53 protein-coding genes (2 of these 53 only partly in view) are annotated in these 56,692 nt (G+C 67.8%); 29 read left to right on the top strand and 24 right to left on the bottom strand.

Annotation, left to right across the window (positions count from 1 at the left end; genetic code table 11):
- On the bottom strand, positions 1-624 hold the 5' portion of the coding sequence (gene dapF, locus ACP7CK_RS08420) for a diaminopimelate epimerase (protein ID WP_426025718.1). Its footprint begins 207 nt before the window's first position; only the first 624 of its 831 coding nucleotides appear in the window; its start codon is at positions 622-624; its stop codon lies off the left edge, out of view.
- A 40-nt stretch (positions 625-664) separates the two neighbouring features.
- Here dapF and ACP7CK_RS08415 point away from each other — a divergent pair, with 40 nt between their 5' ends.
- The 4 genes from ACP7CK_RS08415 (at position 665) to ACP7CK_RS08400 (ending at position 6,901) form a co-directional block, all read left to right on the top strand.
- Positions 665-1,456 carry a potassium channel family protein gene (locus ACP7CK_RS08415; RefSeq protein ID WP_008261921.1) on the top strand — a complete coding sequence of 264 codons (792 nt, stop codon included), beginning with the start codon at positions 665-667 and terminating at the stop codon, positions 1,454-1,456.
- Between the two features lie 93 nt (positions 1,457-1,549).
- On the top strand, positions 1,550-3,709 hold the full coding sequence (locus ACP7CK_RS08410; RefSeq protein WP_426025717.1) for a prolyl oligopeptidase family serine peptidase: 2,160 nt from the start codon (positions 1,550-1,552) through the stop codon (positions 3,707-3,709).
- 152 nt (positions 3,710-3,861) lie between these two features.
- The gene (locus ACP7CK_RS08405; RefSeq protein WP_426025716.1) at positions 3,862-6,081 is read left to right on the top strand and encodes a prolyl oligopeptidase family serine peptidase; all 2,220 of its coding nucleotides are present in this window, start codon (positions 3,862-3,864) and stop codon (positions 6,079-6,081) included.
- A gap of 67 nt (positions 6,082-6,148) precedes the next feature.
- Positions 6,149-6,901: a DUF1223 domain-containing protein gene (locus tag ACP7CK_RS08400; RefSeq protein WP_008261898.1), complete on the top strand. Its 753-nt coding sequence runs from the start codon at positions 6,149-6,151 to the stop codon at positions 6,899-6,901.
- Between the two features lie 132 nt (positions 6,902-7,033).
- Here ACP7CK_RS08400 and ACP7CK_RS08395 read toward each other — a convergent pair whose 3' ends face one another.
- Entirely contained in the window at positions 7,034-8,107 is a 1,074-nt protein-coding gene (locus ACP7CK_RS08395; protein WP_426025715.1) for a phosphotransferase, read from the bottom strand.
- Positions 8,108-8,140: 33 nt separating this feature from the next.
- Positions 8,141-9,652, bottom strand: a complete 1,512-nt coding sequence (glpK, locus tag ACP7CK_RS08390) for a glycerol kinase GlpK (RefSeq protein ID WP_426025714.1) — start codon at positions 9,650-9,652, stop codon at positions 8,141-8,143.
- Positions 9,653-9,697: 45 nt separating this feature from the next.
- Between glpK and ACP7CK_RS08385 the strand changes: the two genes are divergently transcribed.
- The 3 genes from ACP7CK_RS08385 (at position 9,698) to ACP7CK_RS08375 (ending at position 12,590) form a co-directional block, all read left to right on the top strand.
- Positions 9,698-10,678 carry a threonine ammonia-lyase gene (locus ACP7CK_RS08385; protein ID WP_426025713.1) on the top strand — a complete coding sequence of 327 codons (981 nt, stop codon included), beginning with the start codon at positions 9,698-9,700 and terminating at the stop codon, positions 10,676-10,678.
- A 63-nt stretch (positions 10,679-10,741) separates the two neighbouring features.
- Positions 10,742-11,209 carry a MaoC family dehydratase gene (locus tag ACP7CK_RS08380; RefSeq protein ID WP_426025712.1) on the top strand — a complete coding sequence of 156 codons (468 nt, stop codon included), beginning with the start codon at positions 10,742-10,744 and terminating at the stop codon, positions 11,207-11,209.
- A 235-nt stretch (positions 11,210-11,444) separates the two neighbouring features.
- Positions 11,445-12,590 (top strand): outer membrane beta-barrel protein, encoded by a 1,146-nt coding sequence (locus ACP7CK_RS08375; protein ID WP_426025903.1) that lies wholly within the window; start codon positions 11,445-11,447, stop codon positions 12,588-12,590.
- Positions 12,591-12,731: 141 nt separating this feature from the next.
- On the opposite strand, the gene ACP7CK_RS08370 is transcribed toward ACP7CK_RS08375, so the two are convergent.
- Positions 12,732-12,899: a hypothetical protein gene (locus ACP7CK_RS08370; protein WP_426025711.1), complete on the bottom strand. Its 168-nt coding sequence runs from the start codon at positions 12,897-12,899 to the stop codon at positions 12,732-12,734.
- Between the two features lie 134 nt (positions 12,900-13,033).
- Positions 13,034-13,708, bottom strand: coding sequence for an OmpA family protein (locus tag ACP7CK_RS08365; RefSeq protein WP_426025710.1), 675 nt, complete (start codon positions 13,706-13,708; stop codon positions 13,034-13,036).
- Positions 13,709-13,962: 254 nt separating this feature from the next.
- On the opposite strand from ACP7CK_RS08365, the gene ACP7CK_RS08360 reads away from it, so the two are divergent.
- On the top strand, positions 13,963-14,874 hold the full coding sequence (locus ACP7CK_RS08360) for an isopenicillin N synthase family dioxygenase (protein ID WP_426025902.1): 912 nt from the start codon (positions 13,963-13,965) through the stop codon (positions 14,872-14,874).
- Positions 14,875-14,885: 11 nt separating this feature from the next.
- On the opposite strand, the gene ACP7CK_RS08355 is transcribed toward ACP7CK_RS08360, so the two are convergent.
- The 6 genes from ACP7CK_RS08355 to ACP7CK_RS08330 all read right to left on the bottom strand — a co-directional run bounded on the left by ACP7CK_RS08355 (position 14,886) and on the right by ACP7CK_RS08330 (position 22,156).
- The gene (locus ACP7CK_RS08355; RefSeq protein WP_426025709.1) at positions 14,886-16,826 is read right to left on the bottom strand and encodes a pilus assembly protein TadG-related protein; all 1,941 of its coding nucleotides are present in this window, start codon (positions 16,824-16,826) and stop codon (positions 14,886-14,888) included.
- 102 nt (positions 16,827-16,928) lie between these two features.
- On the bottom strand, positions 16,929-18,833 hold the full coding sequence (locus ACP7CK_RS08350; protein WP_426025708.1) for a M2 family metallopeptidase: 1,905 nt from the start codon (positions 18,831-18,833) through the stop codon (positions 16,929-16,931).
- Positions 18,834-18,933: 100 nt separating this feature from the next.
- Entirely contained in the window at positions 18,934-19,629 is a 696-nt protein-coding gene (gene mtgA / locus ACP7CK_RS08345; protein WP_426025707.1) for a monofunctional biosynthetic peptidoglycan transglycosylase, read from the bottom strand.
- Positions 19,629-20,594: a WD40 repeat domain-containing protein gene (locus ACP7CK_RS08340; protein ID WP_426025706.1), complete on the bottom strand. Its 966-nt coding sequence runs from the start codon at positions 20,592-20,594 to the stop codon at positions 19,629-19,631. The genes mtgA and ACP7CK_RS08340 overlap by 1 nt, the downstream gene beginning before the upstream one ends.
- Positions 20,595-20,673: 79 nt before the next feature.
- The gene (locus ACP7CK_RS08335; RefSeq protein ID WP_426025705.1) at positions 20,674-21,612 is read right to left on the bottom strand and encodes a pirin family protein; all 939 of its coding nucleotides are present in this window, start codon (positions 21,610-21,612) and stop codon (positions 20,674-20,676) included.
- 55 nt (positions 21,613-21,667) lie between these two features.
- The gene (locus tag ACP7CK_RS08330; protein WP_008259105.1) at positions 21,668-22,156 is read right to left on the bottom strand and encodes an Lrp/AsnC family transcriptional regulator; all 489 of its coding nucleotides are present in this window, start codon (positions 22,154-22,156) and stop codon (positions 21,668-21,670) included.
- Between the two features lie 149 nt (positions 22,157-22,305).
- Here ACP7CK_RS08330 and ACP7CK_RS08325 point away from each other — a divergent pair, with 149 nt between their 5' ends.
- From ACP7CK_RS08325 to lpdA, 5 genes are read left to right on the top strand one after another with little or no spacing between them, the layout of a single operon-like run.
- Positions 22,306-23,553, top strand: coding sequence for a thiamine pyrophosphate-dependent enzyme (locus ACP7CK_RS08325; protein ID WP_292149598.1), 1,248 nt, complete (start codon positions 22,306-22,308; stop codon positions 23,551-23,553).
- Between the two features lie 2 nt (positions 23,554-23,555).
- Complete coding sequence (locus ACP7CK_RS08320; RefSeq protein WP_426025704.1) at positions 23,556-24,680, top strand: alpha-ketoacid dehydrogenase subunit beta; 1,125 nt, start codon at positions 23,556-23,558, stop codon at positions 24,678-24,680.
- Between the two features lies 1 nt (position 24,681).
- On the top strand, positions 24,682-26,373 hold the full coding sequence (locus ACP7CK_RS08315) for a 2-oxo acid dehydrogenase subunit E2 (protein WP_426025703.1): 1,692 nt from the start codon (positions 24,682-24,684) through the stop codon (positions 26,371-26,373).
- 5 nt (positions 26,374-26,378) lie between these two features.
- On the top strand, positions 26,379-26,828 hold the full coding sequence (locus ACP7CK_RS08310) for a hypothetical protein (RefSeq protein ID WP_426025702.1): 450 nt from the start codon (positions 26,379-26,381) through the stop codon (positions 26,826-26,828).
- Positions 26,825-28,222, top strand: coding sequence for a dihydrolipoyl dehydrogenase (gene lpdA / locus ACP7CK_RS08305; RefSeq protein ID WP_426025701.1), 1,398 nt, complete (start codon positions 26,825-26,827; stop codon positions 28,220-28,222). Before ACP7CK_RS08310 ends, lpdA begins: the two co-directional genes overlap by 4 nt.
- A 3-nt stretch (positions 28,223-28,225) precedes the next feature.
- On the opposite strand, the gene ACP7CK_RS08300 is transcribed toward lpdA, so the two are convergent.
- On the bottom strand, positions 28,226-29,023 hold the full coding sequence (locus tag ACP7CK_RS08300; protein ID WP_426025700.1) for an SDR family NAD(P)-dependent oxidoreductase: 798 nt from the start codon (positions 29,021-29,023) through the stop codon (positions 28,226-28,228).
- Between the two features lie 31 nt (positions 29,024-29,054).
- Entirely contained in the window at positions 29,055-29,525 is a 471-nt protein-coding gene (locus ACP7CK_RS08295; RefSeq protein ID WP_426025699.1) for an Rrf2 family transcriptional regulator, read from the bottom strand.
- Positions 29,526-29,693: 168 nt separating this feature from the next.
- Here ACP7CK_RS08295 and ACP7CK_RS08290 point away from each other — a divergent pair, with 168 nt between their 5' ends.
- The 9 genes from ACP7CK_RS08290 (at position 29,694) to ACP7CK_RS08250 (ending at position 41,407) form a co-directional block, all read left to right on the top strand.
- Positions 29,694-31,670 (top strand): potassium transporter Kup, encoded by a 1,977-nt coding sequence (locus ACP7CK_RS08290; protein WP_035308235.1) that lies wholly within the window; start codon positions 29,694-29,696, stop codon positions 31,668-31,670.
- A gap of 65 nt (positions 31,671-31,735) precedes the next feature.
- Positions 31,736-33,073, top strand: a complete 1,338-nt coding sequence (locus tag ACP7CK_RS08285) for an RsmB/NOP family class I SAM-dependent RNA methyltransferase (RefSeq protein WP_426025698.1) — start codon at positions 31,736-31,738, stop codon at positions 33,071-33,073.
- Between the two features lie 47 nt (positions 33,074-33,120).
- Entirely contained in the window at positions 33,121-33,786 is a 666-nt protein-coding gene (gene rpe, locus ACP7CK_RS08280) for a ribulose-phosphate 3-epimerase (RefSeq protein WP_372704894.1), read from the top strand.
- Positions 33,783-35,630, top strand: a complete 1,848-nt coding sequence (locus tag ACP7CK_RS08275) for a heparinase II/III family protein (RefSeq protein WP_426025697.1) — start codon at positions 33,783-33,785, stop codon at positions 35,628-35,630. Before rpe ends, ACP7CK_RS08275 begins: the two co-directional genes overlap by 4 nt.
- On the top strand, positions 35,627-35,971 hold the full coding sequence (locus tag ACP7CK_RS08270; protein ID WP_426025696.1) for a hypothetical protein: 345 nt from the start codon (positions 35,627-35,629) through the stop codon (positions 35,969-35,971). The genes ACP7CK_RS08275 and ACP7CK_RS08270 overlap by 4 nt, the downstream gene beginning before the upstream one ends.
- An 81-nt stretch (positions 35,972-36,052) precedes the next feature.
- Positions 36,053-37,657 (top strand): bifunctional phosphoribosylaminoimidazolecarboxamide formyltransferase/IMP cyclohydrolase, encoded by a 1,605-nt coding sequence (purH, locus tag ACP7CK_RS08265; protein WP_426025695.1) that lies wholly within the window; start codon positions 36,053-36,055, stop codon positions 37,655-37,657.
- 13 nt (positions 37,658-37,670) lie between these two features.
- Complete coding sequence (locus ACP7CK_RS08260) at positions 37,671-38,135, top strand: GNAT family N-acetyltransferase (protein WP_372704890.1); 465 nt, start codon at positions 37,671-37,673, stop codon at positions 38,133-38,135.
- 62 nt (positions 38,136-38,197) lie between these two features.
- Entirely contained in the window at positions 38,198-39,097 is a 900-nt protein-coding gene (locus ACP7CK_RS08255) for a dienelactone hydrolase family protein (RefSeq protein WP_426025694.1), read from the top strand.
- 228 nt (positions 39,098-39,325) lie between these two features.
- Positions 39,326-41,407 (top strand): S8 family peptidase, encoded by a 2,082-nt coding sequence (locus ACP7CK_RS08250; RefSeq protein ID WP_426025693.1) that lies wholly within the window; start codon positions 39,326-39,328, stop codon positions 41,405-41,407.
- A gap of 99 nt (positions 41,408-41,506) precedes the next feature.
- Here the strand turns inward: ACP7CK_RS08250 and grpE are convergent, their stop codons facing one another.
- Together grpE and hrcA are read right to left on the bottom strand one after the other, a co-directional pair.
- Entirely contained in the window at positions 41,507-42,094 is a 588-nt protein-coding gene (gene grpE / locus ACP7CK_RS08245; RefSeq protein ID WP_372705007.1) for a nucleotide exchange factor GrpE, read from the bottom strand.
- A gap of 44 nt (positions 42,095-42,138) precedes the next feature.
- A complete protein-coding gene (hrcA, locus tag ACP7CK_RS08240; protein ID WP_292150852.1) occupies positions 42,139-43,197 on the bottom strand; it encodes a heat-inducible transcriptional repressor HrcA in 1,059 nt (352 codons plus the stop codon).
- Between the two features lie 101 nt (positions 43,198-43,298).
- Here hrcA and rph point away from each other — a divergent pair, with 101 nt between their 5' ends.
- The gene (gene rph, locus ACP7CK_RS08235) at positions 43,299-44,024 is read left to right on the top strand and encodes a ribonuclease PH (protein ID WP_426025692.1); all 726 of its coding nucleotides are present in this window, start codon (positions 43,299-43,301) and stop codon (positions 44,022-44,024) included.
- A gap of 64 nt (positions 44,025-44,088) precedes the next feature.
- Positions 44,089-44,568 (top strand): hypothetical protein, encoded by a 480-nt coding sequence (locus ACP7CK_RS08230; RefSeq protein WP_426025691.1) that lies wholly within the window; start codon positions 44,089-44,091, stop codon positions 44,566-44,568.
- 69 nt (positions 44,569-44,637) lie between these two features.
- Here ACP7CK_RS08230 and pnp read toward each other — a convergent pair whose 3' ends face one another.
- From pnp to ACP7CK_RS08190, 8 genes are all read right to left on the bottom strand, one after another.
- A complete protein-coding gene (gene pnp / locus ACP7CK_RS08225) occupies positions 44,638-46,875 on the bottom strand; it encodes a polyribonucleotide nucleotidyltransferase (RefSeq protein WP_008260258.1) in 2,238 nt (745 codons plus the stop codon).
- Between the two features lie 245 nt (positions 46,876-47,120).
- Positions 47,121-47,390 carry a 30S ribosomal protein S15 gene (rpsO, locus tag ACP7CK_RS08220; protein ID WP_008261985.1) on the bottom strand — a complete coding sequence of 90 codons (270 nt, stop codon included), beginning with the start codon at positions 47,388-47,390 and terminating at the stop codon, positions 47,121-47,123.
- A 79-nt stretch (positions 47,391-47,469) separates the two neighbouring features.
- Positions 47,470-48,399 carry a tRNA pseudouridine(55) synthase TruB gene (truB, locus tag ACP7CK_RS08215; RefSeq protein WP_426025690.1) on the bottom strand — a complete coding sequence of 310 codons (930 nt, stop codon included), beginning with the start codon at positions 48,397-48,399 and terminating at the stop codon, positions 47,470-47,472.
- 43 nt (positions 48,400-48,442) lie between these two features.
- Positions 48,443-48,898, bottom strand: a complete 456-nt coding sequence (gene rbfA / locus ACP7CK_RS08210; RefSeq protein WP_008263233.1) for a 30S ribosome-binding factor RbfA — start codon at positions 48,896-48,898, stop codon at positions 48,443-48,445.
- A 65-nt stretch (positions 48,899-48,963) separates the two neighbouring features.
- Complete coding sequence (locus ACP7CK_RS08205) at positions 48,964-49,641, bottom strand: DUF2459 domain-containing protein (RefSeq protein WP_426025689.1); 678 nt, start codon at positions 49,639-49,641, stop codon at positions 48,964-48,966.
- Between the two features lie 90 nt (positions 49,642-49,731).
- Positions 49,732-50,241 (bottom strand): hypothetical protein, encoded by a 510-nt coding sequence (locus ACP7CK_RS08200; RefSeq protein WP_035310293.1) that lies wholly within the window; start codon positions 50,239-50,241, stop codon positions 49,732-49,734.
- A gap of 31 nt (positions 50,242-50,272) precedes the next feature.
- A complete protein-coding gene (locus tag ACP7CK_RS08195) occupies positions 50,273-51,205 on the bottom strand; it encodes a Gfo/Idh/MocA family protein (protein WP_426025688.1) in 933 nt (310 codons plus the stop codon).
- Entirely contained in the window at positions 51,205-52,368 is a 1,164-nt protein-coding gene (locus ACP7CK_RS08190) for a DegT/DnrJ/EryC1/StrS family aminotransferase (RefSeq protein WP_426025687.1), read from the bottom strand. Before ACP7CK_RS08190 ends, ACP7CK_RS08195 begins: the two co-directional genes overlap by 1 nt.
- A gap of 160 nt (positions 52,369-52,528) precedes the next feature.
- Between ACP7CK_RS08190 and ACP7CK_RS08185 the strand changes: the two genes are divergently transcribed.
- From ACP7CK_RS08185 to ACP7CK_RS08175, 3 genes are read left to right on the top strand one after another with little or no spacing between them, the layout of a single operon-like run.
- Complete coding sequence (locus ACP7CK_RS08185; protein WP_426025686.1) at positions 52,529-53,629, top strand: AGE family epimerase/isomerase; 1,101 nt, start codon at positions 52,529-52,531, stop codon at positions 53,627-53,629.
- A complete protein-coding gene (locus tag ACP7CK_RS08180; RefSeq protein ID WP_292150351.1) occupies positions 53,626-54,135 on the top strand; it encodes a D-glycero-alpha-D-manno-heptose-1,7-bisphosphate 7-phosphatase in 510 nt (169 codons plus the stop codon). Before ACP7CK_RS08185 ends, ACP7CK_RS08180 begins: the two co-directional genes overlap by 4 nt.
- A 59-nt stretch (positions 54,136-54,194) precedes the next feature.
- Positions 54,195-55,076 (top strand): alpha/beta fold hydrolase, encoded by an 882-nt coding sequence (locus tag ACP7CK_RS08175; RefSeq protein WP_426025685.1) that lies wholly within the window; start codon positions 54,195-54,197, stop codon positions 55,074-55,076.
- On the opposite strand, the gene ACP7CK_RS08170 is transcribed toward ACP7CK_RS08175, so the two are convergent.
- Positions 55,073-56,047: an ABC transporter ATP-binding protein gene (locus ACP7CK_RS08170; protein ID WP_008264330.1), complete on the bottom strand. Its 975-nt coding sequence runs from the start codon at positions 56,045-56,047 to the stop codon at positions 55,073-55,075. The genes ACP7CK_RS08175 and ACP7CK_RS08170 overlap by 4 nt on opposite strands.
- Before the next feature lie 106 nt (positions 56,048-56,153).
- Between ACP7CK_RS08170 and ACP7CK_RS08165 the strand changes: the two genes are divergently transcribed.
- Positions 56,154-56,393, top strand: coding sequence for a zinc-finger domain-containing protein (locus ACP7CK_RS08165; protein WP_426025684.1), 240 nt, complete (start codon positions 56,154-56,156; stop codon positions 56,391-56,393).
- A 99-nt stretch (positions 56,394-56,492) separates the two neighbouring features.
- On the top strand, positions 56,493-56,692 hold the beginning of the coding sequence (locus ACP7CK_RS08160; protein ID WP_008259598.1) for a VOC family protein. The gene runs 241 nt beyond the window's last position; the window shows 200 of its 441 coding nt (coding positions 1-200); it begins with the start codon at positions 56,493-56,495; its stop codon lies beyond the right edge, outside the window.

Raw genomic sequence — 56,692 nt, 5'->3', positions numbered from 1 at the left:
GACGCGCAGACGGATATGGTCGCGGTCAAGGACATGGGCGAAACCGACATTCACGCCTTCAGGAAACAGCGGGTGGTGTTCGACCAGCGAGCCCGAGCCGGTGACGAAGCCGTCGTCCTGGCGGTCGGTGAAGAAGACGACGTGGGGATTGCCCATGGAGAGGGCGCCGGGCGTGTGCAGCAGCGGGGCGTCGATGGGGCCGACCTGAAGCTCGATGCCGCGCGTGTCCATCTCTTCGGCCAGGGGCACCTGAGTCCAGTCGAGGCGCGGGCGGCCCATGTCCACCGTGACCCGGCGGTCGCCCGCGCGCGTGGCGGTGGTGGGGCCGGCTGCGGTGTCGATCGTGACCCTGTCGCCGCCGCCGGCCTCCATCAGCAGCCAGCCGACGCAGCGCAGGGCGTTGCCGCAGGTCTCCACCATGGAGCCGTCGGCGTTCCACACCCGCATGAAGGCGTCGGCGGTCTCGGACGGTTCGATGGCGATCAGCTGGTCGAAACCCTCGCCCGTGGCGCGGTCGGCCAGGGCGCGGATCTGGTCCTCGGTCGGACGAAACGGCGTTTCCAGCGCGTCGATGACGATGAAGTCATTGCCGGCGCCGTTCATCTTGATGAAAGGACGGGTCATGCAGGCCATATAGGCCTATCCCCGTCGTCCGGAAACCACTGTGTCCCAGAGCGAAACCGACCCCAAGGACGGCCTGAGGCTACGCGCGCGGCTGCGATACCTGTATCACGGCGGCCAGCCGGCGGCGGTGAAGTTCCGGTTGACGGTCATCGTCATCGACTTCGCCATCATCGCCTTCTTCCTTGCGGCGCCGATCCTGAAGAACATGGGTTGGGCCTTCTATGTGCTCGACTATCTGATCGCCGCCCTGCTGGCGGTCGATCTGGCGGCGCGGGCCTATGCCTATTCCGACATCAAGGACTGGCTGAAACGGCCGATCGTCTGGCTGGACCTGTTTATTCTGGCGACCCTGCTGTTCCCGGCCTGGCTGTTCAACCTCGGCTTCCTGCGGATGCTGCGGCTGTGGACCCTGCTGAACTCCGACTTCTTCTGGCGGACGGTCGGCGCGCGGTTCGACGACACCCGGGTCGAGGGGATCGTGCGCGCGCTTTCGGGTCTGGTCACCTTCGTCTTCGTCGTGACCGGCTTCGTCTATGCGACCTTCCGGGGGCATGACGGGATCAGCGGCTATATCGACGCCCTCTATTTCACCGTGGCGACCCTGACGACGACCGGGTTCGGCGACGTCACCCTGCCGGGGCCGCTGGGCAAGCTGTTGTCCATCGCCATCATGCTGGTCGGGATCACCCTGTTCCTGCGTCTGGCCCAGGCCCTGATCAAGCCGCACAAGGTTCGTTTCCCTTGCGACCGATGCGGCCTTCAGACCCACGACCCGGACGCCGTCCACTGCAAGGCCTGCGGAAATCTGATCTGCATCCCCGACGAGGGCTGAGACAAAGATGACAAAACCGTAAGGGCGGATTCGTCGCCTTGCCGCAGGGCGGGCCGCCGTTAAGGTGCCCGTCTTCAATTCCGGGGACTGTCCATGATCCGCTCATCCGCCGCCGTGCTCGCGGCCCTTCTCGCCTCCACCAGTATGACGTCGGTATCCATGGCCCAGACCGCCCCCTCCGCTCCCGCCTTCGCAACCAGCGAGGCGAGCGACCCCTATGTCTGGCTGGAAGACGTCGAGGGCGAGCGGGCCATGGCCTGGGTCAAGGAACACAACGCCCATTCGCTGGGCGTGCTGCAGGGCGACCCCCGCTATGAGCCCTTGCACCAGCAGGCGCTCGCCATCGTTCAGGCGCGCGACCGGATCCCGGCTCCGGGCTTCACCCACGACGGCCATATCGACAACTTCTGGCAGGACGCCCAGCATGTGCGCGGCGTCTGGCGACGCACGACGCTGGACTCCTACAAGACCGCCGAGCCCCAGTGGGAGACGGTGCTCGACATCGACGCCCTGGCCGAGGCCGAAAGCGCCAACTGGGTCTACAAGGGTTCGACCTGCCTGGCCCCCGAAGAACGCTACTGCCTGATCAGCCTGTCGAACGGCGGCAAGGACGCCGTGACCCTGCGCGAGTTCGACAGCGTGACCCGCAGCTTCGTCGAGGGTGGCTTCTTCCTGCCGGAGTCCAAGGGCGGCGCGACCTGGCTGAACAAGGACACCCTGCTGATCTCGCGCGATTTCGGCGTCGGCACCCTGACCAACTCCGGCTATCCGATGATAGTGAAGCGGATGATGCGCGGTCAGTCGCTGGATCAGGCCGACGTCCTGTTCATGGGCGAGCCGACCGACGTCTCGGTGTCCGGCTATACGCTGCGCGACGCCGACGGGGTGCTGAAGGCGACCCTGATCAACCGCTCGATCGACTTCTATTCGTCCGAGACCTATCGCGTGACCGACGACGGGGCGGTGGTGAAACTGGCCCTGCCGGCCAAGTCGGACATCACGGGTCTGGTCTCGGGCAAACTGGTCGTGTCGCTGAAGCAGGACTGGACCGCGCCGTCGGGCCAGGACTTCAAGAGCGGCGACCTGATCGCCTGGCCGCTGGACGCCTGGCTGGAAGACCCGGCCACGCCCGCCGTCCTGGTGCTGCGCCCGACCGAGCGTCAGGCCGTCGAGGGGGTCAACGCCACGCGCAACACCCTGGTCGTCGCCCTGTACGACAATGTGCGCGGTTCGGTGCGGGTCTATCGGCCGGGCGACAGCGAGTGGACCTATTCGACCCTGGGCCTGCCGCAGAACGTCTCGGTCGGCGTCGGCTCGGCGTCTGAGGTGGACGACAAGGTCTTCGTCAGCGTCACCGGCTATCTGAACCCGTCCAGCCTGTGGCTGGCCGATGCGGCGACCGGAGCGGTCGATCAGGTCAAGTCGATGCCGGCCAAGTTCGACGCTACCGGCATGACGGTGGACCAGCACGAGGCCCGCTCGGCCGACGGGACGATGATCCCCTATTTCGTGGTCCATAAGGCGGACATGCCGCTGGACGGCTCCAACCCCACGCTGCTGTACGGCTACGGCGGGTTCGAAAGCTCGCTGCTGCCCGGCTATTCGGCGACGGTCGGCAAGCTGTGGCTGGAGCGGGGCGGGGTCTATGTCATCGCCAATACGCGCGGCGGCGGCGAGTTCGGTCCCCGCTGGCACGAGGCGGCCCTGCAGCAGAACCGCCAGCGGGCGCATGAAGACTTCCAGGCCGTGGCGCTCGACCTGATCGCGCGCGATATCACCAGCCAGCCGAAGCTCGGGATCATGGGGGGCTCTCAAGGCGGCCTGTTCATGGGGGCGATGCTGACCCAACGGCCGGATCTGATCAACGCGGCGGTCATCCAGGTGCCCCTGTTCGACATGCTGCGCTTCCACAAGCTCTTGGCCGGCGCCAGCTGGATCGGGGAGTACGGCGATCCGGACGTTCCGGAAGAACGCGCCTGGATCCAGGCCTATTCGCCCTATCAGAACCTGCGGGCCGGCCAGCCCTATCCGGAGGTCTTCATCCACACCTCGACCAAGGACGACCGGGTCCATCCGGGCCACGCCCGCAAGGCGGCGGCGCGTCTGGAGGAGCTGGGCTATCCGGTGCTGTTCTACGAGAACACCGATGGCGGCCATGCGGCGGGGGCGAACCTGCAAGAGACGGCGCGTCGGTTGGCGCTGGAATACACCTATCTGTCGCGGCGGCTGATGGACACGCCGGCGCAGGAATAAGGGCTTTTCTTTCCGCTCATCCCGGCGAAAGCCGGGACCCAGTGCTTTCGCAAGGTTCGGCGGCTGGGATCGAGTTCAGCACGAACGGGCGACGCCGAACGCCCAAAGGTCTGGGTCCCGGCTTTCGCGGGGATGAGCGGAGAGTTTGAGCCATGCGTCACCTGATCCTGTCCGCCGCCATTCCGGCGCTTCTGCTCGGCGCCTGCGCGAGCAATCGGAACATGGAAGAGTATTTCTCCCCCATGACCGTCGCTTCGGAGACGTCCCCGCCCCACTTCCCGCGCGACCTGACCCCTGCGGGCGTCGCCGCAGCGGACGATCATCTGGCGCTGGAGCAGGTGGACGGGGCCGAGGCCATGGCCTTCGTCGCCGAGGAGAACCGCAAGTCCCTGGCCGCCCTGACCGGCGACCCGCGCTATGAAACCTTCCGCGCCGAGGCCCAGGCCATCCTGACCGCCACCGACCGCATCCCCGGCCCGTCCTTCCTCGGCGACGGGATCGGCAATTTCTGGCAGGACGCGGCCAATCCCAAGGGCGTCTGGCGGCGGACGACGCTGGATAGCTACCGCACCGCGACGCCGCAGTGGGAGACCCTGCTCGACATCGACGCCCTGTCCAAGGCCGAGGGCAAGGACTGGGTGTTCAAGGGCGCCGACTGCCTGGCGCCCGATGAGACCCGTTGCCTGATCAGCCTGTCCGACGGCGGCAAGGACGCGGTGGTGGTGCGGGAGTTCGACCTGACGACGAAACAGTTCGTGGACGGTGGTTTCAACCTGTCAGAGGGCAAGCACCGCATCGAATGGCTGGACCGCGACACGCTCCTGGTCGCCACCGACTTTGGCTCCGGAACAATGACCGAGTCCGGCTATCCCTTCATCGTCAAGACGTTGAAGCGCGGCCAGACCCTGGCTCAGGCGGTCGAGGTCTATCGCGGCGAACAGGGCGACGGCGGCTATGGCGTCAGCCCCGCCGTCTATCGCGACAAGGACGGTAAGGTCACAGCCGTCATCATCACCCGCCCGCTGGACACCTTCCGGTCGGAGACTTGGCGGCTGGTGGGGGAGCGAACCTACAAGCTCCGAATTCCCGAACGGGTAAGCATCTACGGCATGCTCGACGGCATGTTGGTCTTCACGCCCGAAGAGGTCTTTGGCCGGGATCTTCTCGGATATGGCGGCGGGCCTGCCGGAGCCCTGATGGCGATGCCATTGGACAGCTTACATGACCGGCCTGACGGTTCTCGGGCGGGACCGAGTCATCAGGCGGCACAGGTCTTCGTTCCAACCCCACGGCAAGCCATCGCCGATGTCAGGGTGCTTTCTGATCGGATCGTCGTCGCCATAAACGACAATGTCAGCGGTCGCCTCTCGATATTCACGCCTCAAGGCGAGTTCCCCTGGCACGAGCGGTCCGTCGCCGTGCCCGAAAACCTGGCCGTTGGATTAGGCGACTCGTCCAAGTCGCGGGGCGAGGTTTTCGTCTCGACCCAGGGCTTCCTCGTTCCGCCGACCCTCAGCCTTGCTGATGCGGATGCAGCGACCCTGACCCCGCTGAAGTCCGCCCCGGCCAAGTTCGACGCCTCGACCCATGTGACCGAGCAGTACGAGGCGACCTCGACCGACGGGACCAGGATCCCCTATTTCATCACCCGTCCGCGCGACATGAAGCTGGACGGGTCGAACCCGACCATCATGCTGGGTTACGGCGGTTTCCAGGTCAGCCTGAACCCGGCCTACAAGCCCGAGATGGGCAAGCTGTGGCTGGAGCGGGGCGGGGTCTTCGTCCAGGCTAATATCCGTGGCGGCGGCGAGTTCGGTCCCGACTGGCACCAGGCGGCCCTGGACGGAAACCGCCAGCGCGCCTTCGACGACTTCGCCGCCGTGGCGCGCGATCTGGAACAGCGGGGCGTCACCAGCCCGCGCCGCCTGGGCATCTATGGCCGGTCAAACGGGGGTGTTCTGACCAGCGTGTCGATCACCCAGCATCCGGAACTGTTCAACGCAGCGGTGATCGAGAGCCCGCTGGTCGACATGCTGCGTTATCACGAGCTGCCGGCCGGCGCCTCGTGGATCGGCGAATACGGCGACCCGCGCATCCCCGAAGAAGCCGAGTGGATCGCCCGATATTCCGCCTATCAGCAGCTGCGGCCGGACGTGACCTATCCGCGCGTCTATCTGACCACCAACACCCGTGACGACCGGGTCCACCCCGGTCACGCCCGCAAGTTCGCCGCTCGCCTGGGGGATCAGGGCCACGACCATCTCTATTACGAGGATACGGCCGGCGGTCACTCCAACGACGCCGATCCGGTGGCCAATGCGCGGCGCTGGGCCCGTCACTATGTCTATCTGTCGCAACAGCTGATGGATTGAGGCCTGGTGCTGCGGGTCACGCACTTATGACTCCCGGCCGCATCTGCGCGGGCTAAAGAACGTCGCCATGAGAAACAGGGTCTGGATCATCGCAGCGACGGTCATGACGGGCGTTCTGTTGTCCGTCGGGTCGGTCGCCCAGCCTGTCGGGGCGCGGGGCAAGCCCGTGCGCGCGGCCGCCACGGCCGGCTCGCCGGTGGTGGTCGAACTGTTTACCGCCCAGGGCTGCGGCGGTTGTGTCGAGGCGAATGCGGTGGTCGAGCGCGCGGCGGGCGAGCCGGGGGTCATCGCCCTGACCTATGGCGTCGACTACTGGGACTATCTGGGTTGGACCGACACCTTCGCCCGGCCCGAGTTCGTGCAGCGCCAGCGCGCCTATCGCGCCGCTTTGCGCCAACGCGGCGTGTCCACGCCCCAGGTGGTGATCGACGGCCGCCGCCAGGTGTCCGGCGCGCGTGGACTGGAGCTGGAACACGCCATCGTGGAGGAGGCGAGCCGCCGTATCTGGCCGCCCGAGATCGAATTCCGCGAGACCGGCGATCAGGTCGGGATCGGTTCGGGCCGCCCGCCGTCGGGCGGCGCGGAGGTGCTGGCCGTCACCTATACGCCCGGCCCCCAAATGGTCGAGGTCAGCCGTGGCGAGAACCGGGGGCAGACCGTACGTCACGTCAATGTGGTGCGGGATATCGTGAATCTCGGCGACTGGCGCGGCCGCCCCATCCTGTTTGATCTGCCCCAGACGCATGGCGGAGACGCCGTGGTGGTGATGATCCAGGGCAAGACGGATCGCCGCATCCTGGGCGCCGCCGTCAGAAATTGAACCGCGCCTACTGGGACGTCGGGCAGGACGCGCTGACGGAGTTTGGGCCTGTCGCCGGCAACCGGTCGTTCGGCGCGTGAGGCTCAGGGGCGGATAGAGCTGCAGGGGCCGGCAGGGGCAGGCCAGGGGGGGCTAGGCGCCCGCCTTCTTCGCAAAGCCCCAGGCCGCGTCACTGAGCGGCCCGACCTGGGCGGCCATGGTGCGGGCGTGGGCGCTGGCCGCTGTGCCATCGCGGACGCGGCCGGCGATGCCCTGGCAGATGGCCGCCAGCCGGAACAGATTATAGGCGTACAGCCAGTCCAGATTGGCGGGCCGCATCCCGGTCGCCGCCGCATAGCGTTCGACTGTTTCCTCGACGGAGGGAATCCCCAGAGCCTCCAGGTCGGCGCCGGCCAGGCCGTTGCGCAGGGACGCCGGAATGGCCCAGGCGATCAGCAGATAGGAGAAGTCGGCCATTGGATCGCCCAGGGTCGACAGCTCCCAGTCCAGCACGGCCCGGACCTCGGCCGCATCCGGAGCCAGGATCAGATTGTCCAGCCTGAAGTCGCCATGGACGATGCGGCTGGGGCTCTCGGGCGGCAGACTGTCCGGCAGGAAGGCGATCAGCCGATCCATGGACGGGATCGGCTCGATCTCGGAAGCGCGATACTGTTTGGTCCAGCGGCCGACCTGGCGGGCGAAATAGTTGCCGGCCTTGCCATAGTCCGTCAGGCCGATGGCGTCGGGATCGAAGGCGTGCAGCCGGGCCAGGGCGTCTGTCTGGGCCTCATAGACGGCGCGCCGTTCCGTCGGCGTCAGGCCGGGCAGCTTCAGGTCCCAGAAGATACGCCCCTCGACCTTGTCCATCACATAGAAGATCGAGCCGATGACGGTCTCGTCCATGCACAGGGCGTGCGGCCGGGCCACTGGAAATCCCTGGGCGGCGAGGGCTGAGATGACCTGGAATTCGCGGTCCACCGCATGGGCGCTGGGCAGCAGGACGCCGGGCGGCTTGCGGCGCAACACATAGGCGGCGCCGGGCGTGGTCAGCTCATAGGTCGGGTTCGACTGGCCGCCCTTGAACTGGCGCATCGTCAGCGGACCGACGTAGCCAGCGACATGGACGGCCATCCAGGCGTCCAGAGCCTCCTCGTCAAGCCGATAGCGGGGATCGACCTCACGTGTGCCGGAAAAAGCCGTCTGGGCGTCTATTGTAGCGTCGGTCATGGGCGGCCTGTTGTTTCCTGCACCGGCCCCGTCTTATGCGCGGTCCGGCGCGGCGATGATGGCGGCCTTTACGGCGCGGCGCCAGCCGGAAAGCAGGCGGTCGCGCTCGGCCGGTTTCATGCGGGGCGTCCAGTGGGCCGGGGCCTCGGTCGTGCGGGCCTGCAGATCGGGCAGAAGTCCGACGCCGAGGGCGGCGAGGCGGGCGGCGCCCAGGGCGGTCATTTCCTGGAAGGCCGGGCGTTCGACCTCGACCTCGCAGATGTCGGCGACGAACTGCATGGCGAAACTGTTGGCGGTGACGCCGCCGTCGACCTTCAGCGTCTTCAGCGGCGGGGCGCCGTCCTGGGCCAGGGCGTCCAGCAGGTCGCGGGTCTGATAGGCCAGGGCCTCCAGCGCCGCGCGGACGAAATGGGCCGGGCCGGAATCCCGCGTCAGCCCCACCACGGCGCCGCGCGCCTCGGGCTCCCACCAGGGCGCGCCCAGGCCGGTGAAACCGGGCACCATATAGACGCCGCCGTTATCGGCCAGGCCCTGCGCCATGGCTTCGGACTGGCGGGATTCCGAGATCAGCTTCACCCCGTCGCGCAGCCACTGAATGGCCGAGCCGGCCGAAAAGATCGAACCCTCCAGCGCATAGGCGGTCTGGCCTGCGGCCTGATAGCCCAGTGTGCCCAGCAGACGACGGGTCGAGGCGACGGGTTCCGGCCCGACATTGGCGACCAGGAAGGCCCCGGTGCCATAGGTGATCTTGGCGTCTCCGGGGTGCAGGGCGCCATGCCCGACCAGGGCCGCCTGCTGGTCTCCCGCGGATCCGGCGAGGGGCAGGGCGCGGCCGAACAGGCCGGGCTCCGTCTCACCAATCACCCCCGCGCAAGGAACGATGGCGGGCAGGGCGGCGCGGGGCACGGCGAACAGGGCGCACAGATCGTCGCGCCATTCGACCGTCTTCAGGTCCATCAGGGCGGTGCGGGCGGCGTTGGAGGCGTCGGTGGCGTGGATCCGGCCGCCCGTCAGTTTCCAGATCAACCAGGAGTCGATCGTGCCCAGCTTGACCTCGCCGCGCATCGCCCGATCGCGCGCCCCCGGCACCGAGTCCAGCAGCCAGGCGAACTTCGTCGCCGAAAAATAGGGATCCAGGATCAGGCCGGTCGCAGCCTGGACGGCGGGCTCGTGGCCTTCTGCGGTCAGTCGCGCAGTGACGGGGGCGGTGCGCCGGTCCTGCCAGACGATGGCGCGGTGCAGGGGCGCGCCGGTCCCTGCGTCCCACATCACCGCCGTCTCGCGCTGGTTGGTGAGGCCCAAGGCGGCGAACCGATCGACGCCGCCCGCCTTCTGCACCACTTCGCGACAGGTCTGGAGCACGGCGGACCAGATCTCGGACGCATCATGCTCGACCCATCCGGACTGTGGGAAATGCTGGGCCAGTTCGATCTGACTGACGGCCACGGGGCGCAGGCCCCCGCCGCGGATTTCGAAGGCGATGGCGCGGGTCGAGGTCGTGCCCTGGTCGATGGCGAGGATCAGGCTCAAGCGGTTTCTCTCCATATCGGCGCCTTACGCGGCGCTCGTACCCTGGGCTAAGGGGAGCATATGACGACGCACCTGCCCAGCTTTGAAGGCGTCCTTGACGCCGCCCGCCAGATCGACGGCGTCGCTGTCCGCACGCCGCTGATCGAAAGTCCCGCACTGAACGCCGTGGTCGGCGGGCGGGTGCTGATGAAGGCCGAGAACCTGCAGCGGGCAGGGGCGTTCAAGTTTCGCGGGGCCTACAACCGTATCAGCCGACTGAACGCCGAGGAGAAGGCGCGGGGCGTCGTCGCCTTTTCTTCCGGCAATCACGCCCAGGGCGTGGCCGCCGCCGCCGCCTTGGTCGGGACGTCGGCGATCATCGTCATGCCGTCCGACTCGCCCCGGGTGAAGGTCGAGGGGGTGATCGGATTCGGCGGAGAGGTGCGGCTCTATGATCGCTGGACCGAGAGCCGAGAGGCCATCGGCGCCGCGATAGCAGCCGAGCGGGGGTCTGTTCTGGTCCCGCCGTTCGACGATCCCTTCATTATCGAGGGCCAGGGCACGGTGGCGCTGGAGATGTTGGACCAGGCGGATGCGCCGATGGACCAGCTGTTGTGCGGCGCCTCCGGCGGCGGGCTGATGGCCGGGATCAATCTGGTCATGGCCGAACGCAGTCCGCAGACGAAGGTGATCGTGGTGGAGCCCGAGGCCTATGACGACACCGCGCGGTCTCTGGCGGCGGGGGAGCGGGTTGGTCATCCGCAGGGCCCGCCGTCGATCTGCGACGCCCTGATGTCCCCGATGCCGGGCGTACTGACTTGGCCGATCAATCGGCGGCTGGCGGGTGCGCTCACGGTGTCGGATGCGGAGGTGGCCGAGGCGGTGCGGTTCGCCTTCCGTCACCTGAAGCTGGTCGTCGAGCCCGGCGGAGCGGTCTCCCTGGCGGCCTTGCTCTCCGGCAAGTCCCACACGAAAGGGCGAACCACAGGCATCGTCCTGTCCGGCGGCAATGTTGACGCGGTGCTTTATGGTGAGATCTTGGAAGGCCGTTTCGAGGAGTAGGTCTTTCCTTCCGGCATTGTCTCGGTCACCGTCGCTCAAACAGGAAAGTCGGGAAGGAACCTCATGGCGAAGACAGTGATGACGACGAGCGAACTCCAGAGTTTGGTCGGCCAGCAGGTGGGGGTCTCGAGGTGGTTCGAGGTCAGCCAGGCCAGGATCGACGCCTTCGCCGATTGCACCGAGGATCGGCAGTTCATCCATGTGGATCCCGAGGCCGCCCAGGCGACGCCGTTCGGCGGAACCATCGCCCACGGTTTCCTGACCCTCAGCCTGGCGTCGGCGATGAGCTATGACGCCGTTGCGCCGCTTGAGGGTGCGGTGATGGGAATCAATTACGGATTTGACCGGCTCAGATTCCTGGCTCCGGTGCGGGCGGGGTCCAGGGTCCGGGGGCGGTTCCGGCTCCTGTCGGCCGAAGACAGGGGCGCAGGGCGCTGGTTGTTGAAGCATGAAATCACGGTCGAGATTGAAGGCGACAACAAGCCCGCCCTGATCGCGGAGTGGTTGGGAATGCAGGTGATGGCCGGCTAAATTCTCGTTCGGGGGTACATACCAGCGCCCCGGCGTTGTGTTCTCGCGGGGTCCGAAGTGCGTCCAAGCAATGGCTCAGAGACAATTTTACCTGTAGCATCAATAGCACGGTGATCAATTCAGCGCGCTTGTCCGCCTCGTTTTCGCCTCGACCTTCCACGGCAACGCTGGTAAGACCCGCGAAGGCGGTAGACCCGCCCGAATACAAACAGGCGGAGGGCTAATCCCCATGCGTATGAAGACTATCGTGCTGGCCTCCAGCGCAGCGGCCGCCCTGGCCCTGTCAGCTGGCGCGGCTTCGGCAGAACCTAACGGTTGGTACGGCGCGATCGACGCCGGTTACCACATGATCGACGACATCAACGCCGAATCGTCGACGACGGGCGCCAACTGGAACTATGAAGTGAACGACGGCTGGGCGGCTTTCGCCCGTCTCGGCTATCGCTTCAACCCCAACTGGCGCGTTGAACTCGAAGGCGGCTACCGCTCGGGCGACATCGGCACCGTGCGCGCCGTCTCCGGCACCCAGGGCCTGTGCAACCTGACCCCGGCGACCGGCGGCTGCTTCTCTCCGGAAGGCGACATCGAGTCCACCACCCTGATGGCCAACGTCATCTATGACTTCGGCTATGAAGCCTGGGGCATCCGTCCCTTCGTCGGCCTCGGCGCCGGCGTGAACCACGTCAAGACCGACACGGTCGGAAACCTGCGCGCCAGCCGCGGCGCTACCTTCGCGGTTGATGACGACTCGACTGAGTTTGCCGCTCAAGCGATCGCCGGTCTGGCCTGGGCTGTGGGCGACCGCACCAATATCGACCTGACCTACCGCTATCTGACGGGCGACGCCTCGTTCGCCTCGACGACGGTCGGCGGGACTTCGTTCGGCGAGTGGGACGGCGACTACGATCAGTCGCACACCGTGACCCTGGGTCTGCGTTACAGCTTCGGCGCTGAAGAAGCTGCACCGCCCCCGCCCCCCCCGCCGCCTCCGCCCCCCCCGCCTCCTCCGCCCCCGCCGCCGCCGCCGCCGGCTCCGGTCAAGCCGGCCGCGCGTGAGTTCGTGGTTTATTTCGACTGGGATCGTTCGGACCTGACGGCGGAAGCCCGCTCGGTCGTGACGCAAGCCGCGACCTACGCCAAGTCCGGCGCCGCGACGCGCGTCCTGATCGTCGGCTACACCGACACCTCGGGCTCGGCCGCCTATAACCTCGGCCTGTCGAACCGTCGTTCGCGCACCGTCGCGGACGCCCTGGTCGCCCAAGGCGTCAACGGCGGCGTCATCGCCCTGGACGGCAAGGGCGAAACCGCCCTGGCCAAGCCGACCGCTGACGGCGTGCGTGAGCCGCTCAACCGTCGCGCGACGATCAACATCAACTTCTAAGCCTGTCCCGACGGTCGGCCTGGTCTTTCAGGCCGACCGAAGACAGACAAGAAGGGTTGAAAGACTGAACGCCGTCTCCGCCTGGAGACGGCGTTTTTCTTGGCCTGAATGCGCCGCGACGGCCCGGCTTCAAGTTTCGGTTCAGTTGGCCGCTTGAGTCAGCAATGGCGGTGTGGATCCAGCCGATCGAGATTGACGCAACAACGCTTCGCCGGCGCCGATCACCAATGTCGCCGTCAGGACCGCACACACCACGGCGACAGCCGCAAGCTTGAGCGTTTGCGTGAACTCACGACCTTCCGGCGTCACGGGACTCTCCACCTCAACGCCTCGCTCAAACATGAGGGGTGCGTCGGCGCAAGTCACGGAACAGTGTCCATTCTGCGAAAAGGGGCGGCGCCCGGCGGCACCGCCCCCTCGAGCTTCTTCATTCTCGAACCTGATCAGCCCGTGAACGGCCGGATAAGGATCTCGACGCGACGGTTCTGAGCCTTGCCCTCCGGCGTGGCGTTGGAGGCCACCGGATTGCGCGAGCTGTTGCCTGCGACGTAGAGCCGCTCGGCGATCACGCCGCGACGAACCAGTTCCGAAGCTACGCTGGCGGCGCGACGCTCGGACAGGGGCTGATTGATGGCGTCTCCGCCGGTCGAGTCGGTGTGGCCGATCACGTCGATGGTTGAGCGGTCATATTCCTGAAGCACCCGCGCCACGTCGTCGAGCACCGGCAGGAAGCGCGGATCGATCGAGGATTGGTTGGTGGCGAAGGTCACATCCGACGGCATGCGCAGGATCAGGTTGTCGCCCTGGCGAGCGACGCCGACGCCGCTGCCGGACAGTTCAGCCTCCATGGCGCGCTGCTGGCGGTCCATGTACTGGCCCACGGCTGCGCCGCCCAGGGCACCGACACCGGCTCCGATGAGAGCATTCTTGCGGCCTTGTTCGCCGTTTGAAGTGTTTGTCAGATAGCCCAGCAGAGCGCCGCCCAATGCGCCTGCGATGGCGCCGGTGCCGGTGTTGTTGCGGGTCGGCGTCGAGCTGTAGGGGTCGGTCGTGGTGCAGGCCGCCGTTCCCAGCAGGGCTGCAATGGAAACGCTGGCGACAATGATCTTGGCGCGCATGGAATAATCCTTCCGAATTTCTGTCTGGCGTAAAACGCGCGCCTACTGTCAAGGTTCCAAGCTGTACCTCAAGTGAACGAGCGCATTTTGCGCTCCATGGGCAGAGGGAGGGATCGCCCACGAACTGACACGGCCGCGGAATAGGCGTAAGGGAACCGCCGCACATTCTTTAGACCGAGGACGACGCCCCCGTGAGTTCGAGCCCCAACGAAACCGCCCCTGCCGTCACCGTGCGCGCCGTCACGCCCGTGTCGATGAAGCGATATGACGTTGACTTCCAGGGGTTCAGCGACGCTCTGGGCGCCTCGTTCGTGGAGTATGGGTTCGCGGTGGTGGCCGACCATGCGCTGGATGACGCCCGGATCGCCGCAGCTCTTGCCGACGCCAAAACCTTCTTCGCCCTGCCCGAGGCGGTGAAGCGCCAGTATCACCAACCGGGAACAGGCGGCGCGCGCGGCCTGACCCCGTTCGGCGTGGAAGCGGCCAAAGGGGCCGCGTCCGTCGATCTGAAAGAGTTCTGGCATGTCGGGCGCGAGCTGCCGGAGGGCCACCCCTATCGTCGTTTCATGCGCGATAATGTCTGGCCGGTGGAGACGCCCGGATTCAAGGCTAATGTTTATGGCCTGTACGAGGAGCTTGACGCCCTGGGGCGCAAGATCCTGAAGGCTATCGCCCGTTATCTGGACCTCGGCGACGCCTATTTCGAGGACAAGGTCGAGATGGGCAACAGCGTGCTCCGCCTGCTGCACTATCCGCCCGTGCCGGCTGATGCGCCGGGGGTGCGCGCCGGCGCCCATGAGGACATCAATGTCATCACCCTGCTGCTGGGCGCCGAGGAGGCGGGGCTGCAGCTGAAGGAGAAGGACGGCAGCTGGCTGGACATCGCGCCGCCGCCGGGGGCCCTGGTGATCAATATCGGCGACATGCTGCAACGGCTGACCAACCACGTCCTGCCGTCGACGACGCACCGGGTGGTCAATCCTGCGCCGGAGCGGCGTGGCTTCGCCCGCTATTCGACGCCCTTCTTCCTGCACTTCAATCCGGACTTCCCGATCGAGACCCTGCCCAGCACCATCACGCCGGACAATCCCGATCGCTATGCGGGCAAGACCATCCTGGCCGAGGACTATCTGACCGAGCGTCTGCGCGAAATCCGCCTGCTGTGAGGCCCATGGGCCTAGCGGGAGATGCGCAGGCGGGTGATGTCGCGGCCGATATCCCGGAAGGCGTCGGACAGGTCGGTGGAGCTCGACGCTTGGAAGGCGCGGTCCGGATTGGTGGCGCATCGCGCCATCAGCTCGCCGGCGGAATCGATTGGACCGGTCATGTTCCGGGCTGCGCCGATGTCGAATCCGACCGTATAGACGATGACGCCGGCGGCCTTCATGTTTTCGCAGAGCCGATAGGCTTGGTCGAAAGACGAGCCGTTCGTGGCGGGCTGGTTGATGTGAGTGTCGGCCCCGCCGCTGCCGTTGCCCGCGTCGGAGGCGATGACGCCTCGGAAATAGGGGGTGTTGAACTCCCCGTCGGTCATCAAAACCACAGCCTTCAAGGTCTTGCTCGAATCGTAGGCGGCCGGTGCGCCGAGGCCTGACCACAGGCCGAAGTTCGGCGAAACCAGATACCAGCCCCAAGCCAGACCGATATGGCCCGCCGTGGAGCCCACCGCAGTCATTCCGTCGACCGCGTCGGTCAGTGTCTTTTTGACGTTGGTGAGAGGAACGATCTGGGATGCGGGGCAGGCGTTGCCGCCAGAGGCGTAACTTCGTCCGACCCAGGCGGAGGCGGAAGGGGCCGCATCGGTGTAGGCCTGCGAGCCGGCTCGTTCGGAAACGCAGGGCGTGCCGGGAAAGCGCGTCCAGGCCCCGGTCGCGTTGACGAAATCCCGGTCCGAACAGCCATCGACGCCGCAGATCAGCTGTCCGCCGGACGTATAGGCGGCCCCCCCCTTGGCCGTGTTCGCCAAATTAGCCTGAGAGGCGTCAAGCGCCAAGGTCGCCGTGGTTGGGGTGACGCTGGCGACCCGGAAACCGATATTGTTCAACTGACTGAGGCCGCCCATATTGCCGAGAACGGCGGCGTCGCCTTCGGACGACAGACCGTGGCGAGCCAGGGTGATGACGATGTTGCAGTCCGTTCGTGCGCATTTGGCGACATAGGCCTGGCCCGAGAAGGCGGAGTAATAGCGGCTGTCCTCGCCGACGAGGCTGAAGGTGTTGGTTGTCACACTGCCCACCGTTAGCGCGACGCCGTTCAGGGGGGCCATGGTTTCCGCGCTCCAGATCGTCACGATGTCGCCGGTCTTGAAGCCGTGTTTCGACGCGGTGACGACGGCCGTATAGGCGCGGGATATGCTCGTGATCGTCTTGACCGAGCCCGTCAGCCAGGTCGCTGCGGTAATGGACTGGGTGTTGGAGTCGAGCGGTCCCCGCGCCCGGCTAGCATAGGTGTCGCCCACATTGACGCCCATGGAGTAGGGCGCCAGGGCCACCTTGGAATAGAAGGGCGACTGGTTCGTCTGAACGACGATGTCGATCAACTCCTTGGCCGCTGACTTCAGATTGTCGATCTTTCGGCCGCTTGAGCAGCTGTCGGCGCAATCGTTCATCGAGCCGGTGATGTCGAGGACCAGGGCCACCTCCACGTCGCGCGAGGAGCGATTGACTTCCGAGCGCACCGAGATGGGCAGAGTATCGTCCAGGAGCTGGCCATAGGGCGGCAGGACGATGTTGGCGACCAGGGTCTTCACCCGCCCCTGGGCCGTAGCGATGACGACGCTCTTGTCGTTCATGGCGACCTCGACGTCGGCGTCATTGATCGGCTCGACCTCCGTGCCCTGAATGTTGCCGTGCAGGGTCGCCAGGGCGACGCTCTTCAGACCCGCTGGAGTCGTTTCGGAGGAGCGTGCGGCGGCCAGGGTCGCGGCGTCCAGTGCGTCCTGAAACTGCGATCTCGCGGTCGTGATCCTGTGAAGATCAACGCCGCCGAGCGCGAGCATGACGATGACCGGCAGGCTGAGGCCGAAGATCATCGCCACATTGCCGCGCCGGTCGTCGCGCAGGCGCGAGACGAGTTTGCGAAGGCGGCCGACCGCCCGATGGATCGTTTGAGAGGCCAAGTTCGTCGCTTCCCTGCCGGGCGCACCCCGCCCGCATGACGACAGAATGCCGTCATGCGGTTAAGGGAAGGCTGAAGCGTCAGGGTTAACGACGCATAAGGCTCAAGCCTCTGACCAGCCGCAGTCGTGGCCACGATTCTGGACGGTCAGCCATTGGTTCAGAGGCGCGAAATAGTCAGCGACGGCCGAGGCGTCGTTGGCGGTCTCGCCGGTGAAGGCCTGCATGGCCTCGGGCCAGGGCTTGGACTGGCCCATCTCCAGCATGGCGTTGAAACGGGCGCCGACCGCCTCGTTTCCATAGACCGAGCAACGGTGCAGCGGCCCGGTCCAGCCGGCCTGTTTGCAGGCCGCGCGCTGGAACTGGAACTGGTAGATGTGGGCCAGGAAATAGCGGGTGTAGGGGGTGTTGCCCGGCACGTGATATTTTGCGCCCGGGTCGAAGGCGTTGGTCGGACGCGGCCCCGGCGGAACCAGACCCTGGTATTTCAACATGTCGGCGGTCCAGGCGGCGTTGTACTGATCCGGCGAGGTCTCGCCCGAGAAGACGCCCCAGCGCCACCGGTCGACCATCAGGCCGAAGGGCAGGAAGGCGATCTTGTCCAAGGCCATCTTCAGCAGGAAGGGAATGTCCTCCTCCGCCCCCGGCGTCGTCTTCAGCAGGCCGATCTGGTTCAGATAGGTGGGGGTCAGGGCTGACAGGCCGACGAAGTCGCCGATGGCCTCGTGGAAGCCGTCATTGGCCCCGTTGCGGAACAGCATCGGCTGGTTCTTGTAAGCGCGCTGGTAGTAGTTGTGACCCAGCTCGTGGTGGACGGTGTAGAAGTCGTCGCCGTTGACGTTGGTGCACATCTTGATGCGGATGTCGTCGGCGTTGTCCAGGTCCCAGGCCGAGGCGTGGCAGACGACCTCGCGGTCGCGGGGGCGCACGATCTGGCTGCGTTCCCAGAAGGTCTGGGGCAGGGGGTCGAGGCCCAGGGAGACGTAGAAGCCCTCGCCCGTCTTCACCATCTTCACGGGGTCGTAGTCGGCGGTCTTCAGCAGTTCGGTCAGGTCGTAGCTGGAGGCGGCGCCGCTGGTCGGGGCCACGACGTCATAGATATTGCCCCACTGCTGCGACCACATGTTTCCCAGCAGATCGGCGCGGATCGGGCCGTGGTCGGGCTGGACGGCGTCGCCGTATTTGGCGTTCAGCCGGGCGCGGACATAGCAGTGCAGGTTCTCGTAGAAGGGTTTGACCTGGGCCCACAGGCGGTCGGTCTCTTTGGCGAAATCGTCGGCGGGCATGTCGTAGCCGGAGCGCCACAGGGCGCCGGTGTCAGCGAAGCCCAGTTCGCGCGCGCCCTCGTTGGCGATCTCGACCATGCGGGCGTAGTCGTTCTTCATCACCGGCGAGATGGTGCGCCAGCCTTCGTACAGGGCCTTGGTCTCGTTCGGGTCGCGGCTGTCGGCCAGGATCAGCGAGGCCTCGTCCAGGGTGATCGGCTGACCCTTGAAGTCGAACTTGCCGGTGGAATAGGTCGAGTCCAGCCGGGTGGTGATCTGCGACAGTTCCTCGGCCGCGCCGGGGCGGTTGGGGGCGGGCAGGACGATGCCGAGCCGCAGCAGGTTCAGCTTGCGGCGGACGACGGGGTCCACCGCGACATCATTGAACCTGGCCGCCTGGTTGGCGAACTGGACCTGAAGCTCGGTCGCCTCGGCGTTGACCTTGGACTCCAGCCACATGGTGTCGAAGGTGATGTTGGTGGCGCGCGCCCACTGCACCCGGGCGGCGTATTCGCCGAAGGTCAGCATCTTGGCCTCGGCGTCGGCGACGAACTGGGTCGCGCCCTCGACGGTCGTCGGATAGTCGGCGCGCAGGCCGGTGGCGGTCACCGGGGCGGGGGTGAAGGTCTGGGCGCCGCCGTCGGCCTGAAGGGGCCGGGCCTCGCCCGAGGTCGTGGTGGCGGCGCAGCCGGCGGTGAAGGCGAGGGCGCAGACCGCGACGGCGGTCATCATCTGACGCTTCATGATGGGATCTCCTGAACAGCGGGCGCAGGAGAGGTCAGGCCTGATCCGCCGTCAAGCGGAGCGGTTCAGCGGAGATTATTCTGGGCTATCGGCCGTCGGCCTATTTGAGCCGGACGCAGGCGTTCAGACCCTCGTTGCGGACCGTCCCCATGGCGGCCTGGATGCGTGAGGCGCGCCGGCGGACATAGGGGCCGGGCGAGGCGGCCTTGTAGCGACGCGGGGCGGGCAGGATGGCGGCGAGGCGGGCGGCCTCGCGGGGGGTCAGGTCGGCGGCGTCCTTGCCGAACCAGTGCTGAGCGGCGGCCTGGGCGCCATAGACGCCCGGCGCCCATTCGACCACGTTCAGATAGACTTCCATGATCCGGCGCTTGGACCAGACGGTTTCGATCAGGACGGTGTAGCCGGCCTCCAGCCCCTTGCGGATCCAGTCGCGGCCGGGCCACAGGAAGACGTTCTTGGCCGTCTGCTGGCTGATGGTCGAGCCGCCGCGGATGCGGCCGCCCTCGGCGTTGTGATCCAGCGCCTTCTGGATCGCCTCGATGTCGAAGCCGTGGTGGCTGCAGAAACGGGCGTCCTCGGCGGCGATGGCGGCGTTGACCAGATTGGGCGAGATATCGTTCAGACCGCGCCATTGATAGTCCAGACCCTCGCCGCGCACGGCCTGGCGCAGCATCAATATGGTCGGGGCGGGCGGCAGGAGGGCGACGATCAAGACGCCGCCGATCGGCAGCAGGGCCAGGACCGCCAGGGCGATCAGGGCCGCCCGCAACCAACCCTTTTTCCGCCCGCGCGCCATTAGAGGATCAGGACCCCTGCGGCGCCGTCCTCGTCGGCCCAGGCGACCTTGTCGGCGGCGGGGCTGAGGGACAGGGCGACGATGGAGGGACCCTTCTCGGCCTTGAGGAAGTTCAGACCATGAGAGGCCGGATGGGCGACCCAGACCCGGCCGTCGGTCAGGCCGGCGGCCAGCAGGCCGTGCTCGGTCCGGGCCGAGACCAGATTGACCAGGGTCGTGTCGTCATAGCCGATCTCGGTCGCCTCGCGTCCCATGGGCCCGTTCGAGCCGATGAAGGGCCATAGCACCGCGCCCTGGGCGCCCGAGGTAGCCAGCAGCTGGCCGCCGGCGAGGAAGGCCAGCGAGCGGACCTTGGACGGATAGCCGCCCATCCGCAGGTTCTTGGCGTCCTTCAGCCGCCAGCCGTGCAGCTGGCTGTCCTGCATGGTGGTGACCACGAAGGCCCCGTCGGGTGAAAAGGCCACGGCGGTGTGCGAGCCGGCCCAGGCCAGTTTGACCGGCTGCTGCTTCTCGATCCGGGCGTACCAGAGGGCGGCGCCGCCGTAGGTCGAGGTGGCGATGCGCCGGCCCTTGGGATCGAAGGCGACGCCGGAGACGGTGCGTTCGTGCTGGAAGTCGCGGCGGAAGCCGGCGTCCTTCGGATCGATCACCGACAGGGTGCGCCCCCAGGAGAAGGCGACCAGGCCGGAGGCGGCCGAGGCGTCGATGGAGTCGATCCACTGGTTCTTTGCGGTGGCCAGGACCATGGCGTCCTCGCCGCGGCGGCTCCAGACCACCTGGCCGTCGTCGCCGCCGGTGACGACGCCCTCGCCGGTCGGATGGACGGCGGCGCAGAGCACGGCGCCGTCATGAGCCTGGACCGTCGCGCCATCCTCGAACCGGACAGAGCCGTCGCCAAGGGCGAAGACGGCGCCGGCGTTGTCGAACAGGGCGGCGGTGACCTGGGCGTCGAAATCGGAGTTCATGCGGGGACGCGTTAGCGGGTTGCGGCAGCGGGGGCAAATGGGGGCTTCTTCTCCTTCCCCTTTATGGGGAGGGAGAAGATTATACCGGATCTGTGGGCTTGGGCTCGACCGGCGCCGGCGCGGCCTGGGCCTTGGCGGGTTCGTCCGGGAGGGGGATGAACTCCAGATCGTCCTCGCTGGGCAGGGCCATCCGGCCGGCTTTCCAGTCGGCCTTGGCCTGGTCGATGCGGGCCTGGCTGGAGGCGACGAAATTCCACCAGATCAGGCGTTCGCCGACCGGCTCGCCGCCCAGGACCATGACGGTGGATTGGACCAGGGCCTTGATGGTCGGCTCGGCCGTCGGTTCCAGCACGATCATCTGGCCTTCGTGGAAGGTGCGGTCGCCGACCTCGATGGACCCCTTGGCCACATAGAGGGCGCGCTCGCTCATGCCGCCGGCGCCCTTGCCGGGAGGCGGCGCGGTGCGGACGCCGGGCTGAAGCTCCCAGTGCACATAGAAGAGGGGTGAGGACACCGGGACGGCCGCCTTGGCGCCATAGGCTTCGCCCGCCACCAGACGGGCAAACAGACCGCCGTTTTCGTAGGCGGGCTGGGCGTCCTCATCCAGGTGATGGAAGGCGGGATCGATCTCCTCGGCCTCGTCGGGCAAGGCGACCCAGGCCTGCATCCCGTGCATCGGCCCGCCCTGGCTGCGCTTCAGCGGATCTGTGCGCTCGGAATGAACGATGCCCTTGCCGGCCGTCATCCAGTTCACCTCGCCGGGGCGGATGACCTGATTATAGCCGAGGTTGTCATGGTGCATGATCTCACCCTCGAACAGATAGGTGAGGGTCGACAGGCCGATGTGCGGGTGCGGCCGCACATCGATGGCGTCCGAGCCCGGCGCGAACTCGGCCGGCCCCATCTGGTCCAGGAAGATGAAGGGCCCGACCATCCGGCGCGAATGGAAGGGCAGGACGCGGCCGACCTCGAACCCGCCCAGGTCCTTGCGGCGCGCGTCGATCACCAGTTCGATCATGTTCGGCATCCCCTCGGCGGACCAGGGCCTCAGTGGAAAGGTCCGCCGAACGGCCTTATCCGACGTGAGGGGTCACTATGCCAAGAGGCAGGGCGGTCACATTCTTCACGCCGCGCGTGACGATATGGCTCTCGCAGTCGGAGACGATGCCCAGGGCCAGCAGCTTCTCGCGCAGGAACTTGTCGAAGGCGTGCATGTCCGAGGTGATGATGCGCAGCACATAGTCCTCGCGCCCCGTGATGGTGGCGCACTGGACCACTTCCGGCCATTTGGCGACGGCGCCTTCGAAGATGTCGAGATTCTCGGCCGACGGCAGCATCAGTTTGACGATGGCGTAAACCTCGAAGTCGAGACCCAGAAGCTTGGCGTTCAGCAGGGTGACCCGCTTGGTGATCAGGCCGGAATCCTCCAGCCGCTTGATCCGACGCCAGCAGGGCGAGGCCGACAGACCGACGCGATCCGCGACTTCCGCGACCGACAGACCGGCGTCTTGTTGCAGGATATCCAGGATCCGAGCGTCGATGGGATCGAGTTCGTCCGCCAATGCGTTTCTCCGATTATCGTTATGGCGAAATAAAATACCCTAAATCGGGATTTCGCAAGGTCAAATTGAGCGAGCACCTGCTTAGGCGCCGTGTTATCAAACGTCCAGAGGAAACACGGACGGACCCCCGAACGGACATGGACGCCCGCATGAACGACAAATTGAGCCAAAAGAACAGCCGCCCGCTGTCGCTGCGCGTGCCCGAGCCTTCGGGCCGGCCGGGCGACGCGCCTGACTTCAGTCATCTGTTGATGGACGCCCCCGGCGCCGTCGAACGGCCCGAGGTGGGCACGACGCCTTACGAGATGCGCGACCTTGCGTTCCGGTTGATCCGGGTGCTGGACGACGAAGGCCAGGCCGTCGGTCCGTGGAATCCGCGTCTGGATCCGGACACCCTGCGTCGCGGACTGAAGGCCATGATCCTGACCCGCGCCTTCGACGACCGGATGCACCGCGCCCACCGCCAGGGCAAGACCAGCTTCTACATGAAATGCACCGGCGAGGAGGCCATCGCGGTCGCGCAAGGCATGCTGCTGAGCCGCGAGGACATGGGTTTTCCGACCTATCGCCAGCAGGGGCTGCTGATCGCGCGCGGCTATCCGCTGGTCGAGATGATGAACCAGATTTATTCCAATGCTGCGGACCCGATCAAAGGGCGTCAGCTGCCGATCATGTATTCGGCCAAGGACTACGGCTTCTTCACCATCAGCGGCAATCTGGGCACCCAGGTGCCCCAGGCGGTCGGCTGGGCCATGGCCAGCGCCTACAAGGGCGACGACAAGATCGCCATCAGCTGGATCGGCGACGGCGCCACGGCCGAGGGCGATTTTCATAACGCCCTGACCTTCGCCTCCGTCTATCGCGCGCCGGTCATCCTGAACATCGTCAACAACCAGTGGGCCATCAGCTCCTTCCAGGGCATCGCCGGCGGGCTGGAGACCACCTTCGCCTCCAAGGCCATCGGCTATGGCCTGCCGGCCCTGCGGGTGGACGGCAACGACTTCCTGGCGGTCTGGGCGGCGACCCAGTGGGCCGAAGAGCGCGCCCGGTCGAACCAGGGGGCGACGGTGATCGAACTGTTCACCTATCGCGGCGCCCCGCACTCGACCTCGGATGATCCCAGCCGCTACCGCCCCGGCGACGAGCACGAGAAATGGCCGCTGGGCGATCCGCTGGAGCGGCTGCGCCAGCACCTGACCGTCATCGGCGAGTGGGATGACGAGCGCCACGCCACGGCCCTGCGCGAGGCGGTCGAACAGGTCCGCGCCGCCGGCAAGGAGTCCGAGGCCATCGGCACCCTGGGCCAGTCGCGCCCCAGCGTGAAGACGATGTTCGAAGAGGTCTATGCGACCGAAGACTGGCGGCTGATCGAACAGCGCCGCGAGGTGGGGGTCTGACCATGAGCGCGCAAACCACCTTCACCGACGCCGATCGCAACGACGGCGTCGAGCCGGACATGGTCGACCAGAACGCCGCACCCGCCTCGGAAGCGACGGGATCCGGCGTACAGCCGATGAACATGATCCAGGCCCTGAACTCGGCCATCGACGTCAAGATGAGCGAGGACGCCAACGTCCTGTCGTTCGGCGAGGACGCGGGCTATTTCGGCGGGGTCTTCCGCGTCACCGACAAGCTGCAGCAGAAGCACGGCCTGACGCGCAGCTTCGACGCCCCGATCAGCGAATGCGGCATCGTCGCCACCGCCATCGGCATGGGCGCCTATGGCCTGCGCCCGGTCGTCGAGATCCAGTTCGCCGACTACATCTATCCGGCCTACGACCAGATCGTCTCGGAAGCGGCCAAGATGCGCTATCGGTCGGGCGGCCAGTTCACCAGCCCGATTACGATCCGCAGCCCCTACGGCGGCGGCATCTTCGGCGGCCAGACCCACAGCCAGAGCCCCGAAAGCCTGTTCACCCATATTGCGGGTCTGAAGGTCGTCATTCCGTCCAACCCCTATGACGCCAAAGGCCTGTTGATCGCCGCCATCGAGGACGACGATCCGGTCGTCTTCTTCGAGCCGAAACGCCTGTACAACGGCCCGTTCGATGGCTGGCACGAGAAGCCGGTCTCGCCTTGGAAGGCGCAGGAGCTGGCCCAGGTGCCGACCGGCAAATATGTCGAGCCGATCGGCAAGGCGCGCGTGATGCGCGAAGGGAACGACGTCACCATCCTGGCTTACGGCACCATGGTCTGGGTCGCCCTGGCCGGCGCCGAGCATGCGGGCGTGGACGCCGAGGTTATCGACCTGCGCTCGCTCGTGCCGCTGGACATCGAGACCATCGAGGCCAGCGTGAAGAAGACCGGTCGCTGCGTCATCGTGCACGAGGCGCCCAAGACCTCGGGCTTCGGCGGCGAGCTTTCGGCCCTGGTCCAGGAGCGCTGCTTCTATCACCTGGAGGCGCCCATCGCCCGGGTCACCGGCTGGGACACGCCCTATCCCCATGCTTTCGAATGGGAATATTTCCCCGGGCCGCAACGGGTCGCAGACGCCTTGAAGAGCGTCATGACCGGAGGACGCTGATATGGGTCGTTTCGTCTTCAAACTGCCCGACGTGGGGGAAGGCACCGCCGAGGCCGAGCTGGTCGGCTGGCACGTCAAGGTCGGCGACACGGTCGCCGAGGATCAGATCGTCGCCGACGTCATGACGGACAAGGCCACCGTGGAGATCACCGCCCCGGTGTCCGGCAAGGTCATCGCCCTGCACGGCGAGCCCGGCGCCATGGTGCCGGTGCGTGGGCCGCTGGTGGAGTTCGAGGTCGAGGGGGCGGGGAATGCGGATGAGGCGACGCCCCCCTCCCCGGCTTCGCCGGTGCTCCTCCCAAGGGGGGGAGATCGCGCAGCATCCAAATCTCCCTCCTTGGGGGAGGTGGCGCCGAAGGCGACGGAGGGGGCTGACGCCGCACCCACCGGCAACTACGTCTTCAAACTGCCCGACGTCGGCGAAGGCACGGCCGAGGCCGAGCTGGTCGGCTGGCACGTCAAGGTCGGGGATGCGGTCGAGGAAGACCAGATCATCGCCGACATCATGACCGACAAGGCGACGGTGGAGATCACCTCGCCCATCGCCGGAACCGTGGTCGCCCTGTACGGCGATGCGGGCAAGTCGGTGCCGGTCGGCGGGCCGCTGGTGGCGTTCGATGTGGCGGGCGCCGGCAATGTTCAAACCTCCGTTCAGGCCCCCTCCGTCGCCTCCGGCGACACCTCCCCCAGGGGGGGAGGATCGGCGCCGACGCTCGCACAAAAATCTCCCCCTCCTGGGGGGAGCACCCGCGCAGCGGGGGAGGGGGGCAAGTCCGTCGCCCCCGCCCTGACCGGCCGCGCGCCCGGCGAACGCCCGTCCGCCTCGCCCGCCGTGCGCAACCGCGCGCGCGATCTGGGCGTGGATCTGGCCTTCGTGCCTGGCACCGGCCCGGCCGGGCGGATCACGCACGAGGACCTGGACGGCTTCATCGCGCGTGGCGGCCAGGTTCCTGCGTCCGCGCCTTCGGCCGGCAGCTCGACCTTCGCCCGCGCCGAAGGAGCCACCGAGGTCCGCATCATCGGCCTGCGCCGCAAGATCGCGGAGAAGATGGCCGACAGCGTGCGCCGCATCCCTCACATCACCTATGTGGAGGAGATCGACGTCACGGCGCTGGAGGAGCTTCGCGCGCACCTGAATGCGACCAAGGCGAAGGACCAGCCCAAGCTGAACCTGCTGCCCTTCATCGCCCGCGCCATCGTGGTGGCTCTGCGCGACCAGCCGCAGATCAACGCCCATTACGATGACGAGGCGGGCGTCCTGACCCAGCACGCCCCGGTCCATCTGGGCATCGCGGCCCAGACGCCGAACGGCCTGATGGTGCCGGTGGTTCGTCACGCCGAGGCGCGAGATCCTTACGATACGGCGCTGGAAATCGCCCGCGTCTCGGGTGCGGCAAAGGACGGGACGGCCAAGCGCGAGGAGCTGTCGGGCTCAACCATCACCATCACCTCGCTGGGCACGCTGGGCGGGGTGGTCCACACCCCGATCATCAACCGCCCCGAGGTCGCCATCGTCGGTCCCAACAAGATCGCCGAACGGGTCGTCGTCCGAGACGGCCAGATGGTCGTGCGTAAGATGATGAACCTGTCGTCGTCGTTCGATCACCGCATCGTGGACGGGCATGACGCGGCGGTGTTCGTCCAGCGGATCAAGGGACTGCTGGAACACCCCGCGACGCTGTGGATGGGGTGAGGGTGATGCGGGCGCTGTCGGCGGTGATCGCGGCGGGCTTTCTGGCGTACATCGCCGGGCCTGCCGCTGCGTGCTCGCCGCCGCCTCCTCCGAACTGGCATGGCTGGTTGAACGACCCTTCCGTAGCGATATCCTTGGCGCGGGTAGAGCGGGTGGAGATGCTGCCGCCTGATAACAGCGGCGGGGTGATCATCGTCCCAGGCACGGCTCACATCGTGACGCTGGAAGTGATCCAAGGCGCGCCCACAGTGAATGTCGCTCAGGTCAGCGGCGCGATGGAGGTCCGGCAGTCGCTGACGCCCGGCGTGGCGCCACTCTGCCTCAACTACCTCAACCACAAGGAGGGCGACCTCGTCATGATGGTTCAAACAGCGCCTTCTAATGGCCCCCTGGTCTATCACCGGGGCTGGGCAACCCTTCCGCAGTTGACGCCGTATTTTGAGAAATACCAGTGACCCAGACCCTCAAGACCAAAGTCCTCATCATCGGCGCGGGCACCGGCGGCTATGTCGCCGGCATCCGGTGCGGCCAGCTAGGCCTCGACACCGTGCTGGTGGACGGCGGCGACGGCCTGGGCGGGACCTGCCTGAACGTCGGCTGTATTCCGTCCAAGGCCATCATCCATGCGGCGGGCAAGTTCGAGACCGTGGCCAAGGCGGCCGGCGGCGGGACGCTGGGCATCACGGCGGCGGCGCCCGCCATCGACCTGAAACAGACGGTCGAATGGAAGGACGGCATCGTCCGCAAGCTGAACGCCGGGGTTGCGGCCCTGCTGAAGAAGGCCAAGGTCAAGGTCATCAAGGGCTGGGCGAAGTTCGAGGACGCCAAGACCTGTGTGGTGAAAACCGAAGACGGCGAGATCCGCATCACCGCCGAACACGTCATCCTGGCGACGGGATCGGAGCCGGTCGAACTGCCTTTCCTGCCGTTTGGCGGCGATGTCATCTCCTCGACCGAGGCGCTGAGCCTGTCGGAGGTCCCCAAGAAGCTGGTCGTGGTCGGCGGCGGCTATATCGGGCTGGAACTGGGCATCGCCTTCAGGAAGCTGGGCGCCGAGGTGGCCATCGTCGAAATGGCCGAGCGCATCCTGCCCCTCTATGACAAGGCCCTGACCGATCCGGTCGCGAAGTGGCTGGAGAAGCACGGCGTCGAACTGCACCTGGGCGCGCGCGCCGGCGGGTTCGGGAACGGCAAGCTGAACGTCACGACCAAGGACGGCGAACCCCTGCAACTGGACGCCGACAAGGTGCTGGTGACGGTCGGCCGTCGGCCGCGCACCCAGGGCTGGGGCCTGGAGAATATGGGCGTGACCATGGCCGGGCCGTTCGTGAAGATCGACCAGCGCTGCGCCACCTCGATGAAGAATGTCTGGGCCGTTGGCGATCTGACCGGCGAACCCATGCTGGCCCACAAGGGCTCGGCCCAGGGCGAGGTGGTCGCGGAAATCATCGCGGGTCATGACCGCGTGTTCGATCCCGTCACCATCGCCGCCGTCTGTTTCACCGAGCCGGAGATCGTTTCGGCCGGCCTGGGTCCGAGCGATGTCGCGGGCCGCGACGACGTGATCCAGTCGGTCTTCCCCTTCGCCGCCATCGGCCGCGCCCTGGCCATCGAGGCCGGCGAGGACGGCGGGTTCGTGCGGGTGATCGCGTCCAAGGCCGATCACCGCATCCTGGGCCTCCAGGCGGTGGGTCAGCACGTTTCGGAACTGTCCAACAGCTTCGCCCAGATGCTGGAGATGGGGGCGGTGCTGGAAGACGTGGCGGGGACCATCCACGTCCACCCGACCCTGGGCGAGGCCTTCCACGAGGCGTCCCTGCGCGCCCTGGGGCACGCGATCCACATCTGACGGCTAAAGCCGGTCCAGCCGCCTGGCGTGGTTCGCCACCATGCGCAGCGCCAGGCCGTCGGGCAGGAAGCGGGCCAGGCCGGCCATCAGATTGTTCATGACGCCGGGGGTCACGCTGGGCCGGTTCGCCTCGCAGGCGTCGTAGCCGATGCGGGCGACACGGTCGGCGTCCATCCACATCCAGGCCGGATAGGCGCTGGACACCTGGTCGCGCGAGCCGTTGACGTCGTGAAACTCGGTCAAGGTGTAGCCGGGGTTCAGCACCGTGACGTGGACTCCGGTTCCCAAGGTTTCCAGATACAGGCCCTGGGACGCCTTGATCAGGAAGCTCTTTATGGGTCCGTACAGGGTGTCGCCGCCGGTCGCGGGCATCTGGCCGGCCAGGGAGGCGACGTTCAGCACCCGGCCGAAGCGTCGCTCGACCATGCCGGGCAACAACAGGCGCGACAGCTCGACCGGCCCCGTCAGCATGACCTGAATCATGGCGCGGTGGGCGGCTAGGTCGGTGTCGAGAAAGCCCGTCACGCGGCTGAAACCCGCATTATTGACCAGGCCGTCGACGGTCAGGCCGCGCGCCGTGACGGCGACGATCAGACGTTCGGGCGCCGCTGGGTCCGACAGGTCTTGGGGAAGGACGGTCGCGACGACGCCATGGGCGGCGGACAGGGCCTCGGCCAGGGTCACGAGCGGTCCTTCTCGCCGGGCGGTCAGGATCAGGTCCCAGCCCTCGGCGGCGTAGGTGCGGGCCAGGGCCGCGCCGATGCCGGCGGAGGCGCCCGTGATCAGCACCGTCCGCTTCATGCGTCGATCCGGCGCCGCCCAGGTCCCATGCTCACGCCGCGACGGGGCAGGAGGCGTGGGGCGTATAGGCGGCCAGGGAGACGGGGTTCTCGTCCAGCAGGTCGGCGATGGTGATCTTGGACAGGGCCTCGGTCGCGGCCTCGTCGGCGGCGGTCAGGGCCTTGGCGACCTGGCGGGGAATATGTTCGCTGATCGGGCAGCCCTTGGCCCCAGCGGGGGGCGAACCGATGTGGGCGCAGCCGTTCACCGCCTTCAGCACCTCGTCCAGTCGGATGTCTTCCGGTTGGCGCAGCAGCCAGGATCCGCCGGTGGCGCCGGGACGGGTGGCGATCAGTCCCGCCTTGGCCAGCAGCGCCGTCACGCGCCGCACCACGACAGGATTGGTCGGGACGGACGCCGCCAGCAAGGCGCTGGGCGCCGCCTGGGCAGGCGAAAAAGCGCCCTTGTGGGCCATATAGGCCAAGGCGTGGGCGGCGACGGGGAAGCGCTGGCTGTCTGACATGGTTGTGTTCCTGTAAGGAAAATAGGCGCTCCTGGACCGAATCACAAATCCTTGTGGTGCAAGGGGAAACCGAATCCCCGCGCCCACGATTGAAGCGGGCGCGGAATGGGCCTAAAGGCTCGCCGCTTTGAAGGGCTCGACCTGTCGTCGGAGACCCGGAGGATACGCATGGCCGGGGATACTCCCCACGACGCGGGCGCTCTCCCCGCCGCGTCGAACACGCCGGACAAACCCACCCACGCCACGGGACCCGAGTCCCACGCTCCAGGGGGCCAGATCGCCAAGCACGGCGGCTTCTGGGCCCTGACCCTGGGCGCGATCGGCGTGGTGTTCGGCGACATCGGCACCAGCCCGCTTTACGCCCTGCGTGAAGCCATCGCCCACGCCCAGTCGGGCGTCGGCGGCGACCTGGCCGTGATCGGCGTCGTCTCCCTGGCCTTCTGGGCCCTGATGGTGGTGGTGACGTTCAAATACGTCTTCTTCCTGATGCGCGCCGACAACAAGGGCGAAGGCGGCACCCTGTCGCTGATGGCCCTGGCCCAGTTCGCGGTCGGCCGGCGCAGCGCCTGGATCTTCATCCTGGGCGTCTGCGGCGCGGCCCTCTTCTATGGCGACGGCATCATCACGCCCGCCATTTCGGTTCTGTCGGCCGTCGAGGGCCTGCAGGACGCGCCGGGCCTGTCGGGCAAGCTCGATCCGTTCATCGTGCCGATCTCGGCCGGAATCCTGATCGCCCTGTTCATGGCCCAGTCGCGCGGCACCGCCAGCCTGGCCAAATATTTCGGCCCGATCACCGCCGTCTGGTTCCTGTGCCTGGGCGGGCTGGGCCTGTACCACATCTTCGACGACGTCAGCGTGCTGCGCGCCCTGTCGCCCCACTATGGCGTCATGCTGTTGTTGAAGGACGGTTTCCTGGGCTTCATCATCCTGGGCAGTGTCTTCCTGGCCGTGACCGGCGCGGAGGCCCTGTATGCGGACATGGGCCATTTCGGAAAGGCGCCGATCCGCATGGGCTGGCTGGCCTTCGTCCTGCCCTGCCTGACCCTGAACTATCTGGGCCAGGGCGCCCTGATTCTCGACAATCCCGGCTCGGCCGAAAACCCGTTCTGGAACATGGTGCCCGAGTTCGCCTACTGGCCGATGCTGATCCTGGCCACGGCCGCCACCGTCATCGCCTCCCAGGCCGTGATCACCGGCGCCTTCTCGGTCACCCAACAGGCTGTCCAGTTGGGCCTTCTGCCGCGCATCGACATCCGCAACACCTCCGAAACCCAGGCCGGCCAGATCTTCGTGCCGGCGGTCAACAGCTTCCTGATGATCGGGGTGCTGGTCTTGCTGGTCGTGTTCCAGAGCTCGCACAATCTGACCGCCGCCTATGGCGTGGCCGTCACGGGGACCATGCTGGTCAATACGCTGATGGCCTATTCGGTGATCCGCAAGGGCTGGAAATGGCCGATGTGGGCGGTGGCCGGGACCCTGGTTCCGTTCGCCTTCATCGACAGCGTCTTCCTGACCTCCAACCTGCTGAAGATCCCGGACGGCGCCTGGATGCCGTTGGTCCTGGGCGCCTGCCTGGTCCTGATCATGTGGACCTGGGTGCGCGGCACCCAGATCCTGACGGCCAAGACCCGCAAGGACAGCCTGCCGCTGAACGACCTGATCGAGATGCTTCAGGCCCGACCGCCGCACCGCGCGCCTGGCACCGCGATCTTCCTGACCAGCGATCCCGACGTGGCGCCGGTCGCCCTAATGCACAATCTCAAGCACAACAAGGTGTTGCACGAGAAGAACGTCATCCTGACCGTGCGCACCTCCGAACGGCCGCGCGTCAAGGAAGCCGACCGGGTGCGGATGGAGCCGATCAACGACGACTTCAAGAAGCTGACCATCACCTATGGCTTCATGGAGACGCCGAACGTGCCCCGCGCCCTGGGTCTGTGCCGCAAACAGGGACTGAAGTTCGACATCATGTCGACCAGCTTCTTCCTGGGCCGCCGTTCGCTGATCCCGTCGGCGCGCCAGGGCATGCCCCTGTGGCAGGACCGGCTGTTCATCTTCCTGATGCGCAACGCCGCCAACCCGACCGACTTCTTCCATATCCCGCCCGGCCGTGTGGTCGAGCTGGGCGCGCAGGTGGCCGTATGAGTTCCGAAGGACGCGGTTCTGAAGGACGGGGCGGCGGTCACAGCTCACAGGCGCGCGGTCGCCGCATGGCGACCAAGGGCCGGCCGCGCCCGGCGCCGGTCGAGGTGGCGCAAGCTCCGTCGCAGGACGACATCGGCGTCGAGGCCCGCGTCGTCGCCGGTATTCTGCTGAACGCGGCGCTGGAGAAGCGCAACGGGCTGGACGAGGCCCTGTCCCAACCCGCCGCCCGCGCGCTGGAGCCCGTCGATCGCGCCTTCGCCCGCGCCGTGGCCATGGCCGCCCTGCGCCGCCTGGGCGAGATCGACCAGATCCTGGACCGCCGCCTGCAGAAGTCGCCGCCCGAGGCCGTCCGCACCCTGATGCGCATCGCCCTGGCCCAGACCCTGGTGCTGGAGACCCCCGCCTTCGCCGCCGTCTCCACGGCCGTGAAACTGGCCGAGCGCGATCCCAAGACCCGGCCCTACAAGAATCTGGTCAACGCCGTGCTGCGCGGCGTCGGCCGCGACGGCCCCGGCCTGACCACGGCCGAGAGCAATCTGCCCGACTGGATCGCCGCCCGCTGGAAGGCGACCTATGGCGAGGCCGCCCTGACCGGCCTGGCCCTGGCCGCCCGCGAGGAGCCGGCGACGGATCTCAGCCTCAAGCCCGGCGTCGATCCCGCCGCCGTGGCCGCCGCCGTCGAGGGCGAGGCGCTTGAGGGTGGAACCGTGCGCACCGGCCGTCGCGGCGACGTGGCGACCTGGCCCGGTTTCGACGACGGCGACTGGTGGGTCCAGGACGCCGCCGCCGCCGTTCCCGGCCGTCTGCTGGACGTCAAGCCCGGCGAGACCGCCCTGGACATGTGCGCCGCCCCCGGCGGCAAGACCCTGCAACTGGCCGCCGCCGGCGCCTCGGTCGTGGCCCTGGACCGCTCGGCCCCGCGCCTGAAACGCCTGACCCAGAACCTTGATCGCACCGGCCTGACCGCCGAGGTGATCGCCGTTCCCGCCGAGGACTGGGAGGACGACCGCACCTTCGACGCCGTGCTTCTGGACGCCCCCTGCACGGCGACGGGCACCTTCCGCCGCAACCCCGAAGTCCTGCGCGCCACCAAGCCGGCCGAGGTCGCCAAACTGGCCGATGTCCAGCACCGCCTGCTCGACGCCGCCGCCGAACGGGTCAAGCCGGGCGGCCGTCTGGTCTATTGCACCTGTTCGCTGGAGCGCGAGGAGGGCGAGACCCAGGTCATCGCCTTCCTGCGCCGCAACCCCGGTTTCCGCACCGTCGCGGCGGACCCTGCGGCCCTGGGCGCCCCGCCCGAGGCCCTGACGCCCGAAGGCTGGCTGCGCATCCTGCCGTCCATGTGGGCCGAACACGGCGGTCTGGACGGCTTCTTCGCCGCCCGGCTGGAACGGGTTTCCTGAGCGGGAGCGGCTTGCTCCCGCCCGCAAGCCGTCCTATCCGAGGGGCCATGGCCGTTACCCCCCTGATCTGCCCGTCCATCCTCGCCAGCGACTTCTCGCGCCTGGGTGAAGAGGTCCGCGCGCTGGAAGCCGCGGGCGCCGACTGGATCCACATCGATGTGATGGACGGGCATTTCGTGCCCAACATCACCCTGGGGCCGGACATCGTGAAGGCGATCCGTCCGCACACCAGCCTGCCGTTCGACGTGCACCTGATGGTGGCGCCGGTCGATCCGTGGCTGGAGGCCTATCGCGACGCCGGGGCCGATCTCCTGACCGTCCATCCCGAAAGCGGCCCGCACCTGCACCGCACCCTGGGCCGCATCCGCCAGCTGGGGGCCAAGGCCGGGGTGGTGTTCAATCCGGCCACCCCCCTGTCGATCCTCGAAGAGGTGGTCGATCTGGTGGACCTGGTGCTGATCATGTCGGTCAATCCCGGCTTCGGCGGACAGAAATTCATCGACAGTTCGCTGCGCAAGATCGCCGGCGCCCGCGCCATTCTGGACCGCGCCGGATCGACGGCCCATCTACAGGTGGACGGGGGCGTGACCTCGGCCAATGCGGCGGCCTGCGTCGCGGCCGGGGCCGACGCCCTGGTCGCCGGCTCCTTCGTGTTCAAGGGCGACTATGCGACCAATATCGCCGCCCTGAAGGCCGTCCCGGCCGCCGCGTGAGCCCGATCAGTCCCTTCGCCCCGCGCGGCGCCGAAGCCACGCCAGGCCTGGCCTCGGGTCAGATCCCCGGCTTGGCCGGCGCGCCGGTGCGAACCCCGGTGCGGTCGGGCGAGACGGCGACCGGACCGGGCCTGTGGCCGGCCATCGCCGGACGCCTGGTCACCCGTCAACTGTGGATCGAGCTGTACGGCCTGCCGGGTTACAGCCTGACGCTGAGCCCGTTCCTGGGCGGGGGCAAGGTCACGGCCTTCGCGGCCACGCCGCGCGATTTCCGGCCGCACGATCCGGCGCCGGGCAAGAATCTGCTGGTCGGTCGTTTCGTTCTGGCCGGCGCCTCGATGGAGGTCGAGGCGCCGGCGGATCCGTGGAACCGCCCCAGCCCGTCGCGTCCCTTCGCCGTAGAACTCCATGCCTTCAACTGGCTGCCGGCCTTGATGGCCCAGGGGGAGCGGGGCGCGCGCGAGGCCTTGCGTCTGACGCTCGCCTGGGCGGACACCTTCGCGCGTTGGTCGCCCTTCGCCTGGGGTCCCGAAATTCTGCCGCGCCGGGTGACCAATCTGGCCTGCGCCGCCCGCAAGATGGGCGCGGTGGCGACCGAGGCCGAACGACTGAAACTGGCCGACAGCCTGGCGCGCCAGACCCGACAGCTGCTGCGCCCGCCCGGCGGTCTGGCGACCCGGGCCGAACGGTTGACGGCGGCGGCTGTCGGCGGCTGCGTCCTGGCCGGGGCGCCGGGTCAGGCCTTGCGGCGGCGCGCGCTAGGCGGCCTGACGAGCGCCTTGAAGACCACGGTCCTGGACGACGGCGGCCATGCGTCACGCAGTCCCGAGGCCGGGTTGGAGCTGTTGCTCGACCTGCTGACCCTGGACGACGCCCTGGCCCAGCTGTCCGAGCCGACGCCGGACGCCGTGTCGGGCGCCATCGCCCGCCTGACGCAGGGCCTGCGGCTTCTGACCCTGCCGGACGGTCGCCTGGCCAGTTTCCAGGGCGGGGGACCGTCCACCGTCGCCCGTGTCGCCGCCGCCCGCGCCCATGACGAGACCGCCACGACCAAGGGCGATCCCGCTCATCCGCCGACCGGAACCGTCGCCGGCCTGACGCGGATCGCCAGCCCCTTGCTGGCCATCATCGCCGACGCCGCCTCGCCGGCTGGGGGCGCCTGGGGGGCGTCCGCCTGCGCCCAGCCGATGGCGCTGGAGATCGCCTGCGGCAAGGACCGGCTGGTGACCGGCTCCGGCTGGACCCCGCGGGCGACGGATCGTCAGGCCCTGCGGCTGACGCCCGGCCATTCGACCCTGACCCTGGGCGAGCGGTCGCTGAACGAGCCGCTGGGCGGCTGGAAGGGCGAACTGCTGGGTCCACGCCTGGTCGGGCCGCCCATCCATGTCACCACCGACCAGCGCGACGGCGACGGCGCCGTCTGGCTGGACATGGAGCATGACGGCTGGAACGAGGCCTTCGGCCTGAACCACCAGCGCCGCCTCTATCTGGACCAGCGGATGGACGAACTGCGCGCTGAGGAAAAACTGTTCCCGACGCCGGGCCGCAAGGAGATGATCCGCCAGATCGCGGCCCCCTACGCCATCCGCTTCCATCTGGAGCCGGGGGTCCAGGCCTCGCTGGCGCGGGACCGCCGCTCGATCCTGTTGCGCGGCGCCTCGGGCCGGGGCTGGTGGTTCCGCACCGACGGCCCCGACGTGGCCATCGAACCCAGCGTCCATATCGACGCCGGCCTGACCCGCCGCTCGCTGCAGATCGTGGTGCGCGGCTCGGCCCGCACCGACAGCGAGAGCCGAATCCGCTGGAAGCTGAGCCCGGCGGGCGCGAGCGGCGATCCGACGTGACCGACGCCGGCCGCCTGCGGATCGTGCGCGGTCTGCATACGGCCATCTATATCGTCATGTCGGCGGCCTGTTTCGCCGTCCTCTACGCTGGGATTTCGGGGCGAAGCGGGCCGTGGCTTTACGTCGCCCTGACCCTGGTGGCCATTGAGGTCGTGGTCTTCGTCGGCTTCGGCCTGAAGTGCCCTCTGACGGCCCTCGCCGTCCGCTACGGCGCCCGCCCGGACGGCGCCTATGACACCTTCTTTCCCGAGCGATGCACGCGTCACACCTTTCGGGTCTTCGGTCCGTTGATCGCGCTTGGGCTGATCCTCAACGCGCTTCGCTGGTTCGGCCTGCTCTGATCCGTCCGCATACGGGGTGACGCACGGGCGCCCCGGTGCTAGACGCCGCGCCATCCTCCCCCAGCCTTTACGGACGCCGCCATGCCCGCCGCTCCCGACTTTCCGCCCGCCCCCGACCGGGTCAAGCCGCAACGCGCCCTGATCTCCCTGTCCGACAAGGCCGGACTGGAAGACGCCGCCCGCACCCTGCACGACCTGGGCGTCGAACTGATCTCGACCGGCGGCACCCGCGCGGCGATCGCCAAACTGGGCCTGCCGGTCAAGGATGTGGCCGATCTGACCGGCTTCCCCGAGATGATGGACGGCCGGGTCAAGACCCTGCACCCCGTCGTCCACGGCGGCCTGCTGGGCGTGCGCGACGCCGCGGATCACGCCCAGTCAATGATCGACCACGGCATCGGCGCCATCGATATCGTCTGGATCGACCTCTACCCGTTCGAATCCACCGTTGCTTCCGGCGGCTCGTTCGAGGCGGCGGTCGAGAATATCGACATCGGCGGTCCGGCCATGATCCGCTCGGGCTCCAAGAACCACGGCTATGTCGCCGTCGCCGTCGACGGCGAGAGCATCGGCCTGATCCTTGAGGCGCTGAAGGCGGAAGGCTCGACCGATCTGGCCCTGCGCAAGCGGCTGGCCGCCCGCGCCTTCGCCCGCACCGCTGCCTATGACGCCGCCGTCTCCGGCTGGTTCGCAAGCCAGGTCGAGGACGTCGCCCCGGCCCGCAAGTCGATCGCCGGTTCGCTGGCCCAGACCCTGCGCTACGGCGAGAACCCGCATCAGAGCGGCGCCTTCTATCGCACCGGGGAAGCGCGTCCCGGCGTGGCCCATGCGACCCAGATCCAGGGCAAGGAGCTGGGCTACAACAATATCGCCGACGCCGACGCCGCCTATGAGCTGGTCGCCGAGTTCGAGGCCCCGGCCGTGGTCATCGTCAAACACGCCAACCCCTGCGGCGTCGCGGTCGGCAAGGATCTGTCGGAAGCCTACGCCCGTGCGCTGGAATGCGACGCCGTCTCGGCCTTTGGCGGCGTGATCGCGGTCAACCGCCCGCTGAACGGCGACGACGCCCGCGCCATCACCGGCATCTTCACCGAGGTGGTCATCGCCCCCGGCGCCGACGACGAGGCCAAGGAAGTCTTTGCTTCGAAGAAGAGCCTGCGCCTGCTGATCACTGACGGCCTGCCCGATCCGCACGGGCCGGGCGAGGTGTTCCGCTCGGTCGCCGGCGGCTTCCTGGTCCAGAGCCGCGACCGGTCGCTGATCAAGCCCGAAGACCTGAAGATCGTCACGCGCCGCCAGCCGACGCCGACCGAGATCCAGGACATGCTGTTCGCCTTCACCGTGGCCAAACACGTCAAGTCCAACGCCATCGTCTACGCCAAGGACGGCCAGACCGCCGGCATCGGCGCCGGCCAGATGAACCGTCGCGACAGCGCCCGCATCGCCGCGATCCGCGCCAAGGAGGCCGGCGAGGCCAAGGGACTGGCCCATTCCCTGGCCCAGGGTTCGGCCTGCGCCTCGGAAGCCTTCTTCCCCTTCGCCGACGGCCTCTTGGAAGCCGTCGCGGCCGGCGCCACCGCGGTGATCCAGCCCGGCGGCTCGATGCGCGACGCCGAGGTCATCGCCGCCGCCGACGAGCAGGGCATCGCCATGGCCTTCACCGGGGTGCGGGTCTTCCGGCACTGAGGATCGACCCCGGATGATCCTTATCGAGGACGCCGACCCCGACCATGGCGACGCCCGCGGTCTGATCGCCGCCCTGTCCCAGCGACTGGCGGCGATCACGGGCTCCAGCGGCCAGGCCTCGTTCGATGCAGATGATGTGCGGGGGCCGGGCGCCGCCTTCCTGCTGGCGCGGGACGAGGAGGGGCGGGCCATAGGCTGCGGCGCCCTGCGTCCGCTCCAGCCGGGCGTCGCCGAAATCAAGCGCATGTATGCGGGGGGCGCCGGACAGGGTGTGGGTTCGGCCGTGCTCGCGGCTCTGGAAGCGAAGGCGAAAAGCCTCGGCTACGGCGAAATCCGGCTGGAAACACGTCGCGTCAACACTGTGGCCGTGCGCTTCTATCTCCGCGCCGGCTATCGCGAAATTCCGCCCTATGGCCTCTATGTCGGCCGACCGGAGGCTGTCTGTTTCGTCAAGCCAATCGGATCGACTTCCGCCTAAGTTGACTGGACGCCCCCGGCGCGCCGTGATGGTCTGCGGCTCCCCGTTTCTGGAGCCGTCCCATGACCACCCTGATCCGTCCCGAAGGCCAGACCCCCGATGATCTGAAGCTGAGCCGCAGGGCGGTGGGCGCCCTGGGGGGGCTGCTCTTCTCGGGCTATGCGGTCGCGGCCCTGGCCAAGGAGGCCCGACCCATCACCACCGACGCCGCCGGGCTGGAGACCGCCGAGGTGACCTATCCGGCGCCGGACGGGTTCGAACTGCCGGCCTATGTGGCGCGGCCGGCGGGCGAGGGGCCTTTTCCAGTCGTGGTGGTGGTGTCCGAGATCTTCGGCGTCCACGACTATATCAAGGACATCTGCCGTCGCCTGGCCAAGCAGGGCTACGCCGCCATCGCCCCGGCCTTCTTCAACCGGGTCGAGGATCCGGCGCCCCTGTCCGACATGGGCCGGATCATGCAGATCGTCGGTGCGGCCGACTATGAGCAGGTGATGGGCGATCTGTCGGCGACCCTGGACTGGGCCAGTCAGCAGCTGTGGGCGCGGGACGGCAAGGTCGGGATCACCGGCTTCTGCTGGGGCGGCAAGGTGGTGTGGCAGGCGGCGGCGCGCTTCGCCGTCATCGGCGCCGGCGTGGCCTGGTACGGCCGTCTGGCGCCGGCCCCCGACGCGACGCCGGTGCAAATTTCATCCGGCCAGCCGTGGCCGGTCGATCTGGCCGATGACCTGAAGGCGCCCGTCCTGGGTCTGTACGGCGGCCAGGACCAGGGCATCCCCCTGGCCAGCGTCGAGCGGATGCGCGAGGCCCTGGCGCGAGCGGGCCAGACCGACAGCCGGATCATCGTCTATCCCGACGCGCCGCACGGCTTCCACGCCGACTACCGCGCCAGCTACGCCGAGGCGGACGCCCGGGACGCATGGGCGACACTTCTGGCCCACCTCGACAAAGCGTTAAGGAGTTGAATTGCTACTGATGTGACGCATGGCGGAGGGCTCTGCGTCAGGGAGGGTGACATGGGCGGTTTGCGGTTAAGCAGGGCGGTTCTGCTGGGTGTAGGCCTGTTGTTTCTTCCCCTTGCGGCCTGTGGGGGCGGGGGAGGCGGCGGCGGGGGCGTCGTAACGCCCGTCGTGCCACCACCACCTCCTCCTCCCCCGCCGCCCCCGCCCCCTCCTCCGCCGCCGCCCCCTTCGGTGTCCTCCACCGAGTATCTGCGGAACTACGGCCTGGCCAATATGAAGGCCGAGGTCGGGTGGCAGGCCGGCGCCACCGGAAACGGCGTCACGGTCGCTGTGGTCGATTCCGGCGTCAGCAACAGCCAGGCCGATCTGGTCGGGCGGATTTCCACCGCCTCGACCGACGTGGTTCCGGGCCGCAACACCCCCTATGTCGCGAACGACAGCCACGGAACCCTGGTGTCGGGGGTGATCGCCTCGAACTTCAACGGACTGGGCTCGGTCGGCGTGGCCTATGAATCGACCATACTGTCGATCCGCACCGACATCTCCGACTGTGAGGATGAGGACGACGACGTCTGTTTCAGCAGTTCAGACCTGGTCCGGGCCCTGGACTTCGCCGTGGCCAACGGGGTCAAGATCATCAACATGTCCCTGGGCGGCGATGGTCGGCTGGGCTCCGCCTTCGAGGCGGCCCTGTTGCGCGCGGTCGATTCCGGGGCGGTCATCGTCGCCTCGTCGGGCAATGACGGCGAGGCCAATCCCGGCTGGCCCGCGCAATATGCGGTGGATCCCCGGTTCTCCGGCTCTGTCATCGCCGTCGGTTCGCACGGCGAGACCAATGTCATGTCCAGCTTTTCGAACCGCGCTGGGGCCACGGCCGCCGCCTATATTTCCGGGCCGGGCGAGGACGTCATCACCGGCTGCGACGGGACCCTCTGCTGGGAGGTCAGCGGCACCTCCTTCTCGGCGCCCCATGTCTCGGGCGCCCTGGCCCTGCTGATGGACGCCTTCCCCAATCTTTCGGCGCGTCAGGCCCTGGCCATCCTTCTCGACACGGCGCGCGACGCCGGGGACGCAGGGACCGACATCGTCTACGGCCGGGGCCTGCTGGACCTGGCCAACGCCTTCCGGCCGGTGGGAACGAGCTCGACCCCGATGGCCGACGGAGGCTCCATCGTCGCCGAGAGCGAGCCTGGCAGTTTCGTCGGCCCCGCCTTCGGCGACGCCTTCTCACGCCAGACGGCCTTGGGGACCGTCCTGTTCGACAGCTATGATCGGATGTTCGCCGTCCAGCTGGGCGGGGCCTATCCGACGGCGCCGAGCCGCTCGTATCAGGCCGCGCCGTTCGCGCCGAGCCGGACGGCGACGACCCGGCTGGCCCTGCCGAACGGGGGCCGGCTGAATCTGACGGCGTCCCAGCCGGTCGAGACGCCCGAGCCCATCGCTCCGCGTTATGACCTGACCGACGCGCCCTGGTTGGGCGATGAACCCCGTCAGGAGGCCATGCTGGATCTGGAGATGGGCCGGCTGAGCTTCGCCACATGGCAGGGTCGCGGCGGGGCGCGGTCGCCCTTCGACGCGGCCGGCGACGGTTTCGCCGCCCTGGCCCAGGCGGATCATGCGGCGCGCGGCGCCCTGCGGTTCGGGTCGCTGACCCTTGCGGCCGAGAGCGGGGGCGGGGACCGGCGTATGCCGCTGAGGCGGGTCGAGGCGGAGGCTTCAAGCTACAGCCGCGCCACCCTGGCCTGGCGCGGCGCAGAAGGCGGCCTGTCGGTCAGCATCGGCGGCCTGGACGAGCGTCTGGGGCCCTTGGGGGCCTTCCTGCCCGGCGGATCGGACTTCGCCCTGCCGTCGCGCACCCGCTTCTATGCGGTGGGCGGCGACTGGACCCTGAGGCCCGGCCTGGCCCTGATCGGCGAGGCCGGCGTCGGCTCGACCCGGAGCGAGGGCCGGTTCCTGTCGATGGACCAGGCCGCGATCAGTTCGAACTGGCGTCTGGGCCTGCTGACAGGGTGTTCGGTGCTCTGCGACCGGATCAGCTTCACTCTGTCGCAGCCGCTGCGGATCGAAAGCGGCGCCTTCTCGGCCTGGCTGGCGGATGTGCCGGTCGAGTATTTCGACCCCCTGACCTATTCGCGCCGCAGTTTCTCGGCCACGCCGAGCGGCCGCCAGATCGATTTCATCCTGGGCGGCGAGCGGAGTCTGTGGGACGGCTCAAACCTGACGATCCAGGCCGTGGCCAGCCGTCAGCCGCGCCATGTTGCGGACGCCGCGCCGGAATTCGCCTTGATCGGCGGATGGCGGCGGAGGTTCTGAGGGGGAGTGACTGGTGAATGGTGAGTCGTGAGCAAGAGGTGAGCGGCTTGCGGAGACACCGCAGCTCACTACTCACCCCTCACCAATCACGTCCTCACATCAGGCCTTGCCGTCGAAGGTCTGGCCTTCGGGCGCGGGGGCTGCGCCATAGGGGTTGGCGCCCTGCGCGCCCGAGCCCTTGGCCGCGACCACGACCATGGCCGGGCGGATGGTGCGGCCGAACAGTTCGAAACCGGACTGCATGGTCTGGAGCACGGCGCCGCCGGGAACCGTATCCGACGGCTGTTCGATCATGGCCTGGTGCAGATGGGGGTTGAAGGCCTCGCCGGCCTCGGGCGCGACACGCTTCAGCCCATTGGTCTCGAACGCCTGCAGCAGGGCCTTCTGGGTCATTTCCAGACCGGTCACCAGAGCCACGGTCGGGCCGTCCGTATCCTTGGGCGCCGCCATCAGGGCGCGCTCCAGATTGTCGGCCACGCCCAGCAGATCCTTGGCGAAGCGCTGGATGGCGAAGGCGCGGGCGTCGTTCTGCTGCGTCTCGGCGCGGCGCTTCAGGTTCTCCATCTCGGCGGCGACGCGCAGGGCGCGGTCCTTCCACTCGTCGCGTTCGGCGATGACGGCGTCCAGCGGCGCGAGATTGTCCGAGGGATCGGCGTCCAGGCCGTGTTCGGCGTTGGTTTCCGCCATATCGGCGTCCAGCTCGTTGAAGTCGTCGTTAAGGGGCTTGTCGCTCACTTGTCGTTCCCGTCCAGCATCCGGCCCAGCACCCGGGCGGTATAGTCCACCAACGGGATGACACGGGCGTAGTTCAATCTTGCGGGGCCTATGACGCCGATGGCGCCCAGGACCCGCTGTCGGCCGCTCATATAGGGCGCCGCGATCACGGCGGAACCCGAAAGTGAAAACAACCGCGTTTCGGCGCCGATGAAAATCCGCACCCCTTGGGCCGCATCCACCCCGTCCAGCAGGCCGATCAGCTGTTCCTTCTGCTCCAGGTCGTCGAACAGGACCCGCACCCGCTCCAGATCCGCCAGGCCTTCGCCGTCCTGCAACAGATTGGCGCGGCCGCGCACGATCAGGGCGCGCTCTCGGTCCGGGCCGCCGGACCAGGCGGCGAACCCGTCCTCGACCAGGCGGGCGGCGGTCTGGTCCAGTTCGCGCCGGGCGATCTCCAGTTCCTGGGTCATCTCGCGCTTGGCGTCGGCGAACGGCCGGCCGCGCAGGCGGGCGTTGAGGAAGTTGGAGGCCTCCACCAGGGTGGAGGGCGTGACCCCGGCCGCCAGGGTCATGATCCGGTTCTCGACCGTGCCGTCGTCGGCGACGATGACCGCCAGGGCCTGATCCCCGCCCAGGGCGACGAACTCCACGTGTTTGACGCCGGACTCGCGCACCGGGCTGGACACCACGCCCGCGCCCCCCGCCAGGCCCGACAACAGGTTCGACGCCTCGTCCAGGGCGGATTCGAAGTTGCGGCCGCGCCCGGCCAGCCGGCCGTCGATCTCGCGCCGCTCCTCCTTCGTCAGGTCGCCGACCTCCAGCAGGCCGTCGACGAACAGGCGCAGGCCCGCATGGGTGGGGATCCGCCCCGCCGATGTATGCGGCGCAGCCAGCAGCCCGGCCAGGGTCAGGTCCTGCATCGTATTGCGGATCGAGGCCGGCGACAGGGCGATCCCGCCCAGCGACAGGGTGCGCGACCCCACCGGCTCGCCCGTCTCCAGATAGGATTCGACGATGCGCCGGAAGATGTCGCGCGCCCGCGCGTCCAGCCCCGCCAGCCCGGCGAGAGCCATGCCCGGGGATTGGGCGCCGTCGAAGGGCGGGGTTTTGGGGGCATACAGGCTCACGGTTTCAGGATAAGCACCGCAGCCCCCGCTTCCAAGGACTCATCTCAATGCGCCATTCGCAACGCACCGACGATCAACTGCGTCCCGTGACCATAGAGACCGGCGTCAACCGCTACGCCGAGGGCTCGTGCCTGATCACCTTCGGCCACACCAAGGTCCTGGTGACGGCCTCGGTCGAGGAGACCATCCCCGGCTGGATGCGCGGCAAGGGCCAGGGCTGGGTCACGGCCGAATACGGCATGCTGCCCCGCGCCACCCACACCCGCGGCCGCCGCGAGGCCGCCGCCGGCAAACAGACGGGCCGGACGCAGGAGATCCAGCGCCTGATCGGCCGCTCGCTACGCGCCGTCGTCGATCTGAAGGCCCTGGGCGAACGTCAGGTGGTGCTGGACTGCGACGTCATCCAGGCCGACGGCGGCACCCGCACCGCCTCCATCACCGGCGCCTGGGTCGCCATGGCCTCGGCCCTCAACTATCTGCGCGGCGAGGGCGTGCTGAAGTCCGACCCGATCCTGGACCAGGTGGCGGCCGTCTCGTGCGGCGTCTGCGACGGCGTGCCGGTGCTGGACCTGGACTATGAAGAGGATTCCGAGGCCGAAGCCGATTCCAACTTCGTCCTGACCGGCGCGGGCCAGATCGTCGAGGTCCAGGCCACCGGCGAGAAGCGCGGCTTCTCCCGCGCCGAGTTCGACCGCCTCTTCTCCCTGGCCGAGATCGGCTGCACCGAACTGTTCGCCCTGCAAAAGGCTGCGCTGGAGGCGGTGCGCCGATAGGGGCTTTCGCGCGTTAAGGGGACGGGTCATCGTCTGGGTGATCCCGTCCTGCCCGGAGATGCCGATGCGCCGCCCCCTGTTCATCAGTTCCGCCTCAGCCGCCGTTCTGGCCTTCGCCCTGACGGTCGCGGCCTGTCAGCCCGGAAGCGACGCCCCCAACGCCTCTTCCTCTGGCGTCTCTTCCTCTGACGCCTCTTCCTCTGGGACCGTTTCCTCGGCGGTCCCCAGCCCCGCCGCTCCTGGCCCCGCCCCGGCCGGGAACCCCGCAGCGCCGACGCCGGCGCCGTCGGAAGACGCTCAGGCCCGGATTCCGGAAGGGCCGGACATGAGGCCCGAGCGGATTCCCGCCAGTGAAATCCCCTGTCGTGAGCAGATCGGCGAGGCGGCGTCCGCGCGCCTGGTCGAACGCTGCATCCAGGTCAGCCCCGCGACCCACCCGCCCTGCAACGCCGCCAACCCCTGCGACCTGATCCAGGGCGAGATCGACCGGTCCTGCAAATTGTGGGCGCGCGACGGCGATCCGCCGGCGGCGTGCCGGTCTTAGGACAGGCCGCCATGAAAAAGGCCCCGCCGTCACCGGCGGGGCCTTCTCATTCAGCCGTGTGGCTCAGTCCTAGTCGCGACGGCGACGACCGCGATCGCCACCGCGATCACCGCCGCCTTCGCGCTTGGGACGGCCGCCGGTGTCGTCCGACAGGGGCTCTTCGCCGCGCTCGGCGCGTTCGGCGTTGATCTTGTCGGTCAGGTCTTCACCCGTGGTCTGATCGACGACCTTCATCGACAGCTTGGTCTTGCCGCGATCGTCGAAGCCCAGGAACTTGACCTTGACCTCCTGGCCTTCCGACAGGACGTCGGCCGGGTTGGCGACGCGTTCCAGAGCGATCTGGGACACGTGGACCAGGCCGTCCTTGGCGCCGAAGAAGTTCACGAAGGCGCCGAAATCGACGACCTTGACGACCTTGCCGGAGTAGATGGTTCCGACTTCCGGTTCCGAGGCGATGGACTGGATCCAGGCCTTGGCGGCGTCGATCTTCTCCTGGTCGTTGGCGGCGACCTTGATGGTGCCGTCGTCGCCGATGTCGATCTTGGCGCCGGTCTTCTCGACGATCTCGCGGATCACCTTGCCGCCCGAACCGATCACTTCACGGATCTTGTCGACCGCGATCTTGATGGTTTCGATCTTCGGCGCATGCTCGCCCAGTTCGGCGCGCGGCGCATCCATGGCCTTGGACATCTCGTCCAGGATGTGGAGGCGACCGGCCGAGGCCTGGGTCAGGGCCTGTTTCATGATCTCCTTGGTGATGCCGGCGACCTTGATGTCCATCTGAAGGCTGGTGATGCCTTCCGAAGTGCCGGCGACCTTGAAGTCCATGTCGCCCAGGTGGTCTTCGTCACCCAGGATGTCCGACAGGATGGCGAACTCGCCCGACGGCTCCAGGATCAGGCCCATGGCGATGCCCGAGACCGGACGGATCAGCGGCACGCCGGCGTCCATCAGGGCCAGCGACGAACCGCAGACCGTGGCCATCGAGGACGAGCCGTTCGACTCGGTGATCTCGGAGACCAGGCGGATGGTGTAGGGGAAGTCTTCCTTCGACGGCAGCATCGGTCGGATCGCGCGCCAGGCCAGCTTGCCGTGACCGATTTCGCGACGGCCGGGCGAACCCATGCGGCCCGCTTCACCCACCGAATAGGGGGGGAAGTTGTAGTGCAGCAGGAAGCTTTCCTTGTAGGTGCCCTGCAGGCTGTCGATGTACTGCTCGTCCTCGCCGGTGCCCAGGGTGGCGACGACCAGGGCCTGGGTTTCCCCACGCGTGAACAGGGCCGAACCGTGGGTGCGCGGCAGGACGCCGACTTCCGACACGATGGCGCGGACCTTGTCGAGGGCGCGGCCGTCGACGCGGTGGGCGTTCTCGATGATGTCGCGACGCAGGACGTCGGCTTCACATTCCTTGAAGGCGGCCGCGAACTTGGAGCTGTCGACGCCCTCGGGGTTCTCGTCGGTCTTCACCAGGGCGGCGGCGGCGGTCTTCTTGGCCGCATCGACGCCCGAGCGACGGTCGTATTTGCCGGGGTGGGTGTAGGCGGCCTTGATGTCCTCGCCGACCAGCTTCTTGATCGAGGTGACGACGTCGGAGTGGTCTTCGGCCTGGAAGTCGAAGGGCTCCTTGGCGGCGTGTTCGGCCAGATCGATGATGGCGTCGATCACCGGCTGCATGCCGGCGTGGGCGAACATCAGCGCCTCAAGCATCTTCTCTTCCGACAGCTCCTTGGCTTCGGATTCGACCATCATCAGGGCGTCTTGCGTGCCGGCGACCACGAGGTCCAGATCAGAGCCCGGGATCTGGTCGACCGTCGGGTTCAGAACCAGTTCGCCGTCGATCAGGCCGACGCGCGCGGCGCCGATGGGGCCCATGAAGGGCACGCCCGAGATGGTCAGGGCGGCCGAGGCGGCGACCATGCCCAGCACGTCCGGATCGTTTTCCATGTCGTGCTGCAGCACGGTGATGACGACCTGGGTCTCGTTCTTGAAGCCCTTGACGAACAGGGGGCGGATCGGACGGTCGATCAGGCGGGAAACCAGGGTTTCCTTCTCGCTGGGACGGCCTTCACGCTTGAAGTAGCCGCCCGGGATCTTGCCGGCGGCGAAGGTCTTTTCCTGGTAGTTGACAGTCAGGGGGAAGAAATCCAGACCCGGCTTGGGCGAACGGCCATAGACGACGGTGGCCAGAACCACGGTCTCGCCGTAGGTCGCCAGCACGGCGCCGTCGGCCTGGCGGGCGATGCGGCCCGTTTCCAGGGTCAGCGGGCGTCCGGCCCACTCGATCGTCTTGCGTTTGATATCGAACATATTTCGTCTTTCGTATCCCGGACGGCGTATTCCGTGCGGGGTCCCATCATTGGGGGCGGATGCGTCGGCGTTCAGTCCTTCGATCCAGAGGTCGCCGCGCCATCGCGGTCGACCGGGAGAGGACCGGCATGGCCCTCGCAACTGCGCCGTAAGTCCTGCGGCGCACAGGTCGTCTCTAGTCGCACAACGAGGCGCGGACGTGACCGCCCGCGCCTCGAAAGCGTATTCTACACTGATCCGACGCCTTAGCGGCGCAGGCCCAGCTTGGCGATGAGCGCCTGGTAGCGACCGGCGTCGACCTTGTTCAGGTGGTCGAGCAGGCGGCGACGTTGCGACACCATCTTCAGAAGGCCACGACGCGAGTGGTTGTCCTTCTTGTGGGTCTTGAAGTGTTCGGTCAGGTTGGAGATGCGTTCCGACAGGATCGCGACCTGAACCTCGGCCGAGCCGGTGTCGCCAGCGGTGCGGGCGTTATCGGCGATGATCTCGTGCTTGCGTTCAGCAGTAACCGACATCGTAGAGTCCTTTCTTGGCCTATCGCGCTTCGCGCTACTTGAGGCCGTGGGGTCTCGGCCCTTGCCGGATGGCGCGGGCCTAGAGGTTGAAAACGCGGTCGGGTTCTAACCGGCCGGCCCGCAACTGACAGAGAGCGACGAGGGTCTGGCCCTGAAAGGCTGAAACCGTTCGCGAACCGTCCGACAGACGGGTCTTGAGGGTTTCCACCTGACGGGGGAGCAGAACGATCGGGCGTCCCTGCCGAAGCGAGAAGGCGTCCTGATCCGTCACGGCCAGCTCCGGGATGTCGTCCAGGGCGGTCGCAACGGGAAGCAAGCCTTCCGAGGCGGCGCCCCTATGCACCAAATCCTCGAGAAAATCCAGCGTCACGGCGTTTTCGGTATGAAACGGTCCCACCCGCTCGCGCCGCAGGGCCGAAACATGCCCCTCGGCGCCCAGGACGGCCGCCAGATCGCGCGCCACCGACCGGACATAGACGCCCTTGCCGGTGCGGATGGTCAGTTCGACATGGTCGGCGTCCGGCGCGTCCGTGACTTCGGCCGAATAGATAGTGACGCGGCGGGCCTGAAGCTCGAACTCGACCCCGTCGCGGGCCAGGTCATAGGCGCGAGCGCCGTCCACCTTGATGGCTGAGAAACGGGGCGGGGTCTGGTCGATCTCTCCGACGAAGGCGGGCAGGGCGGCCTTTACCGCCTCGACCGAGGGGCGGACGTCCGAGCGGCCGATGATCTCGCCCTCGCGGTCCACGCTGTCGGTCGATACGCCCCAGTTGATGGTGAAGCGATAGACCTTCTGCGCCTCCATCATCATCGGCACGGTCTTGGTCGCCTCGCCCAGGGCAATGGGCAGGATGCCGCTGGCCAGCGGATCCAGGGTGCCGGCGTGACCGGCCTTCTGGGCGTTGAACAGGCGGCGGATGCGGCTGACCGCCTCGGTCGACCCCATCTCGAACGGCTTGTCCAGGCACACCCAGCCGTCAACGATGTCGCCCTTCTTCTTGCGGGCCATTATGCCGGGCCTATCGCGCTTCGCGCTACTTGAGGCCGCGACATCAGGAGTCGCCCTCTTCCTCGTCGCGGCGTTCCAGGTCGGCGCGGACGCGGGGGTCTTCGAACAGACGGTCGAGATGGCTGGCGGCGTCGAAGCTTTCGTCGTGGCGGAAGCGCAGGTCCGGCGTGAACTTCATGTCCAGACGCCGGCCCAACTGGCCGCGCAGGAATTTGGCGTGGACGTTCAGCGCCTTGATGATCTCGCTCTCGTGGCCCGTGGTCGCGGCGGCCTCGACGCCGGCGCCCAGGGGTTCGACGAAACAGGTGGCGTGTTTCAGGTCCGGCGACAGGCGGACCTCGGTCACGGTGACGGACACGTCGGCCAGGGCCTCGTCGTGGATGTCCTCCTCACGCAGGATGTCGACCAGGGCGTGACGGATCAGTTCGCCGGCGCGCAGCTGGCGTTGGCTCGGACCGGCCGGGCCGGAGGAATTGCGGGTATGCTGTTTGTGGGCCATCGGCCGCTCCTTCTTGTTCGCCCGCCGGGGCTCGGACCCGGCCGGATAAGCGAAAGTCGGGCGGTCTAGGCGCGTGGAGCAGCCCTGTCCAGTTCCGCCGCTCTGACGGACCGCATCACCTCGCCCGAAAACGCCGAGCGCGCCGGGCGGATCGCCACCCCGCCGGCGTTCAGCGCACCGGCCGTCCAGTGGTTGCACAGGTGTAGGATCGAAAAGCTCTCCCGGCTGGCGAAGAAGCGGGCGTCGTCGCCGGCGCGAGCGGTCGCGACACGCGGCCCCCCGTCTGCGAGGTCGAGCGAGGACTCGATCCGTCCCGCCATTCGGTCGAAGGCGCCGGGCGGGAGGCGCAGGGCCGCGCGTCGATCGGCGGCGTGGCGGTCGCGGGGGTCCAGACTCTCCGGGTCCAGCATGACGACGGAGGGATTGCCGGGCCGGAAGAAGGCGCGCGCGCCGTCAGGCAATCGGTCCGAGATCGGACTTTGATCGACATAGAAGGCGGCGTCGCCCCAGCCGATCAGAATCCAGTCGCCGGGCGCCAGGTCCGCGACGGCCTGTCCAAGCGGCCCGCCGCGTCGTTCCAGCGCCGCGCGGGGCACGGCCAGATCGGTGTGGAAGCCGTTGTCGAGCAGATAGACCGTGACCGGCGCGTCGGTGATCGGCGGGATGGACGCGCCCGGCCGGGTCCAGGTCAGCAGGGCGGCGACCACGCCGATCAGAACCGCCAGGGGCAGAGCCCATCGCATCGCTGTCTCTCCGCACGCCTCTCCAGCCATGAAGATAGACGACCAGGCGTGGCGGGCGAAAGGGCGCGCCGTCGGCGGAACGGGCTGGATCTAGGAGTCCGTGTCCGCAAACGGCGAGACCGGCGCCGTCTGCCATTCGCCGCGCCAGTCGTAACTCAGTGTCACGCAATGGCGGTAGGTCCCGTCGGCCCAGCGGCCGACCGCCTGTATCGTCAGCGGGCGGGGCGCGCGGATGCGGCTCATCACCAGCCAGACGTCGTTCGCGCCGGGACACAGGGCGCGGGCCAGACCCCGTCCGTCGCCGCTCTGTTCGATGGCATAGAGGTCGCTCTCGTTCGCCCCCTCGGGCAGGACGCGCCGCGCCTCGTTCGGTCCGCCCCGGGTGAAGTCGGCCGAACCGCGCGCGGTGGTCGAGAACAGCCGTTCCACGCTGATCGCCCCGAACAGGCCGCGCCGGACCTGGAGGGTGATCCCCTTGGTCAGGGCCTGGGTGATGCGGTCCGAGGCGTTGTAGGACAGATAGCGGGTGTCGGCGTGCGCGGGCGCGGCCGCCGACAGGGTCAGCAAGGCGATGAGAACGGGAGCGAGGGGCGAGCGCATGTCTCTTCCTTCCCCGGCCATTGCGGCGACTTTACGCCTCGCCCAGGCAGCGCAGGGCGACTTCCAGATTACGCAGGCCGTCTTCGCCCGTCACCGCCGGGGTCTCGCCGGTGTGGATGGCGCGGGCGAAGGCCTCCAGCTCCTTCCTCAGCGGTTCGGCCGGCCAGCTGTTCAACATGCGGGTCGAATAGGAGCCGTCGGGCTGCTGCCCAAAATACTCCGTCACCTGGCGGGTGATCAGGTCGGCGACGATGAATTTGGTCTTGGTGGCGACCTGCAGGGTGCGGGTCTTGTAGGGCGTGACCCAGTTGGTCGTGATGTGGGCGATCACGCCATTGTCCAGCCGGAACTGCAGCAGGGCCGTATCCTCGCGCTCGGCGCGGGTGCGGGCCAGCTGCGGCTGGACCTCGACGATCTCGGATCCGGTCAGGTGGCGGATGATGTCGATGTCATGCACCGCCAGGTCGATGACCACGCCGACCTCGCCCATGCGCGGCGGGAAGGGGCCGACGCGGGTGATCTGGATGGAGATGATCTCGTCGTCGGCGACGGCGCGCTTGACCGTGTCCACGGCCGGATTGAAGCGTTCGACCTGACCCACCATCAGGACGCGGTCGTTGGCCTTGGCGGCGTCGATCATCCGCTGGGCGTCGGCCACGGTGGCGGCGATCGGCTTCTCGACCAGGACGTGGACGCCCTTTTCCAGCAGGGCGACGCCGATTTCAGCATGGAATCGGTTGGGCGTGGCCACGACGGCGGCGTCCAGGCCGGCGTCGACGAAGGCCTGGGCGCTCGTGACCGGCGCCGCCTCATAGGCGGCGGCGACCCCATCGGCGACGACCGCATCCGGGTCGAAGACCGTGGTCAGGTCGAACTCGCGCATCTCGGAGGCGACGCGCGCATGGTTGCGGCCCATGACGCCGACGCCGGCGACGCCGAACTTGAGGACGGGGGTGGTCGGCATCAGGCTTGGCCCTTGTAGCTGGCGACGGCGGCGATGACCTTGTCCTGGGTCGCCTCGTCCAGGTCGGCGTGCATCGGCAGGCTGAAGACCACGTCCTTCAGACGTTCGGTCACCGGCAGGCCGCCGGCCCCGCGCGGGAAATGCGCATAGGCCGGCTGCAGGTGCAGCGGGATCGGATAATAGACGGCGGTCGGCACGTCATGGGCCTTCAGATGGGCGATCAGGCCGTCGCGGTCGGGGTGTTCGACCGTATATTGCGCCCAGTTCGAGATATTGCCCGCGGGGACGTCCGGAACCTTGGCGACGTGAGGGCGCAGGCCTTGATTGTAGCGGGCGGCGATCCGGTTGCGCCACGTGATCTCTTCACCGAACACCTTCAGCTTCTCGATCAGCACGGCGGCCTGGATCGTGTCCAGACGGCTGTTCAGGCCGATTCGCATGTTCAGATATTTGGGGTCGTGGTCGAAGGTGCGGTCCTTCAGGTCCACCGCCACCGCCTTGCCGTGCACGCGGACGGAATCGATCAACTGGGCCAGTTCGTCGTCATTGGTCAGCACCGCCCCCCCGTCGCCGTAGCAGCCCAGGGGCTTGGCCGGGAAGAAGCTGGTGGTGGTGATGTCGGCCCATTTCAGCGGATGCTCGCCGCCGATGGTGCAGCCGAAACCCTGGGCCGAATCCGCGATCAGCTTCAGTCCGTGCCTGTCGCAGATCGCCCTGATCGCCGGATAATCGGCGGGCTGGCCGAACAGGTCGACGGCGATGACCACGCGCGGGGTCAGGCGGCCCTCGGCCTTGATTCCCTCGATGGCGCGCTCCAGCGCGGCCGGGTCCATATTGTAGGTGTCGGCGTCCACGTCGACGAAGACCGGCTCGGCGTCGAACCAGGGCACGACCTCGGCGGTGGCGGCGAAGGTGAAGCTTGGCACGAAGACCGCGTCGCCGCGTCCGATTCCCCAGGCCATCAGCGGCAGGGCCAGGGCGTCGGTGCCGTTGGCGCAGCCCAGGGCGTGTTCGGCCCGGCCGAAGGCGGCGAGTTCGGCTTCGAACTGGCGGACCTGAGGCCCCATGACCCAGGCGCCGCCGACGACGGCCTCCTGAACGGCGGCCTCGATCTTGCCGGCGAGACGCAGGCGCTGGGCCTGAAGGTCGATGAAGGGGATCATGAACGCGCTCTCCACGAGGATCCGGGGGGATCGGGGGCGGCGGGACGACGGGTCGGGCCGCGAGGGTGGCCGCCGTCCTAGCAAGATCGAACGCGGAGACCAAACCGGGCGGCGTCACTTCGCGTTGCCCATTGCAACGATCATGTTCTAAGCCGACGCCATGTCCGCTTTCGCCGCCGCCAAGACCAAGGTCACCAACTGGTTGTTTCACCAGGCCCTGCCGTTGTGGGCCGAACAGGGCGTGGACGGCCAGGGGCGGTTCTTCGAGCAGCTGGATTTCGAAGGTCGGGCGCGGACCGGACTGCGCCGACGCACCCGGGTTCAGGCGCGTCAGATCTATGTCTTCTGCGAAGCCGCCGCCCTGGGATGGGCGCCGGGGCGCGCGGTGGCCCAGGCCGGTCTGGACCGGATGATCGCCGCCTGTCGCCGCGACGACGGCCTGTGGGTCGCGGCGACCGATGACGCGGGCGCGGTCGTGGACGAGACGCCGGACCTTTATGATCTGGCCTTCGTGCTCTTCGCCCTGGCGGCCGCGCATCGGGTGCTGGGCGACGACCGGGCCCGGCCCCTGGCGCTGGAGACCCTGGGGGCGATCAATCGGTTGATGGCGGCCCCGCACGGCGGCTGGCATGAGGCCCTGCCGCCGAGTCTGCCGCGTCGCCAGAACCCGCACATGCACCTGCTGGAGGCCATGCTGGCCTGGCAGGCGACGGCGCCCGACCCGGTCTTCGGGACGGCGGCGCGCATGTCGCTGGACCTGTGCCGCGACCGTTTCCTGATCGACGGCGCGATCCGCGAATATTTCACCGAGGATTGGCGACCGGATCCGGCCGTCGGGCATATCGTCGAACCCGGCCATTTCGAGGAATGGGCCTGGCTGTTGCGTCAGGCTGAAATCGCCGGTCTCGACGCCGGCCCAGGCCTGGATCAGGCGGCGGAGGCCCTGCATCGCCGCGCCGTCGCCCAGGGGCTCAAGGCCGGCTTCATGATCCGCGAGATGGACGCCGACGGTGCGCCGATCCACGCCGGACGCCGTCTTTGGGCTCAGACGGAGGCTGTCCGCACCGCCCTGACCTTCGGGGACGCCGCCGCCGCAGACCTGATCGAGGCGACCTTCGCCACCCATCTGGCGACGGCCGTTCCCGGTCTGTGGGTCGACAGCTATGAGGTGGACGGGACGTCGTCGGACAAGGCCGCGCCCGCCTCCAGCCTGTATCACCTGATGACCGCCTTTTCCGAACTGCTGAGACACGACGCATGACCGGTCTGCCCGCCGTCTTTCTGGATCGCGACGGAGTCCTGATCGAGGACTCCGGCTATCCCCATCTGCCCGAACATCTGAAACTGATTCCGGGCGCGACGGCGGCGGTGCGGCGGTTGAACCGGCTGGGCTATCTGGCGGTGATCGTCACCAACCAGTCGGGCGTGGCGCGCGGTATGTTCGACGAGGCCCAGATGAACGGGTTCAACGCCCTGCTGGTCAAACGCATGGCCCAGGACGGGGCGGCGATCGGCGCCGTCTACGCCTGCCCCTTCCATCCGGAGGCGCGAGACGAACGCTATCGCCATCCCGACCATCCCGACCGCAAACCCAATCCCGGCATGCTGCTGCGGGCCATGGCCGATCACGACATCGATCCGGCGAAGTCCTTCATGATCGGCGACCAGCCGCGCGACATCGAGGCGGCGCAGCGGGCGGGCGTGTCGGGCTTCCTGTTCCAGGGCGGCGACCTGGACGTCTTCGTGCGTGAACTGATCGGCGCCTGACCATCGCAATTCTTCGTGCGGTGAATTAGTTTCCTCCTTCTTGGTTGAAGGAGCGCCCCGTGACCCTCGTCGCCGCCTATGTCGAACGTCGCTGGAAATCCCCGGACGGTCTGGACCTGTTCGCGCGCGATTATGCGCCGGGGCCCGGCGTCGCGCGTCCGCCGATCATCGCCATTCACGGCCTGACCCGTAACAGCGCCGACTTCGGCGCTCTCGCGCCTTTTCTGGCCCAGAGCGGACGGCGCGTCCTGGCCGTCGATGTGCGCGGGCGCGGCCTGTCGGATCGTGCGTCCGACCCGATGACCTACCGGCCCGATGTCTATGCGAAGGATATGCTGGCCCTGATGGATCAGGCGGCGATCGACCGCGCCGTCTTCGTCGGCACCTCGATGGGCGGGCTGATCACCATGGCCCTGACGGCCCTGAAGCCCCGGGCGGTGGTCGCCGCCATATTGAACGACATCGGTCCCGAGGTGGCGCCCGAAGGTCTGGCGCGCATCGCGTCCTACAGCGGCCAGCCCGTCGAGATCGGCTCATGGGCCGATGCGGCGGCCTATGCGAAACGAATCAACGGGGTCGCCTTTCCCCACTATTCCGACGCCGACTGGGACGGGTTCGCGCGGCGCATCTTCCGCCAGCAGCCGGACGGGGAGATCGGGCTGGACTATGATCCGGACATCTCGGTTCCGATCCGGGCGGCGGGGGCCAAGGCCCTGGTTCCCAACCTGTGGCCCATGTTCCGGCGTCTGGCGAAGACCAAGCCGACCCTGCTGGTGCGGGGCGGGGAGTCCGACCTTCTCAGCCTCGCCATCGCCGAGAAGATGAAGAAGGCCGCGCCGGCCATGGCCTATGTCGAGGTCCCCGGCGTCGGCCACGCCCCGATGCTGGACGAAGCCGAGGCCAAGGCGGCGATCTTCGAATTCCTGGCGGACGTGGATTAATCCTTCGTCGGATCGACCTGGCTGGCGTCGCCATAGGTCAGGGCCAGGAAGACGTCTTCCAGGTCCGGGTCCTCGGTGGTGATGTCGGCGATGGTCACGCCGGCGGCGCGGACGGCGTTGATGACCTGTTCCACCGACGATTGCCCCTTCTTGTAGGTCACGGCGAAGGCGCCGCCGGGACGGGGCGTGACCTGGAAGCCGTCCAGAACCGGGGGCGTCGCCTGGGGCGTCTCGGGCGTGACCACCACATTGCGGCTGTCCAGACGGCGCAACAGTTGCGGCGTCGGCTCGCAGGCCACCACCTGGCCCCGGTTGACGATGGCGATTGTGTCGCAGAGTTCCTGCGCCTCTTCCAGATAGTGGGTGGTCAGGACGATGGTCACGCCCTCCGCATTGATCTGGCGGACATAGGCCCACAGCTGGCGGCGCAGTTCGACGTCCACCCCCGCCGTCGGCTCGTCCAGGATCAGGATGGGCGGATTGTGAACCAGGGCCTTGGCCACCATCAGGCGCCGCTTCATGCCGCCCGACAGGGCGCGGACATAGGCGTTGGCCTTGTCCGACAGGCCCAGGGCCGCCAGCAGTTCGTCGGAGCGACGTTCATTCTTGGGCACGCCGTAGAAGCCGGCCTGGACCTCCAGCGATTCACGCGGGGTGAAGAAGACGTCGGCGACGATCTCCTGCGGCACCACGCCCAGGGCCGCGGCGGCGTCGCGCGGCTCCTTGTCGATATCGCGGCCCCAGATGGTCACCGTGCCTTCCGACTTCTTGACCACCCCGGCCAGGATGTTGATCAGGGTCGATTTTCCGGCGCCGTTGGGCCCCAGAAGCCCGAACACCGAACCGCGGGGAATGATCAGATCGACCCCGCGCAGGGCCGTCTTGGGCGCCGACTTCTTGGAGCCGGCGTAGGTCTTCTTCAGCCCGCGCACCTCGATGGCGTTGTCGGGCAGGGTCGTCGCATCGGTCATTCGGGGCGCTTTGATCGAGAAATCGGGTCGCGCGGCGGTTTGACGCCGCCGGACGGGCCGCATAGGTATGCGCCCGACGCCTCCTCGCCAAGATACGAGCCGAATAATGCCGCCCCGCCATCCCGACGCGATCATCCCTCCGCCCGAAGAAGTCGTGGTTTCGACCAAGCGCGTCGCCTGCGACGGCGGCGGCGGCGCCCTCGGCCATCCGCTGGTCTATATGGACATGGGCGGGGACGACTTCATCGAGTGCGGCTATTGCGACCGCCGCTTCGTCCTGTCGGCCGATCCGCACGACGAGAGCGAATATCTGAGCCCCGCCGCCCGCGCGCCCGAGGCCCATTGAATACAGGCCTGCTGAGCCTGTCACCTCAGTTGAATCGTGGTTTCGCCATCTGGCGGCTATAGAGGGCGTCAACCGGGCCTCCCGGACGGAGACACACGCTTGCGTTATCTGCACACCATGGTCCGCGTACAGGACCTCGACGCCTCGTTGCATTTCTACTGCGACCTGCTGGGCCTGCAGGAGGTGCGCCGCACCGAGAACGAGAAGGGCCGTTTCACCCTGGTCTTCCTGGCGGCGCCCAAGAATCTGGAACAGTCGGCGGCGGAATGCGCCCCCGAGGTCGAACTGACCTTCAACTG

The organism is Brevundimonas sp. TSRC1-1, from assembly GCF_049898245.1.
GTDB lineage: Bacteria > Pseudomonadota > Alphaproteobacteria > Caulobacterales > Caulobacteraceae > Brevundimonas > Brevundimonas mediterranea_A.
This window is presented reverse-complemented; position numbering and strand designations above follow the sequence as displayed.

Coding starts and splice junctions, on each gene's coding strand:
- ACP7CK_RS08410 (WP_426025717.1), top strand. CDS start 1,550: ATGATCCGCTCATCCGCCGCCGTGCTCGCGGCCCTTCTCGCCTCCACC.
- ACP7CK_RS08405 (WP_426025716.1), top strand. CDS start 3,862: ATGCGTCACCTGATCCTGTCCGCCGCCATTCCGGCGCTTCTGCTCGGC.
- ACP7CK_RS08400 (WP_008261898.1), top strand. CDS start 6,149: ATGAGAAACAGGGTCTGGATCATCGCAGCGACGGTCATGACGGGCGTT.
- ACP7CK_RS08395 (WP_426025715.1), bottom strand. CDS start 8,107: ATGACCGACGCTACAATAGACGCCCAGACGGCTTTTTCCGGCACACGT.
- glpK (WP_426025714.1), bottom strand. CDS start 9,652: ATGGAGAGAAACCGCTTGAGCCTGATCCTCGCCATCGACCAGGGCACG.
- ACP7CK_RS08385 (WP_426025713.1), top strand. CDS start 9,698: ATGACGACGCACCTGCCCAGCTTTGAAGGCGTCCTTGACGCCGCCCGC.
- ACP7CK_RS08380 (WP_426025712.1), top strand. CDS start 10,742: ATGGCGAAGACAGTGATGACGACGAGCGAACTCCAGAGTTTGGTCGGC.
- ACP7CK_RS08375 (WP_426025903.1), top strand. CDS start 11,445: ATGAAGACTATCGTGCTGGCCTCCAGCGCAGCGGCCGCCCTGGCCCTG.
- ACP7CK_RS08365 (WP_426025710.1), bottom strand. CDS start 13,708: ATGCGCGCCAAGATCATTGTCGCCAGCGTTTCCATTGCAGCCCTGCTG.
- ACP7CK_RS08360 (WP_426025902.1), top strand. CDS start 13,963: ATGAAGCGATATGACGTTGACTTCCAGGGGTTCAGCGACGCTCTGGGC.
- ACP7CK_RS08350 (WP_426025708.1), bottom strand. CDS start 18,833: ATGAAGCGTCAGATGATGACCGCCGTCGCGGTCTGCGCCCTCGCCTTC.
- mtgA (WP_426025707.1), bottom strand. CDS start 19,629: ATGGCGCGCGGGCGGAAAAAGGGTTGGTTGCGGGCGGCCCTGATCGCC.
- ACP7CK_RS08340 (WP_426025706.1), bottom strand. CDS start 20,594: ATGAACTCCGATTTCGACGCCCAGGTCACCGCCGCCCTGTTCGACAAC.
- ACP7CK_RS08335 (WP_426025705.1), bottom strand. CDS start 21,612: ATGATCGAACTGGTGATCGACGCGCGCCGCAAGGACCTGGGCGGGTTC.
- ACP7CK_RS08325 (WP_292149598.1), top strand. CDS start 22,306: ATGAACGACAAATTGAGCCAAAAGAACAGCCGCCCGCTGTCGCTGCGC.
- ACP7CK_RS08320 (WP_426025704.1), top strand. CDS start 23,556: ATGAGCGCGCAAACCACCTTCACCGACGCCGATCGCAACGACGGCGTC.
- ACP7CK_RS08315 (WP_426025703.1), top strand. CDS start 24,682: ATGGGTCGTTTCGTCTTCAAACTGCCCGACGTGGGGGAAGGCACCGCC.
- ACP7CK_RS08310 (WP_426025702.1), top strand. CDS start 26,379: ATGCGGGCGCTGTCGGCGGTGATCGCGGCGGGCTTTCTGGCGTACATC.
- ACP7CK_RS08300 (WP_426025700.1), bottom strand. CDS start 29,023: ATGAAGCGGACGGTGCTGATCACGGGCGCCTCCGCCGGCATCGGCGCG.
- ACP7CK_RS08295 (WP_426025699.1), bottom strand. CDS start 29,525: ATGTCAGACAGCCAGCGCTTCCCCGTCGCCGCCCACGCCTTGGCCTAT.
- ACP7CK_RS08290 (WP_035308235.1), top strand. CDS start 29,694: ATGGCCGGGGATACTCCCCACGACGCGGGCGCTCTCCCCGCCGCGTCG.
- ACP7CK_RS08285 (WP_426025698.1), top strand. CDS start 31,736: ATGGCGACCAAGGGCCGGCCGCGCCCGGCGCCGGTCGAGGTGGCGCAA.
- rpe (WP_372704894.1), top strand. CDS start 33,121: ATGGCCGTTACCCCCCTGATCTGCCCGTCCATCCTCGCCAGCGACTTC.
- purH (WP_426025695.1), top strand. CDS start 36,053: ATGCCCGCCGCTCCCGACTTTCCGCCCGCCCCCGACCGGGTCAAGCCG.
- ACP7CK_RS08260 (WP_372704890.1), top strand. CDS start 37,671: ATGATCCTTATCGAGGACGCCGACCCCGACCATGGCGACGCCCGCGGT.
- ACP7CK_RS08255 (WP_426025694.1), top strand. CDS start 38,198: ATGACCACCCTGATCCGTCCCGAAGGCCAGACCCCCGATGATCTGAAG.
- grpE (WP_372705007.1), bottom strand. CDS start 42,094: ATGGCGGAAACCAACGCCGAACACGGCCTGGACGCCGATCCCTCGGAC.
- hrcA (WP_292150852.1), bottom strand. CDS start 43,197: ATGGCTCTCGCCGGGCTGGCGGGGCTGGACGCGCGGGCGCGCGACATC.
- rph (WP_426025692.1), top strand. CDS start 43,299: ATGCGCCATTCGCAACGCACCGACGATCAACTGCGTCCCGTGACCATA.
- ACP7CK_RS08230 (WP_426025691.1), top strand. CDS start 44,089: ATGCGCCGCCCCCTGTTCATCAGTTCCGCCTCAGCCGCCGTTCTGGCC.
- pnp (WP_008260258.1), bottom strand. CDS start 46,875: ATGTTCGATATCAAACGCAAGACGATCGAGTGGGCCGGACGCCCGCTG.
- rpsO (WP_008261985.1), bottom strand. CDS start 47,390: ATGTCGGTTACTGCTGAACGCAAGCACGAGATCATCGCCGATAACGCC.
- truB (WP_426025690.1), bottom strand. CDS start 48,399: ATGGCCCGCAAGAAGAAGGGCGACATCGTTGACGGCTGGGTGTGCCTG.
- rbfA (WP_008263233.1), bottom strand. CDS start 48,898: ATGGCCCACAAACAGCATACCCGCAATTCCTCCGGCCCGGCCGGTCCG.
- ACP7CK_RS08205 (WP_426025689.1), bottom strand. CDS start 49,641: ATGCGATGGGCTCTGCCCCTGGCGGTTCTGATCGGCGTGGTCGCCGCC.
- ACP7CK_RS08200 (WP_035310293.1), bottom strand. CDS start 50,241: ATGCGCTCGCCCCTCGCTCCCGTTCTCATCGCCTTGCTGACCCTGTCG.
- ACP7CK_RS08195 (WP_426025688.1), bottom strand. CDS start 51,205: ATGCCGACCACCCCCGTCCTCAAGTTCGGCGTCGCCGGCGTCGGCGTC.
- ACP7CK_RS08190 (WP_426025687.1), bottom strand. CDS start 52,368: ATGATCCCCTTCATCGACCTTCAGGCCCAGCGCCTGCGTCTCGCCGGC.
- ACP7CK_RS08185 (WP_426025686.1), top strand. CDS start 52,529: ATGTCCGCTTTCGCCGCCGCCAAGACCAAGGTCACCAACTGGTTGTTT.
- ACP7CK_RS08180 (WP_292150351.1), top strand. CDS start 53,626: ATGACCGGTCTGCCCGCCGTCTTTCTGGATCGCGACGGAGTCCTGATC.
- ACP7CK_RS08170 (WP_008264330.1), bottom strand. CDS start 56,047: ATGACCGATGCGACGACCCTGCCCGACAACGCCATCGAGGTGCGCGGG.
- ACP7CK_RS08165 (WP_426025684.1), top strand. CDS start 56,154: ATGCCGCCCCGCCATCCCGACGCGATCATCCCTCCGCCCGAAGAAGTC.